The sequence below is a fragment of the Streptomyces sp. NPDC001903 genome (assembly GCF_042891345.1).
Classification (GTDB): domain Bacteria; phylum Actinomycetota; class Actinomycetes; order Streptomycetales; family Streptomycetaceae; genus Streptomyces.
Genome location: NZ_JBIASZ010000001.1, coordinates 111,884 through 168,996 on the forward strand (window position 1 = coordinate 111,884; position 57,113 = coordinate 168,996).

Consider the following 57,113-nt stretch of genomic DNA (forward strand, 5'->3'; position numbering starts at 1 on the left):
CGGACCCGACCAAGAGCCCGACGAAGAGTCCGGACCCGACGAAGAGTCCGCCGATCACGATCCCCTAGCGGGCCCGCCCGCCCCGTGAACGCGAAACCGCCGCCCCGCAGCATCCACGCTGCGGGGCGGCGGTGTTTCGACGTGGTCAGCGACGGTCGGCCGCTCCCGGCAGCGGGAGCTCGAACCAGACCACCTTTCCGCTGCTCAGCCGGGTCGCACCCCAGCGCCGGGCCATCCGGTTGACCAGGAACAGCCCGCGGCCGCCCTCGTCGGTCTCCCGCGCCCGGCGCTGGCGGGGCAGCTGCGGGGAGTCGTCGCCGACCTCGCAGCGCAGGACGTCCGTCCGCAACAGGCGCAGGGTCACGGGCCGTTCGGCGTACCGCACGGCGTTCGTGACCACCTCGCTGACCAGGAGCTCCAGGGAGTCCTGGAGCTCCTCCAGGCCCCACCGGGTCAGCGCCCTGCGGGCGAACCGGCGGGCCCGCCCCGGAGCGGTCTCCTCCGGGTCCAGGAACCAGTACGCGACGTCGCTGGGCGCGATCCCGTCGAAGCGGGCGGCGAGCAGCGCGATGTCGTCGTCCCGGTCGCCCGGGCCGAGCATGTCCAGGACGTCGTCGCAGAGCGCCTCCAGCGGCGGCGGGTGGTCCAGGCCGGTCAGCTGGGCGGTGGTGGCCAGGCGCTCGCGGAGCTGCTCGATGCCCGTCCACACGTCGCGCAGCCGGGATTCGACCAGCCCGTCGGTGTACAGCAGCAGGGTGGCCCCGGCGGGCGCGTCCAGCTCCACGGCCTCGAAGTCCACGCCGCCGACGCCGATGGGGGCGCCGGGGGGCACGCGGAGCACCTCGGCGCGGCCGCCCAGGTGCAGGAGCACGGGCGGCGGGTGGCCGGCGTTGGCGATGGTGATCCGGTGCGAGACGGGGTCGTAGACCGCGTACAGGCAGGTGGCCATCCGGTCGGAGCCCAGGCGCTGCGCCTGCTCGTCCAGGTGGTGCAGGACCTCGGCGGGCGGCAGGTCCAGCTGCGCCAGCGTCTGGGCGGTGGTGCGGAGCTGGCCCATGATCGCGGCGGAGGTCATGGAGTGGCCCATGACGTCGCCGACGACGAGCGCGACGCGGCTGCCGGGCAGCGGTATCGCGTCGTACCAGTCGCCGCCCACCCGGGCCGTCTCGGCGGCGGGCAGGTAGCGCGAGGCGAGCCGCACCCCGGTGGGCTGGGGGAGGCTGTCGGGCAGCATGGTGCGCTGGAGCTCGTCGGCGATGTACGCCTCGCGGCCGTACAGGACCGCCTTGTCGATGCCGAGCGCGGTGTGCGTGGCCAGCTGGGCGGCGACCAGCAGGTCGTTCTGCTCGAACGCCGGCCGCTCGGGGCTGCGCAGGAACACCGCCGAGCCGATGACGCGGCGGCGGCCGCGCAGCGGCGCGAGGATGGCCCGCTGGCCGCGCGGTATGGGGTGCTCCGAGCCGAGCAGCTCCGGCAGCGCGTCCTTGGCCCCGGCGGCGGACCCGAAGACGGGCCGTACGCCGCGCAGCACCTCGGCGAGGGCGCCGCCGGGGCGGATCTCGCAGAGCTCGGCCGCGGGCAGGTCACCCTGCGGGCCGACCAGCGGCAGCTGGCTGAAGTCGAGCTCGCCCGCGGCCCCGGGGGCCCCCGCGCCCTCGGTTCCCGTCAGATCGTCGATCGGCCGGAGCCGGTCGGTGCGGCGCAGCCTTAAAACGACCGGGCCGACGGGGCGCTCGTCGCCCACGGGGAGGGGATCGCGCAGGTAGACGAGGATGGCGTCCGAGAAGGTCGGCACGGTGGCCCGGCACAGGCCGAGCACGATCTCGTCGAGGTCGATGCCGCGGGCGATCCGCCGGGTCGCGGCGCCGACGAACCGCAGCCGGTCCCCCTCGCGCCGGGCCACCCCGCCGTCGGGCCCCTGCGTCCCGCCGCCGGCCGCACCGGCACCGCCGTCCGGCAGGCCGGCGCCCTGGCCGTACTCCGTCCCCGCGGCCGTGTCCGGGCCGCCCCGGCCCTCGTAGGCCCGGCCGAGGACCGCGCCCTCCCCGCCTTCGGCGCCCGTCCCGGCAGCGGCCGCTGCGGTTTCGCGGGGGCGGGAGGCGTCCGGTATCGCCGCCGGGCGGTCCTGCGCCCCGCCGCGGGCCTCGTGGGGCCGGCCGGCGGGGACGTCGGCGGGGTCCTCGCCGCGGACGGCGTTGCGCGCGGCCTCCCCGTCGCGCCGACGGGACCCGCCCGCCGCCGCGGCGTCGCGCACGGCGCCCCGGGCCGCCTCGGCGTCGCGGCCGCGGCGGCCGGCCGCGCCCTGGGAGGCCGTACCGCGTGCGCGGGAGCGGCGGGGCGGGCCGTCCTGCGGGGCGGCGGGTACGCCCTCGCCGCGCGGGCGCGGGACGTCCGAGCGGACGGGGTCGTCGCCGGGCACGGCCGAGCCGCGCACGGCCTCGGCCGCGGGGACGGGGGCCTTGCCGTGGCCCAGCTCGTCCGGACAGCCGCCGGGGGCGGCGGGCATGCCGGGGCCGCCCGGGGCCGGTGTCGCGGCGGCCGCGGCAGGCGGCGGGCCCTCCTGCGAGGTGGGGTACTCCGTCACGCGTGGAATTCCGTCCGTTTGCGCTCGATGTGCGCTGCACTCAACTCGGTCAGTCGCGGTATACCCGCTCAGCGGCGGGGACACCACCGCCCCGCGGTTCCGCGTCCCGCTCGTTACCTCTCGCTCTGCGTTGACCTCCGGTCAAGTCCGGCGTACGGCACGACATTTACTGCTTCGGGGCTCAGCGCGCCTCCCGCGCGCGACCTGCGGAGGGAGATCTTACGGTTGAACCCCGGGGGCGCATCAAGGGTCTCATGAGGTCATATGCGCCGGAGTGCGGTCCCAGTCCTCGGGCAGGGCCGGAACTCCCCAGGCGGGATCCGGCCGCCAGTCCTGCCAGCCGTCGGAGAACGGGGTCCCCCAGGCCTTGATCACGTCCACCGCCGCCCGCCCCGCGACCTGCACCCGGCGGGCCTGTTCGGCGTCCATCAGACCGGCCCGCTGGGCCTGCGCGAACTCGTCCTCGTCACGCCACTTCCACGTACGGTCGGGGTAGACGGAGATGTCCAGGAAGTGGTCCACGGAGTCGACCCCGCCGGACCACCGGGTGCGCGGCTCCTCGAGGTTCACGTACCAGCTCTTGAACCGCCAGCCGTGGTCCCAGAACAGCCACACCGACCACGGGTCCCCGGGCCGGGCCAGCTTCAGCACGCCGGCGCCGAACCAGCGCGACCGCGCGGTGGTGCGCGGCGCCGTGTACCGGGTGGCGAGCGGCTCCTCGTGGACGGAGGTGCCGTCGGCCAGCACCGGCTTGACGCACTCGGTGCCCGGGGCCATCCACACCGCCAGCAGTTCGGCGGTGTCCTGCACCACCGTCACCGGGCGGCAGATGTGGACCGCGCCCTTCAGGCCCGGGGCGTGGTCGCGGTAGCGCCAGAGGATCTGCTCACCCGGCCGCCAGCGGGTGCCCTGCGCGTCGCCGCCCCCGCGGCCTCCGGTACCTGTCATGCGCAGATCTTAGGGCTGGGCCCCCCGCGCCCGCTGCGGCGCAGGTCACGGAGGTGCGCGGGGACGGGAAACGACCGAATCCGGCCCCAGGCCGGAAACGTTTTCAGGGCCGGGTCATGCGCAGGACGTCGAGGGCCTCGTCCAGCTGTTCCAGCGTCAGGTCGCCGCGGTCCACGTACCCGGACTCCAGCACGACCTCCCTGATCGTCTTCCGTTCGGCGAGGGACCTCTTGGCGACCTTGGCCGCCTCCTCGTAGCCGATGTACCGGTTGAGCGGTGTCACCACGGAGGGGGAGGACTCGGCGAACTCCCTGGCCCGCGCCACGTTGGCGGTGATCCCGTCGACCGTCCGGTCGGCCAGCAGGCGGCTCGCGTTGCCGAGCAGCCGGATCGATTCCAGCAGGTTCCTGGCCATCACCGGGAGCATCACATTGAGCTCGAAATTGCCGGCCGCGCCCGCCACGGCGACGGTCGTGTCGTTCCCGGTCACCTGTGCGGCGACCATGAGTACGGCCTCCGGGACCACCGGATTGACCTTCCCGGGCATGATCGAGGAGCCCGGCTGGAGATCGGGCAGATTAATTTCGGCCAATCCCGTGCGCGGCCCCGAGGCCATCCAGCGCAGATCGTTGGAGATCTTGGTCAGGGAGACGGCGATCGTACGGAGCGTCCCCGAGGTCTCCACCAGCGCGTCCCGGGCCCCCTGGGCCTCGAAGTGGTTGCGGGCCTCGGTCAGCGGCAGCCCGGTCGCGGCGGCCACCTCGGCGATGACGGCGGCGGAGAAGCCGGGCGGGGTGTTGATCCCGGTGCCCACGGCGGTCCCGCCCAGCGGCAGTTCGGCGAGCCGGGGCAGGGCCGCGCGCAGCCGCTCGACGCCGTAGCGCACCTGGGCGGCGTACCCGCCGAACTCCTGGCCCAGGGTCACCGGGGTGGCGTCCATCAGGTGGGTCCGGCCCGCCTTGACCACCTCCGCGAACTCGGCGGCCTTGCGCTCCAGGGCGGCGGCGAGGTGCTCCAGGGCCGGGATCAGCTCGCGGGTGACAGCGGCGGTCGCGGCGATGTGGATGGACGAGGGGAAGACGTCGTTGGAGCTCTGCGAGGCGTTGACGTGGTCGTTGGGGTGGACCTCGCGGCCGAGCCGCTCGCCGGCCAGGGTGGCGATGACCTCGTTGGTGTTCATGTTGGACGAGGTGCCGGACCCGGTCTGGAACACGTCGACCGGGAAGTGCTCGTCCCAGCGGCCCTCGGCCACCTCGGAGGCGGCGGACCGGATCGCTTCGGCGATGTCCTCGTCCACCACCCCCAGCTTCGCGTTCACCGCGGCGGCCGCCGCCTTGACGAGGGCCAGCGCCTCGATGTGGGCGCGCTCCAGGCGCTGTCCGGAGACGGGGAAGTTCTCCACCGCGCGCTGGGTCTGGGCCCGCCATTTGGCGTGCGCGGGGACCCGTACCTCGCCCATCGAGTCGTGCTCGACGCGGTAGGCGGCCTGGTTCTGATCGTCGGTCATGTTCGTTGCCTCCTCAAAAAGTTGAGCAATTGTCTTGTTCGAAGTGTTCCCAAGTCCCCTACCGGCCAGTAAATACCGTGGGTAACACCGACAGGGGAGACGTTCATGACACGTGTACGCACGAGACCCGGGCTCAGATCTACCGTCGCCGCGGCCGCGGCGTTCGCGGCCGCCCTCGGGGGCGTCACCGCCATCACCCCCATGGCCCAGGCAGCCACTTCCGCCGCGTCCGGCCCGGCCGCCACCCCGCTCTCGCCCGAACTGGAGGCCATCCGCGCGGCGGAGGCCGTCAAGATCTACGGTGACCCGGCGATCCGCCCGCTGGGCGAGCGCAAGACCGGCCTGATCTCGCTCGGGGACAGCGAGATTTCGGGCGAGGGCGTCGGCAACTACGATCCCGCGACCAACACCCCGAACAACCAGTGCCACCGCTCGCCGGACGCCGCGATCCACCGCACCGGCATCCCGGCCGACCTGACCTTCAACGTCGCCTGCTCCGGCGGCTACACCGGCAACATCCGCATCGGAGGCGGCAAGCAGTACGCCGACGAGCTGGTGCAGAGCGACAACCTGGCCGTCAAGGCGCGCAATACGAAGATCAAGATGGTGCTGCTCGTCGCCGGCGCCAACGACGACCTCCAGTTCGGCCCGGTCATGACCGACTGCGTGACCCGCTGGGTGCTCAGCCAGGGCACCTGCGAGCCCAAGTACGGGCCGGGCTGGCAGGCGCGCGTGGACGGCCTGAAGCCCAAGGTCGAGGCGACGGTCGCCGACCTCAGGACGGTCATGCGCGACGCGGGCTACGCGGACTCCGACTACAAGCTCGTCGTGATGGGCTACCCCAGCCCCATCGGCCCCGACTTCTACGACAACCCGAACTTCCCCGGCAAGCTGCCCGGAGGCTGCGCCGGCTACGACTCCGACGCCGCCTGGGGCCGGAATTACGCGGTGCCCGCCTTCGAGAAGGGCATGCGCGCGGCGGCGCTGGCCTCGGGGGCCGTCTACCTGGACAACTCGCGGCTCTTCCAGGGCCACGAGGTGTGCATGGAGGACACCTGGGCCCGCGGGCTCTACCTGGACCTCGGGGACCACTTCCCGTGGGACGAGAACACCGCCCGCCAGTCGTTCCACCCCAACTACCGGGGCCACGGCGCGTTCGCGTCCTGCCTGACGCAGCTCTACGACTCGGGCCTGCGCGAGGCCTCCTGCGCCGACCCGGCGAGCACCGGGACGCCCGTCCTGCAGGCCGGGGCCTGGGACTCCCTCTACGCGCCGCTGAAGAACGAGGCGACCGGCAACTGCCTCGACTCCAACGGCGGCTCCAGCGCCAATGAGACCAAGGTCATCGGCTGGGACTGCCACGGCGGCCGCAACCAGGGCTGGTGGTACGACTCCGCGAGGAAGTCCGTCCACATCGAGCTCACCCACGACCGCTGCCTGGACGCCCCGGGCGCCCACTACGGCGCGGGGACCGGCCTGATCATCTGGAACTGCCACGGCGGCGCGAACCAGCAGTGGGTCCGCGACGGCGCCACCCTGCGCCCCGCGGCCGCCCCGGGCATGTGCCTGACCGTGGCCGCCGCCCACGACCAGCTGCGCCTGCAGGCCTGCAACGGCGCCGCGACCCAGCGCTTCGCGTAACCGCCCCGCACCGTCCGAACCCCCACACCCGGCCGGCCCGGCCGGCCGGGTGCCCCCGCGGCTCACCGGGAGCGCAGGTACTCCCGCACCTCGCGCGGCCGATTGGTGATCAGGGTGTCCACGCCGAGGCGCAGGCACAGCTCGATGTCCCGCGGCTCGTCGACGGTCCACACGCGCACGCGCAGCCCCTTGGCCTTCAGCCGCGCCACCAGCCCCGGGTCCTTGCGCACCAGGTCGATGCCGGGACCGGCGTGCCCGGCGAACGGCGGCCGCACCGGCCGCAGCCGCCGCTCGATGAGGTACACGGCGGGCAGCCCGGGAGCCAGCCGGTTCAGCCGCACCAGGGCGTTGCGGGAGAAGCTCATCACCTCGACGCGGCCGTCGGAGCCGTCGGCGAGCCCGTGCTCCTTGAGGACCCGTACGAGCTCGGCCTCCAGGCGGCCGCCGGCGCGCGTGGGGTGCTTGGTCTCGACGGCCAGGCCGACGGGCCGGTCGGCGGCGAGCGCCTCCTTGAGCAGGTCCTCGAAGAGCAGCACCTGCGCCCCGCGGTGCGCCTCGCCCTTCCAGCCGCCGAAGTCGAGCCCGGCGAGCTCCTCGTACGTCATGGCGGAGACGGTCCCGCGCCCGTCGGAGGTCCGCTCCACCCGCCGGTCGTGCACGCACACGAGCCGCCCGTCGGCACTCAGCCGTACGTCGCACTCCAGCGCGTCGGCCCCGTCGTCGATGGCCTGGCGGTAGGCGGCGAGGGTGTGCTCGGGGTGCTCGTGGGAGGCGCCGCGGTGGGCGATGACCTTCACGTCGCGGGCGGTGGGGAGCGTCTGCGTCATGGAGCAGACGTTAACCGGATGCGGTACGGCCCCCGGCACCGCATCAACCACGGATGGCCGAATTCTCCGTGACATTGCACAGCCGGCCGTGCGCGTCGTGCCGGAGCCGGGTCCGGCAGCGGATCATCGACGGCCGGCCGAAGTGGGACGAGACCTCGTACTGCGCCGGCCGCACGAGCGCCCCGGGGACTGATCGCCCCGCCGCGGGGAGCCCGGGGGCTCCCCGCGGCCGCGCCGCCGGGATCAGCCGAGGCCCGGGCCCCGGACGGGGATGTGGGTGAACGTGGGGGCCGGGGCCGGGTTCTGGAAGAAGTCGTTGCCCTTGTCGTCCACGACGATGAACGCCGGGAAGTCCTCGACCTCGATCTTCCAGACCGCCTCCATGCCGAGCTCCTCGTACTCCAGGACCTCGACCTTCTTGATGCAGTCCTGCGCCAGGCGGGCCGCCGGGCCGCCGATCGAGCCGAGGTAGAAGCCGCCGTGCGTGCCGCACGCGTCCGTCACCTGCTGCGAGCGGTTGCCCTTGGCCAGCATGACCATCGAGCCGCCCGCCGCCTGGAACTGCTCGACGTACGAGTCCATGCGGCCGGCCGTGGTCGGGCCGAAGGAGCCCGAGGCGTAGCCCTCGGGGGTCTTCGCCGGCCCGGCGTAGTAGACCGGGTGGTCCTTCAGGTACTGCGGCATCGGGGCGCCCGAGTCCAGCAGCTCCTTGATCTTGGCGTGCGCGATGTCGCGCGCCACCACCAGCGGGCCGGTCAGGGACAGGCGCGTCTTCACCGGGTACCGGGTGAGGGTGGCCAGGATGTCGGACATCGGCTGGGTGAGGTCGATCTTCACCACGTCCGCCGACTCGTCCAGGTGCTCGTCCGTCGTCTCCGGGAGGAAGCGGGCCGGGTCGCGCTCCAGCTGCTCCAGGAAGACGCCCTCCGCGGTGATCTTCGCGGTCGCCTGGCGGTCCGCCGAGCAGGAGACCGCGATGGCCACCGGCAGCGACGCGCCGTGGCGCGGGAGGCGCACGACGCGCACGTCGTGGCAGAAGTACTTGCCGCCGAACTGCGCGCCGATGCCGATCTTCTGGGTCAGTTCGAAGACCTGCTGCTCCAGGTCGAGGTCCCGGAAGCCGTGGCCCAGCGGGGAGCCCTCGGTGGGGAGCTCGTCGAGGTAGTGGGCCGAGGCGTACTTCGCCGTCTTGAGCGCGTGCTCCGCCGACGTGCCGCCGACCACGATCGCCAGGTGGTACGGCGGGCAGGCCGCGGTGCCCAGCGAGCGGATCTTCTCCTCCAGGAACTTCATCATGGAGGCCTCGTTGAGGACCGCCTTCGTCTCCTGGTAGAGGAAGGACTTGTTGGCCGAGCCGCCGCCCTTGGCCATGAAGAGGAACTTGTACGCGCCGCCGTCCGTCGCGTACAGCTCGATCTGCGCGGGCAGGTTCGAGCCGGTGTTCTTCTCCTCCCACATGGTGAGGGGGGCCATCTGCGAGTAGCGCAGGTTGAGGCGCGTGTACGCGTCGTAGATGCCGCGCGACAGGGCCGCCTCGTCGGCGCCCTCCGTCAGCACGTTCTGGCCGCGCTTGCCCATCACGATCGCCGTGCCCGTGTCCTGGCACATCGGCAGGACGCCGGCCGCCGCGATGTTCGCGTTCTTCAGGAGGTCGAGCGCGACGAACTTGTCGTTCGAGGAGGCCTCGGGGTCGTCGATGATCCGGCGCAGCTGCGCGAGGTGCGCGGGGCGCAGGAAGTGCTGGATGTCGTGGATGGCCTCTTCGGCGAGCTTGCGCAGCGCCTCGGGCTCGACCTTGAGGAACGTACGGCCGTCGGCCTCGAAGGTCGAGACGCCCTCCGAGGTCACCAGCCGGTAGGGGGTGGTGTCCTCGCCCAGGGGCAGCAGGTCGGTGTACGCAAACTCTGGCATGACGGCAGTCATTCCTCACTCGGCAGACGGCGCTGGCGACCAATTGGCAGCGCGGCTGTCCAGCGTAGGACCTCCGTCCCCGGCTGTGTCTGTGAGGTAAGGCTCACTGTCAACTATCGCGATCTATCGCGAATCGCTATGCTGGTTGTCGTGGACCTGGAAAAGAAGCCTGCCGCGCCCGCCGACCTGCGGGCCTCCGACGCCGACCGCGACCGGATCGCGCACATCCTGGCCGACGCCCTCGCCGAGGGCCGGCTCACCGCAGACGAGCACTCCGAGCGGCTGGATTCGCTGTACGCCGTGAAGACCGTCGGGGAGCTGGAGGTGCTCGTACGGGACCTTCCGGCGCCCGGCGGCCCCGCCGCGGCGCCCGCGTACGGACAGCACGCGGCCCCGGCCCCGGCCGCCGGACAGGGCGCGGTCGCGGAGACCGTGGTCGCCGTGTGCAGCAGCTCCACCCGAAAGGGCCGCTGGCGGCCCGGCGCGCACACCCGCGTGGTCTGCGTCCTCGGCGACGTCACCATCGACCTCACCGAGGCCGTCTTCGAGCAGCAGGTCACCGAGATCGACGTGACGAGCGTGCTGGGCAACGTCGAGATCACCGTCCCGGAGAACGTGACGCTCCGCGGCTACGGCAGCGGGGTCCTCGGCAACTTCGAGGTGCACGGCGAGGGCCGCGCCGAGACCACCGACCCGCACGCGCCGGTGGTGATCATCCGCGGCTTCGCCCTGCTGGGCAACATCGAGGCCCGGCCCAAGCTCGGCGCCCGCCTCGTCGACCTGGCCCTCAAACTGCGCAAGCGCCTGCAGGGGTAGGGCCCCACGGCCGGGGGCAACTGCCGTGCCGTCCCGCCTACTTGGCCGGAGCCCGTCCTAGGATCGGCCCATGACCGCATCCAAGTGGGATCTGCTCGATCACGCGCACGCGGCGCTGCGCTCCGTCGTCGACACGGTGCCCGCCGACGGCTGGGACCGCCCGACGCCCTGCGAAGAGTGGAATGTCAGCCAAGTGCTGCAGCACGCGGCCGGCGACCAGCTCGGCTACGCCGCCCGCCTCACCGGTGGTCCCGGCCCGGCCGAGGACCCCTTCGCGCCCTCCGGCGTCCTGGCCGCCGCCCCCGCGGAGCTGCTGGCGCCGGCCCTGGACGCCGCGGCCGAGGCCTTCGCCGGTGTCGCGCCGGGCACGGCGGAGGTCGCCGTACCGCTGCCCCCGTTCACCGTCCCCGCCGAGATCGCGGTCGGCGCGGCCGCTCTCGACGCCGCCGTCCACGCCTGGGACATCGCCGTGGCCGCCGGCCTGCCCTCCCCGCTGACCCCGGCCCTCGCCGCCGCCCTGCGCCCGACGGCGGAGGCGCTCGCCGAGCCCCTGCGCGGGTTCGCGTACGGCCCGGCGCTGCTGCCCGCGCCCGATGCCGCCGCCGACCCGGTCGCCGCGCTGCTCGCGTTCCTCGGCCGCCGCCCGGACTGGACACCGCCGGACGCGCGCGGAGCCGGCCGGCCGGAGTGAGCCCGCGCGCGGGCGTGCGCGGGCGGGCGACGACGTACACCGGCGTCGCGTTTCGGTCGAAGTTCGACGGGGCGGCGCCCTTGCCCCACGCAGTGCATAGGGGCGCGCACAGCGGGTAGGGACAGGTGCATCGTCTCTCGCTTGCGTATACGTCGTCAGGAGTAGGCCGTGCCGCATCCGCCGCATCAGTCCCTGCAGGTAGCCGCCGTACCGAGCCTTCAGGCGCGTCCGGCCGCCGTACCGAAGCCGCGGGTGCCGGCGAGGGAAGATGACGGCCCATGGCACGCGGAGGCGGTGTGCCGCCGGGACGAGGCGGGGCTGTTCTTCGCCCCCTCCAAGGAGCCGACGGCGGCCCGGCTCTCCCGCGAGGAGGCCGCGAAGCGGGTCTGCGCGCGCTGCCCGGTGATGGTCGCCTGCCGCGAGCACGCCCTGCTCCAGCCCGAGCCGTACGGGGTGTGGGGCGGGCTCACCGCCGCCGAGCGCCGCGTGGTGCTGGCCCGCCGCAGGCGCCGGGCGGCGGAACTGCGCCAGGCGCCGGGAGCCGGGCCGATAGCCGCCGCGGGCTGAGCCCCGTACGCACGCAAGCGAGAGGGGCGCGACCGCCGCACGCGGTCGCGCCCCTCTCGCCGTACCGGCAGCCCGCTGCCCTGTTCGCGGGCTCCTACTGGGCGCGGTCGAAGTCGATCGCGCTGTACGCGCGCAGCTTCGACAGCCGGTGCGTCGAGTCGATCTGTCGGATCGTGCCGGACTTCGACCGCATGACCAGCGAGGACGTGGTCGCGGTCTCCGAGCGGTAGTGGACGCCGCGCAGCAGCTCGCCGTCCGTGATGCCCGTGGCGACGAAGAACACGTTGTCGCCGGAGACCAGGTCGTTGGTGTGCAGGACCCGGTCCAGGTCGTGGCCCGCGTCGATGGCCTTCTGGCGCTCGGCCTCGTCCTTGGGCCACAGCTTGCCCTGGATCGTGCCGCCGAGGCACTTGATGGCGCAGGCCGAGATGATGCCCTCGGGGGTGCCGCCGATGCCGAGGAGCAGGTCCACGCCGGTGCCCTCGCGCACCGCCATGACCGAGCCCGCGACGTCGCCGTCCGAGATGAACTTGATCCGGGCGCCCGTCTCGCGGATCTCCTTGACGATGCCCTCGTGGCGCGGGCGGTCCAGGATGATCACGGTGACGTCTTCGACGGCCATGTTCTTGGCCTTGGCGACGCGGCGGATGTTGACGGAGACCGGCGCGTTGATGTCGACGAAGTCGGCGGCCTCGGGGCCGGTGACCAGCTTCTCCATGTAGAAGACCGCGGACGGGTCGAACATGGTGCCGCGGTCGGCGGCGGCCAGGACGGCGATGGCGTTCGGCATGCCCTTGGCGTTCAGGGTGGTGCCGTCGATCGGGTCGACCGCGATGTCGACCTCGGCGCCGGTGCCGTCGCCGACCCGCTCGCCGTTGAACAGCATCGGGGCTTCGTCCTTCTCGCCCTCGCCGATGACGACCACGCCGTTCATCGAGACGGTGGAGATCAGGGTCCGCATCGCGTTGACCGCGGCGCCGTCGGCGCCGAGCTTGTCGCCGCGCCCGACCCACCGGCCCGCGGCCATGGCGGCGGCCTCGGTCACCCGGACGAGTTCCAGGGCGAGGTTGCGGTCGGGGGCCTCCGGAGAGACTTCGAGCTGGGGCGGCAGGTTGTGCTCGGTCATCGGAGCGCACCTTTCTGTACGGCGACGGCCGGGAAGTGAGGGTGCTGAAACTCTATCGGTACGTCGACAAATTGAGCAGACCGGGTCACGTATGAGCGGTATATCGGTCACGCGGTTGGCGTGAGCGGACATCTTGCGGGGATCCCGGCGGGTCCGGGCGCCCGCCGCGCCCCACCCCGGCGGAGATCACTCCCGGTCATGGGGGACGATGGTGGCGTGGCAGGTATGAAGGGCAAGCAGACGGTCTGGGACATGGTCCGGTCGCTGGCGGTGATCGGCATCGTCGTTGCGGGGATCTACATCTTCGTCCCGCATGACGAGAAGGCCGATCCGACACACGTGGTCGACTACCGGGTGGAGACGATCACGGCGCGGCGCGCCGCGCCGTACCCGGTGGCCGCGCCCGCGGGGCTCCCCGAGGAGTGGCGCGCGACCTCCGTGCGGTACGACCGCAAGGCCGCGAACGCCTGGCACCTGGGCTTCCTGGACCCGAAGGGGCAGTACGTCGCGATCGAGCAGTCCAGCGACGCCTCGGCCAAGCACCTGGCCGGCGTCACCCAGCAGGCGAAGGCCACCGGGCAGACGCAGCAGATCGGCGACCTGGTCTGGGAGCGCTGGGAGGGCGAGAAGTACGACGCCCTCGTCCGGCAGGAGCAGGGTTACGCCACGGTGGTGACCGGGACGGCCTCCTTCGAGGACCTGGGCGCGATGGCGGCGGCGCTGGAGTTCAAGCAGGACCCCAAGCAGGGCGCGCAGCAGGGTGTGCAGCAGTGATGTGAGCCGGTCGGACATGCAGAAGGCCGCTTCCCGGAATCCCGGGGAGCGGCCTTCTGCGTACCTGTCCGGACTCAGACGGTGGTGATGACCTCGTCGAAGCCCAGGCGCGGGGAGCGGTCGAACCAGGCGTCCTCGCCCGGCTTGCCGATGTTGACGACCATGATCGGGGTGTGGTCGGCGTCCAGGAACTCCTTCTGGATGCCGGCGAGGTCGGCGCCGGTCATCGGACCCGCGGCCAGGCCGGCGGCGCGGACGCCGACGATGAAGTACGCGGCCTGCAGGGCGCCGTTCACCAGGGCGGACTGCTCACGCACCGGACGCTCGGAGAAGAACATGTCCTTGGCCGGCGGGAAGTGCGGCAGCAGGCGGGGCAGCTCCTCGTGGAACTCGTTGTCCGCGGAGAGGATCGCGACGAGCGGCGCGGCGGCGGTCTTGGCCTGGTTGCCCTCGGCCATGTGCTTCACCAGGCGCTCGCGGGCCTCGGGGGAGCGGACCAGGGTGATGCGCAGCGGCGTGCCGTTGAAGGCGGTCGGGCCGAACTTCACCAGGTCGTAGATCGCCTGGACCTGCTCCTCGGTCACCGGTTCGTCGGAGAACGAGTTGGCGGTGCGGGCCTCGCGGAACAGCAGGTCCTGGGCGGCGGCGTCGAGAACGAGAGACATCGGAAAGCCTTCTTCCATACATGCGGAGGTGAAGCGATGCCTCGACTCTAAGCCGGAAGTTGTAGAACTTTCAACTAAATCCGCTGGAGAATGACTCACATCACGTTTGAGCCGGCCGATCAGGCGTCCCGCTCGCCACCCCCGCCGCCCTCGCGGGCGCCGTCGGCCCCGCCGGCCCCCGCCTCGCGGGCGGCCAGCGCCGAGTCGAGCCGGGCGCGGGCGCCCTCCAGCCAGCGCCGACAGACCTGTGCGAGCTCTTCGCCGCGCTCCCAGAGCGCGAGCGAGTCCTCCAGGGAGGTGCCGCCGGCCTCCAGCTTGCGGACGACCTCGATGAGCTCGTCCCGGGCCTGCTCGTACCCCAACGAGGTATCGGTTTCAGTCATTCCCGTTCCACCTTATGTGTGCAGTACATCGAATATGTCCGGGGCTTCAGGGCGTCAGGGACCCGGTGGCTCCGGGCCTCCAGAGCCACCGGGTCACCCGGCGTCCGGCCCCGTCACCCGTACGGAGAACTCGCCCTCCGCCACCCGCGCCCGCAGCACCTCGTCCGCCGACACCTCCTCCGGCGAGCGCACCACGTGCCCGTCCGCCCGCTGCAGCACGGCGTACCCGCGCTCCAGCGTCGCCGCCGGCGACAGCGCCACCACCCGGGCCAGCGTGTGCGCCAGCTCCGAATCGGCCCGGTCCAGCAGGTGCCCCAGCGTCCGCCGGGTACGGCCCAGCAGGGCCTCCAGCTCGGCCTCGCGGGTCTCCACCATCCGCTGGGGATGGACGAAGACCGGCCGGGCCAGCGCGTGCGCGAGCCCCCGCTCCTCGCGGTCGAGCAGCCCGCGCACCGCCCGCAGCCCCCGGCCCTGCAGCTGGCGTACCCGCTCCAGCTCCTCGCCCACGTCCGGGACCACCTTCTTCGCGGCGTCCGTGGGCGTGGAGGCCCGCAGGTCCGCGACGAGGTCCAGCAGCGGGGAGTCCGGCTCGTGCCCGATCGCCGAGACCACGGGCGTACGGGCCGCCGCGACCGTCCGTACGACCTCCTCGTCGGAGAACGGCAGCAGGTCCTCCACGCTGCCGCCGCCGCGGGCCACGATGATCACGTCGACCTCGTCCATGGCGTCGAGCTCCTTGACCGCCCGGATCACCTGGGGCACCGCGTTCACCCCCTGGACCGCCACGTTCCGCACCTCGAAGCGGACCGCCGGCCAGCGCCGCCGGGCGTTCTCCAGTACGTCGCGCTCGGCCGCCGAGGCCCGCCCCACCACCAGCCCGATCAGCTGCGGCAGGAAGGGCAGCGGCTTCTTGCGGTCCAGCGCGAACAGCCCCTCGGAGGCCAGCGAGCGCTTGAGCTTCTCCAGCCGGGCGAGCAGCTCCCCGATGCCGACGGGCCGTATCTCGGTCGCCCGCAGCGACAGCTGCCCGCGCGGGGCGTACCACTCCGGCTTGGCCAGGACGACGACCCGCGCGCCCTCCGTCACCGCGTCCGCGACCTCGTCGAAGACCTGGCGGTAGCAGGTGACGCTCAGCGAGATGTCGTGCGAGGGGTCGCGCAGCGTCAGGAAGACCACCCCCGCCCCCGGCCGCCGCGACAGCTGCGTGATCTGCCCTTCCACCCACACCTGGCCCAGCCGGTCGATCCAGCCCCCGATGAGCCGGGACACCTGACCGACCGGCAGCGGCGCGTCAGCCGACGTATTCAGACCCATGTACGCAGGCTATCCGCCCGCGCCGACAGCCACACTGACGGCGTCTCAGAGGTCACCGGCGGTGTCGGGCTCCCACCGCCCGCGCCACCGCCCGCGCCAGCGCCAGCGGCCTAGCCCTCGGGCGGGTCCCCCACCCGGTCCCGGCGCGTTCCCTGAACGGCGAGGACCGCCAGGCCCACCGCCAGCCAGACCGCGCCCACCAGCTGCGCCGTCCAGGCCGCCTCGACGATCACCGCGACCGTCACCGCCGCTCCCAGCACCGGGAGCAGCAGGTGCTTCCACCACACCGGGGCGCCCGCCCCGCGCTTCACCACGAACCAGCCGACCACCGAGGCGTGCAGCAGCGTGAACGCCACCAGCGCGCCGACGTCCACCACCGAGACCAGCTGGTCCAGCCCGTCGTCGCGGCGCGCCGCCCACACCGCCGCGACCAGCGTGATCGTCGCCGCCACCAGCAGCGCCGGCCGCGGGGTCCCGTCCGAGGTGCGCGCGAGCACCCCCGGCAGCCGCCGCTCGCGGGCCATCGCGAACACCAGCCGGCCCGCCGCCGCCTGCCCCGCCAGCGCCGCGAAGGCCGCCCCGATCGCCTTGCTGGCCGCGACCAGGTCGTGCAGCCAGCCACCGACCGCGGACTCCAGCGCGGTGTAGAACGCCGGCCCCTGCTGCTCCGGATCGGCCGCCAGCTGCGCCGAGGACACCGGCGTCAGCAGCGCCGCCAGGTAGCTCTGCACGAAGAACAGCACCCCGGCCAGCGCCAGGCAGAACAGCACCGCCCGCGCCACCCGCGCCGAGCCCCCCGTCACCTCCTCCGCGAAGGAGGCGATCGCGTCGAAGCCGAGGTACGAGAGGACCGCCACCGACACCGCGCCGAGCACCGCGGCCAGGGAGAAGCCCAGCGAACCGTCCCCGGTCAGCGGCGACAGCCAGCCGCGCTGCGCCCCGCCCCGCGCCAGCACCGTCACCGCGGCCACCACGAACACCAGCAGCACCGCGATCTCCATCGCCAGCACCGCGAAGCCCACGCGCGCGGCCGCCCGTACGCCCCACAGGTTCAGCGCGGTGGTCACCAGCACCGCCAGCGCCGTCCACACCCACCGCGAGACCTCCGGGACCAGCGCGTTCATCGCGATCCCGGAGAAGAGGTAGGCGACCGCCGGGATCAGCAGGTAGTCGAGCATCGCCATCCAGCCGGCGATCAGCCCGGCGCCCTCGCCGAGCCCCTTGCGGGCGTACGTGAAGACCGAGCCGGCCTGCGGGGCCACCTGGACCATCTGCGCGTAACTGAACGCCGTGAAGGCCATCGCGACCGTCGCGCAGAGGTAGACGAGCGCGACCGCGCCGTGCGATTTCGCGTCGAGCGTGCCGAAGACCCCGACCGGGGCCATGGGGGCGATGAAGAGGAGCCCGTACACGACCAGGTCCCGGAAGCCGAGGCTCCGCCGGAGGGCCGTCCTCGGCGCCGTACCGGGGTCCGTCACGGACGCCATCATTCCTCCGGGGGGCGGTCGGTTCGCACGTTCGCCCCAGTCTGTGCCGAACGGGCGACGCCCGGCCTCCTGGAGACCCCCGTACGATGGACCGCATGACTGCTGCCGCCCCTGCTCCCGCTTCCCGACGCGTCCTGCTCGCCGCCCCGCGCGGCTACTGCGCGGGCGTGGACCGAGCCGTGATCGCCGTCGAGAAGGCTCTCGAGCAGTACGGTGCGCCGGTCTACGTCCGCCACGAGATCGTGCACAACAAGTACGTCGTCCAGACGCTGGAGAAGAAGGGCGCCATCTTCGTCGAGCGGACGGAGGAGGTCCCCGAGGGCTCCATCGTGATGTTCTCCGCGCACGGCGTGGCCCCGGTGGTGCACGAGGAGGCGGCGCGCGGCAAGCTCGCGACGATCGACGCGACCTGCCCGCTGGTCACCAAGGTGCACAAGGAGGCCATCCGGTACGCGAACGAGGACTTCGACATCCTCCTCATCGGCCACGAGGGCCACGAGGAGGTCATCGGCACCTCGGGCGAGGCCCCGGACCACATCACGATCGTCGACGGCCCGCACGACGTGGAGAAGGTCACCGTCCGCGACGAGTCGAAGGTCGTCTGGCTCTCCCAGACCACGCTCTCGGTCGACGAGACCATGGAGACGGTGGACGCGCTGAAGACCAAGTTCCCGCTGCTGGTCTCGCCGCCGAGCGACGACATCTGCTACGCCACCTCGAACCGCCAGGCGGCGGTGAAGGTGATGGGCGCCGACTCCGACCTCGTCATCGTCGTCGGCTCCAAGAACTCCTCGAACTCCATCCGCCTCGTCGAGGTCGCCAAGGACGCCGGCGCGCGCGCCGCGTACCTCGTGGACTTCGCGAGCGAGATCGACGAGGCCTGGCTGGAGGGCGTCACCACGGTGGGCCTGACCTCGGGCGCCTCGGTGCCGGAGGTGCTGGTCGAGGAGGTCCTGGAGTGGCTGGCCGCGCGCGGCTACGCCGACGTGGAGATCGTCAAGACCGCCGAGGAGTCGATCGTCTTCTCGCTGCCGAAGGAGCTGCGCCGCGACCTGCGCGCGGAAGCGGCCTCGCTGGTCGCCGAGAAGTAGGCCGCTTCGTTTCGTACGGTGATCCCATGCAGATCTTCGGCGTGGACATCGGTGGTTCCGGGATCAAGGGCGCTCCCGCGGACCTGGACCGTGGCGAGCTGGCGCAGGAGCGCCACAAGGTACTGACACCGCAGCCGGCCACCCCCGACGGGGTGGCCGGCTGTGTCGTCGAGGTGGTGCGCCACTTCGGCTGGGACGGCCCCGTGGGGGTGACGTTCCCGGGGGTGGTCACCGGCGGGGTCACCCGTACGGCGGCCAACATGGACAAGGGCTGGATCGGCGTCGACACGGCCGCCCTGCTGTCGCAGCGGCTCGGCGGGCAGCCGGTCACGGTGCTCAACGACGCGGACGCGGCCGGGATCGCGGAGATGACGTACGGCGCGGGCAAGGGCCGCGGCGGGACCGTGATCATGCTGACGCTGGGCACGGGCATCGGCAGCGCGGTCTTCACGGACGGCCGGCTCGTGCCGAACACCGAGCTCGGCCACCTGGAGCTGAAGGGCCACGACGCGGAGAAGCGGGCGTCCGTCAAGGCCAAGGAGGACGGGGAGCTGACCTGGGAGCGCTGGGCGCACCGGGTGCAGCGGTACCTGGAGCACGTGGAGATGCTCTTCTCCCCGGACCTCTTCATCATCGGCGGCGGCGTCAGCCGCAAGCCGGAGAAGTTCCTTCCGCTGATCGAGGACGTACGGGCCGAGATCGTCCCGGCGAAGCTCCAGAACAACGCGGGCATCGTGGGCGCGGCCATGGCGGCACGCGGATCGGCTTCCCAGGGGGTCTCGCCGATCAGGCCGGGCTCGCGGCGAGACACCCCCTAGGGGGTGTCCGCGAAGTCCCGCCTGCCCCGCGGGCGCACGGCGCTACTTTGCGGACACCCCCTAGGCGGTCCGGCGCGGGAGCCTGCGCCGCGAGATCAGCACGGCCTTCCGTACGACGACGATCAGTGCGGAGACGAGGGTCCCCCCGTACAGCCAGCCGGCGTGCAGGGACAGGGCGGACACGATGCCCATGACCTCCGCGCCGAAACCGCCGGAGCCGCCGGAGAGGGGCCAGACTCCGGCGGCGAAGGCGATCGGCGCGGAGATCGGCGCGGTGATCAGGTCGGCCGGGCGCACCCAGAGGGCGGTGGCGGCCGCGACGGGGAGGAAGAGCAGCCCGTACGCGAGCAGCGAGCCGCCGAAGAGCAGCCAGGCGACCCCGGCGGCCAGGGTCATCGCGACGCAGGCGAACAGCCCGCCGCCGAGCCCGGTCAGCCGGGGCCGCGGCAGCCGCCGGGCGGGCGCGGGCCGGGGCCGGCCGCCCTGGGCGGGTACGCCGCCGATGGGCTGCGCCGGCGGGGCCGGGCGTCCCTGTTGCTGCTGTCGCTGCGGGTGATCCACCGAACGCGTCTTGTAGTGCTCCACCCCACCACGCTAGGCGGGCCGAGCGCGGTATCGGTGTGGGGACACGCGTACAACGAGTGCCACTCATCGGAAAGTAAACTGTCCGGTGGCCCACTCCCGGGCCGCCGCCCCCTCCAGCTACGGGAAGTCGCCAACGTGTCGCTCACGATCGGAATCGTCGGCCTGCCGAATGTCGGCAAGTCGACCCTGTTCAACGCCCTGACCAAGAACGACGTGCTGGCGGCCAACTACCCGTTCGCCACCATCGAGCCGAACGTCGGCGTCGTCGGCGTCCCGGACCCGCGCCTGGCCGTCCTCGCCGGCATCTTCGGCTCGCAGCGCGTCCTGCCGGCGACGGTCGACTTCGTCGACATCGCGGGCATCGTGCGCGGTGCCTCGGAGGGCGAGGGCCTGGGCAACAAGTTCCTCGCGAACATCCGCGAGTCGGACGCGATCTGCCAGGTCATCCGCGCGTTCAAGGACGAGAACGTCGTGCACGTCGACGGCAAGGTCTCGCCGAAGGACGACATCGAGACGATCAACACCGAGCTGATCCTCGCCGACCTGCAGTCCATCGAGAAGGCGGTGCCGCGCCTGACGAAGGAGTCCCGCCTCCAGAAGGACAAGGTCGCGGTCCTGGCGGCGGTCGAGAAGGCCCAGAAGATCCTCGAGGCGGGCGACACCCTCTTCTCGCACGGGATCACGAAGGGCACCGAGCAGGGCGACCTGCTCCACGAGCTGCACCTGCTGACCACGAAGCCCTTCCTCTACGTCTTCAACGTGGACGAGGACGAGCTGACCGACGACGCCTTCAAGGCGGAGCAGTCGGCCCTGGTCGCCCCGGCGGAGGCGATCTTCCTGAACGCCAAGCTGGAGCAGGACCTCTCCGAGCTGGACGACGAGGAGGCCCTGGAGCTCCTCCAGTCGGTCGGCCAGGACGAGCCGGGCCTCGCCACCCTCGGCCGCGTCGGCTTCGCCACCCTGGGCCTGCAGACGTACCTGACGGCCGGCCCGAAGGAAACCCGCGCCTGGACGATCAAGCAGGGCGCCACGGCCCCCGAGGCGGCCGGCGTGATCCACACCGACTTCCAGCGCGGCTTCATCAAGGCCGAGGTGATCTCCTTCGCGGACCTGGTCGAATGCGGCTCGGTCGCCGAAGCCCGCGCCAAGGGCAAGGCCCGCATGGAGGGCAAGGACTACGTCATGCAGGACGGCGACGTGGTCGAGTTCCGCTTCAACGTCTAGTCGTGCAGCTCGGAAGGGGTCGGACTCGATCGAGTCCGACCCCTTCCGTGTTCCCGTGCCGAGCTTTCAGCTGCTTCGGGGCGGCGTGAGCTTGTCGAGGTCCAGGCTGACCTCGAAGGGCACGGGGCGCCGGAGGGTGCCCCGGAAGATCCCGGCGGGCGCGTAGGCGCGGGTGGGTCCGTCGAGCTCGTAGACGTGGACGACGGGTGCCCCGTCCTCGTCCTCGATGCACCAGTAGTGCGGGATGCCGGCCTCCGCGTACTTGCGGAGCTTTACGGTGCGATCGCGGTGGGCGGACTCGGGGGAGACGACCTCGATGACGAGCTTCACGTCCTCCGGTGCGAACCAGGTGCGGTCACCGTCGAAGTCGGCCGTCGTCACCAACAGGTCCGGCTCGGGGGGGTTGCGGGCATCGAGGCGGATCGCCATCTCCCGTTCGACCTCGAATCCGGCCGGTGCCTGCGCCATGAGCGTGGTGGTCAGGGAAGTGACGAGGCGGCCATGCCAGGACCTCTGGGGCGACACCATGAAGACGAGGGCTCCGTCGATGAGCTCGGTGTGGCGGGGTGCCTCGGGGAGGCGGTCGAGGTCCTCCGCGAACCAGCCTTCCGCGCGCGGCGGGCGCATCCAGTCGGGCAGTGCGGCCATGGCTTCACGCTAGCGGCCCGCAGCCCAAGCCAACGTCCTCACGGAGAAGGCGCAACGCGAGCAGGCGGAGCCGTTCGTCATCGCCCTCGGCATCAAGCCTCGTATCCCGGGTCACCGCTGCTCGGACCTCCCCGCCATTCGGACTGTAGGCGCAAACTCGCGCAGACGTGACCGTATTCGTACGTTAGTTTGATCGTTTGAATCGGCAGTGGGGAGGGGTGCCGTGAGCGGGCTTGCGCCTGACGTGGAGTTCATCGCGGAGGGCATGATCCGCGGATCCATGGGGCTGATCGATTCGATGCGCGGGGCTCGTGACACTGCCATTGCGTTGGGCCACGAGCTGGGGCGACAGCAGGGGATGGCCGGTGACGACGACGCGGGCCGCCTTTGCCAAGGTCTACGTGCCGGCGGCGTCCACGACGCTGGACAAGATGGGCTTCAGTTCCTACATCCTCGGGGCCACGAGTCGTGGCCTCATGCGCAATGCACGTGAGTTCATGGCCGCGGAGAGCCGGCAGGTGTCAGAGTTTCTGGGGAAACAGGTTGACCTGACCGTGGGCATGGGTGACCCGGGCGCCGACTGCACGGAGAGCTACCTCGGCCTCGGGCAGGAGCTCCCCGGAGTGGTGGGCGAAACCGCTTGGTACGACCAGTACGCACCTGGGGGCCGTAGTGACCGCTTCCGTGGTTCACCCGAGAAGATCCGCGACGTCGCCAGGTCCTGGCAGCACGCGGGCTCCCTCTTGCAGCGGTTTCTGGAAGATGCCCAGACCTGTGCCTCGACCGCCGGCAAAGCGCACTCGGGGGAGGCGGCCGATGCCTTCCAGTCGTACTTCAAGCACTGTGTAGGTCGTACCTGCCCTCCGGCCAAGGCGCAGCAAGACGAGCCGCTGGTGACGAACTTGGTTGCCGCCTGCTCCCAGCTCGCAAAGGCATGCCACCGGTACGCCGATCATGTGGAGGCCGCCAAGGCGAAGATCCGGAACCACAAGAACGACCTGTTCGAAGTGGACATGCCCTGGGACACGCCCATGTTCGGAGCCAATGGCTACGACGGCGGACTGCACGATGCCGTTCTCGGCGACTCCTGGATACACGACCTGGGCGACGTCGCCCACGCGCTCGACTCCTCCGCCGCGCGAGTCACTCTCCCTGATGCAGAAGGTTCTGGGGGCTCCGGACTTCCCGGGGTGCCGCTCCTGCCCCCGCTCGTCCGCCTGCCTGTTCCCTTGCCGATCAGGCTCGCGTCGTACGCGGGGACCCCTGCCCTCCTGCCGATGGTCAACTCCGTCGACCCCGGCATTCCGTTCGCTGATCCGATTGCTCCGGTTCCTGGTACCACGAAGCTGCTCACCCCCTCTGAGCAGCAGCAATTCCGTACATGGATGAACTCGCTCACGCCTGGTGGTTTCGCCGGCGGCGGAGGCCCGAGCGACCCGGACAACGCCTACCAGCTGCGCACTTCCGGGTACCCGGAACGGGAGGTGCCGCTGGCCGGAAAGAACCGGGGACTGATGGTGGACGGCATACGACCCGTTGACGGATACCTCGTCGAGGCGAAGCACGTTCGCGATCCCGACTGTAAGAAGAAGAGCTTCCGATCCCTTGACCGCTTGGAAGAGACCTTGACCAAACCCGTCAAGGTGGACTCGCAGGGAAAGATCGCCTGGGATCCCGTCATCGACTCCATGTATGCCGGAGACGAGAAGGAGCTCCTCCGGTACAAGCAGGCCATGGAGAACCCTGCGAACAGCAAGATTCGTGGCCTGGAGATCGTCACGAACGGCAAGGACAACGCTGCCTACTGGCAGTCCATGATGGCCATGTCGGGTACGCCGGGCTCGACGCGATACGTGCCGTGAGACAGAGGAAGACCGTGCCCACTGAACGGAACATCCGCACCAATTTCGCCTTCTACCCGCCTCAGAGCGACGGCGGAGCTTGGCGTGCCACGGCCGAGTCCCTGGAGCGGGCTCTGAGGGATGCGTTCCCCGAGTCCACCGTGGACCACCGGACCTCGAGGATTCACGGCGTCCCCGTCCTCGATTTCGAGATCGCGCTGGCGCCTGGCGTATGGATCGACGGCACGGCGTCGATGCCCAAGCCCGACTACGCCTACATCACTCTGACCGACGTCACCGCCGACGAAGCCGCTGTCTTCGCGCGGTGGCTCCGGGACTCCTTCGTGCCCGCACCGCACCTCGTCCGGTTCGCGAGCAGCCTCGCTGTGGCGAATGGCGAGCATGACCCGTGGCCGCTGCCGACGGAGGGTGGCGACGACGACATCGCTGCGGAGCTGCGCAGGCACCTCGACTCCGTCGAGAGCTTGTAAGCCCGCGGGCAAACGGGGTGGGGCGGGACGGGTGGGCGGCGGGGCTCGTTGACGGGTGGATCTTGGTGAGTAGGGTCACGGAGCGCGCGCGGTCTCGACAGCAGACCCGGGGGGAGCGTGGGCGCTCGGGAGGCTCAGGCCGTGACCAGATGGCGATTCCGCACGCGGTTGTGGACCGCGGTGACCACCACCGGCCTGTTGCTGGCCCTCGCACCCGGGCTCGCCACCGCCGCGCCCCCGGGTGCCGCGGATCCCGCCGATCCGACCGTACGGCGCGACCCCGCCACCGGGCACGCCCGCATGATCTTCAACTCCGGGGGGTACCTGACCCCGCCGTCCAAGCAGGCCCCCGAGCACGTCGCGCTCGCCTACGTACGCGACCACCGCGGGGAGTTCGGGCTCACCGCCGAGCAGGCCGAGGCGCTCGTCGTCGTCTCCTCGTACCCCACCAGGCACAACGGGGCGCGGCAGGTGACCATCGGCCAGAGCATCGACGGCATGCGCGTCCACGGTGCGCTCCTCACCGCCACCGTCGACAAGCGCGGCCGCCTCATCATCCTCGGCGGCTCCGTCGTGACCGCCGAACCGGCCGGCGCCGTCGAGCTGACGGCCAAGCAGGCCCTCGACCAGGCGGCCGAGGCCCAGGGCGCGCGGCCCCAGCAGACGCTGGCCGGCACCGACAACCGCGACAAGGGCCGGCAGAAGTTCAAGAACGTCTACGCCAAGCGGCTCACCAAGCCCAACGACGTGACCGCCGAACTGGTCTGGTTCCCCACCGACTCCGGCCGCGAGCTGCGCCCCGCCTGGCTCACCGACATCGAGGTCTCGGGCACGTCCTGGTACGAGACGGTGGTCGACGCCGCCGACGGACGGGTCCTGAGCCGCCAGAGCCGCTACCACCACGCCGGCCCCGAGGGCACCGTCTTCACGGCCCAGCACCCCGACGTCAGCGGCGCCACCCGCACCGTCACCCCCTTCACCGGCCGCGACGGCTCCTGGGTCGCGGACCGGCTGACGCAGGGCAACAACGTCAACGCCTACCGGGACGAGGACGGCGACAACACGGTGCCGGACACCGGGAACGACGCGCTGCGCCCGCAGTCCCCGGCGAGCGGCGACCCGAACCACCAGCACTTCAACTACACGTTCAACGACACCTGGCGCACCAACGCCAACGCCACGCAGGCCAACCTCGACGCGGACGTCAACCCGGTCATCACGCAGCTCTTCTACTACGCCAACGTGATGCACGACTACCTCTACGACCTCGGGTTCGACGAGGCGTCGCGCAACTTCCAGGTCGACAACTTCGGCCGCGGCGGCTCGGGCAACGACCCCGTCCTGGCCGAGGCGCAGGACGGCTGGGACCTGGGCTGCCTGGACAACGCCGCGCCGCCGAACAAGATCCGCTGCACGAACAACGCCAACTTCGGCACCCCCGGGGACGGTTCCAGCCCGCGCATGCAGATGTACATGTGGCAGCCGCCGGGCCGGCCGTACCGCGACGGCTCGCTCGACGGCGACGTCATCGCGCACGAGTACGGACACGGCGTGTCCAACCGCCTCGTCGGCGGCGGCAACCTCGGGGACGGCTCCCAGACCGGCGCCCTCGGGGAGGGCTGGAGCGACACGATCTCCTTCCTCAAGTGGGGCGACGCGAAGGTCGGCGAGTACGTCACCGGCAACACCGCCACCGGCATCCGCTCGCAGGCGTACGACACGTCCACCGAGAAGTGGGGCACCTTCAACCCGGCCCGCGGCGTGCACCGCAACGGAGAGATCTGGGCCGCGACGATGTACGACATCCGCGAGGCGAAGGGCGTCGCGTTCACCCAGCAGCTCGTCATCGACGGCATGAAGAGCACGGTCGGCACGCCGAGCTACCTCGACGCCCGCGACGGCATCCTGGCCGCCGACATGACCAGCAACGCGGGCGCGAACCAGTGCCTCCTGTGGCGCGTCTTCGCCGGCCGCGGCATGGGCGCGAACGCCGCGTCGAGCGCGGACCAGAACACCGTGACCGCCGACGAGGCCGTCCCGGCCGCCTGCCTGCCGACCGCGAAGGCGGGCGGCCCGTACACGACGAACGAGGGCACCGACGTCACGCTCAGCGCGGCCGGCTCCACCAAGGGGACCGCGCCCTCGGCCGGGAACCCGACCTCGTACGCCTGGGACCTCGACAACGACGGGCAGTACGACGACGCCACCGGGGTCACCGCCACGTTCGACGCGGTGGGCCAGGACGGGGTCTCCACCATCGGGCTGAAGGTCACCGACGCCGCCGGCAACACCGACACCGACTCGACGACGGTCACCGTCGCGAACGCCGCACCGGTCGTGACGCTCCAGCCGGTCACCCCGGCCGGGGAGAACAGCCCGATCACCCTCACGGGCAGGATCAGCGACCCGGGCTGGCTCGACCCGCTGACCGCCACCGTCGACTGGAAGGACGGAGCGGGCCCGCAGGAGCTCACGGGAACGCCGGAGAACGACCGCCCCGACGCGACGCTCGTCATCACCGCGGAGCACACGTACGGGGACGACGGGACCTTCGGCATCGAGGTCTGCGGCAGCGACGACGACACGAGCACCTGCCGGACCGTCGACGTGACGATCGCCAACATCGACCCGACCGCGGCGATCTCGGGCGACGGGCAGACCACGTACAACGGGCAGAAGGCCTTCATCGCGCACGCCGGCACACCGGTCGCCGTGACCGGTACCTCATCCGACCCGGGCAGCGACGACCTGACCCTGGACTGGCTGTGGGGCGACGGCGCCTCGGACCACCTGGTCTCGCTGGTCAACCCGCCGGCCACCGACCCGGACCCGAGCCCCTCGATCCAGCCGCGCGACGTGACGGCGACGAAGTCGCACGCGTACCCGGCCGCCTGCCTGTCCACGCTGACCTTCACCGGCAAGGACGACGACGGCGGCGCCGCCTCCGACACGGCCTCCGTCATCACCACCGGCAACGTGAAGTGGGCGCACAACCAGGCCTACTGGATGAAGGAGTTCGGCGGGCCCTCGCCGAAGCACTTCACGGCGGCGCAGCGGGCCTGCCTGCTGGGCGTGGCCTCGTTCATGAGCGCCGTGTACGGGCCGCTGACCGACGCCCAGGCGTACGCGATCCTCAGCTCGGGATCGCCGCAGCCGAGGCCGCTGGTCTCCCAGCAGCTGCTTGCGGCGTGGCTCAACTTCGCGAACGGGTCGTACGACCTGTCCACGCCGGTCGACACCGAAGGCGACCGCAGGACGGACTCGACCTTCGGGGCGGCGGTGGCGAACGCCGAGGCGGTCTACAACAACCCGGCGTCGACGCGGAACCAGCTGCTGGCCCAGGTCGACGTGCTGCTGCGCTTCAACGTGCGTGACGGTGGCTGACCGCCGCCTGGTGTGCCTCGCCGCCCTCGCCCTCGCCTTCACGGGGTGCGGGGGCGGCGAGGTGCGTCCGCCGGAGAAAGGGACGCACGAGTCGGGCGGTACGGGCGGCACCGGAGGCACCGGAGGTACGGGCGGTACGGGTGACCCGGAGCGCGGTACGGGCGCCACGGCGTCCGGCGCGGCGACCCCGGCACAGGGCCGCGTGCTCACCGGGGCCGACGACGGCTTCGCCGGGCGGCTCGCGGTCGGCCAGACGGCCCGCCTGCGCCTGCCCCTCCCGGAAGGCGGGCCGCAGCCCACGGCCCGGGGCGATGCGGTGCTGCTGGTCCGCATCACCAACGTGGCGGCCTCCGGCCACCGCGAATGGGAGCTCCGCGCGGTCCGCCCGGGCACCACCCGCATCACGGTCCCCCGCCCCGCGCCCGCCTCCCCGGCCACCCTGACCCTCACCGTCACCTGAGCCGGCGGGCGGGCGGGCGGGGGCGGGCGGGGGCGGGTGGGCCGGCCGATCTCAGGGGCAGGTCTCCTCGAACTTGACCACCGTGAACGCGACAGGCTGACCGGCCAGCCGGGTACCTGCCTTCGGATCCTGCGAGCACACCTTCCAGTTCGATTCCTGGAGCACCATCCGGCTCTGGGCCGCGTCCTTGACGGTGATGCCCGCGTTCGACGGCAGTGCGGCACGGGCGGTCTTCATGGACTTGCCGGCGAAGTCCGGCATGGTCCCGCCCGCTTCCGGCTGCGGCCCGGGGTCCGCGGCCGGACAGCTCTCTTCGAGCTTCACGGCGCCGAAGTCGAGCGTCGTGCCGGTCGGGACGGTCGAGCCGGCGGCAGGGGTCTGCGAGCAGACCTTCCAGTTCCGGTCCATGGCCTGGAGCCGGCCGCGGCCGAGCGCGTCGTGCGACTTCAGCAGGGCGAACCCCGCGGCCTGGGATTCGTCCTGCGCGCTCTGGAGCCCCTTCCCCACGAGCTGGGGGACGGTGGCGGTCTTCGCCGCGGAGCCGGGCGCCTTGGAGGAGGCGGCTGTGCCCGACGAGGCGGGCGGAGCCGGCGTGCCGCCGGAGGCCGCCGGGTCCTGGCAGGCCGTGAGGGCGAGGAGTCCGGCGGTGGCGAGGAGGACGGCGGTGTGGTGTGTGCGCATCCGGCCATGCTCGTCGCGAGGGGAACCCGCCGGGTGGGAAATGACGGGTCTGTGACACGCGGAGGGGGAGACGGGCTAGGCGAAGTGGGCCGAGGCGAGGAGTGAACCCTCCGGGGTGAGGAGGCGGGCGCCGGCGAGGGTGGTGGCGTTGACGTCGGTCGTCGCCACCCAGTAGCCGTAGCCGTCCCGGAGCGAGAAGGTGCCGAGGCGGGTCATCGTGCCGTCCTTGTGGTCGAGGACGCAGGAGATCTCGGGCATCGGCTTCTCCAGGTCCACCGACATGTACACCCAGCCCTTCGCGCCCGGGTGGGCGAAGACCCGGCCCACCTCCCGGCCGCCGGTGACCAGCGCGGCCTGGAGCAGCTGGGCGTTGGCCCGGGCCGTCGGGGACGCGGGCGGCGCCGAGGCCTGCTGGATCGCCGTGCCCGCCGCCCAGCCGCCGAACCCGCACGCCACGGCCAGGGCGGCCGCCACGGCCGCGACCCGGGGCCGCAGCAGCCACCGCCGGCCGGGCGACCGCGTCGGGGCCGGCGCCGGAGCCGGGGGCTGGAGCAGGGCCGTGACCCGGCTCTCGAAGCCGACCGGGGGCTCCGTCCCCGGCAGCAGGCCGAGCAGGTCGTCGCCGACCAGCGCCAGCTGCTCGATGTGCTCCCGGCAGCCGGGGCACTGGTCCAGGTGGGCGACGGCACGGGCGCGCTCCCGGGCCGGAAGGATGCCCAGCGCCAGCTCGGCGTCGACCTCCCTCAGCTGCTCGCAGGTCATCTCGCTCATCGCCGGCTCTCCTCGGTCCCCAGGGTCCTGCGGAGCTTGTGCATCGCGGTCCGGATGCGCGTCTTGGCCGTCCCCAGCGGGACCTGCTCCATGTCGGCGATCTGCTGCGCGGTCAACCCGTAGATGCCCGCCATCACCAGGGCGCGGGCCTGCTCCCGGGGCAGGGCCGCCACGGCCGCCCGTACCCCGGCCGAGGTCTCGGCGGCGACGGCGTGCTGCTCGGGGGTCTGCGTGACGATGTCGAGGAGGGCGTCCAGGTCCTCCGGGGCGACCGGGTTGGCCCGGCGGGCCCGGACCGCGTCGATCGCCAGGTGGTGCGCGATCGCCGTCAGCCAGGTCCGTACGGACCCCCGGCGCGAGTCGTAGACCTGCGCGTGCCGCCACGCCCGCTCGAACGTCTGCTGCGCGATGTCCTCGGCGAGCTGCGCGTCGCCCACCACGGCGATGGCCACGCCGAAGACCGTGCGCTGGAAGCGGCGGACGAACGCGACGGCGATCTCGGGATCACCCGTCGCCAGGCCCGACAGCAACGCCTCGTCCGGCGCACGCCCGAGGGGGAGGCCCATTCTCTGCACGTCACTGGATACGTTCGGCCTCCCCGAATGGATTGATTCGGGTTCGTGCGGAAACACCCCCTCATTGTCCTCCCGCGACCGCCCCCGCTCCCGTCCGCGCCCTCCCGGCCGCCGCGCGCGGGGCACGGGGGACCCCGCCGCCGGGGGTAGGTTGCCTGCAGTCGTTACCCGGCGCGGTCGGGAGCAGTCGGGGGGTGAGGGGCATGCGGCGCAGGGCGGCGGCCGAGACGATCGGCGCGGGCGAGCGGCTGCACGCGGCGGCCGGCGCCCTGCTGGCCGACCACCGCCGGGCCGTCGACGCCGTACGGGAGGCCTGGGCCCCGATCCACTCCGGGCTGGCCCGCTCCGAACTGCTGCGGATCCCCGCCGACCGGCTGGCACACGTCACCGAGGGGCGGCTGCGGCCGGCCGCCGTGGCCGCCATCGAGGCGGCCGGGTTCGCCACCGTGCAGCAGGTGCTGGACGCGGGGCGCCACCGGCTCCGGCAGATCCCCGGGATCGGACAGCAGACCGCCGACCAGGCGCTCGGCGCCGCCCGGCAGCTCGCCGAGGCCGTCGGGGAGACCGTCGCCGTACACCTCGACGTGGACCGTCCCGAGCCCCGGACCACCGCCCTGGTCGCCGCCCTGCACCCGCTCGTCGAGGCCGGCCCCGACGCCCGCCGGGCCGTCGAGGCGGCCGCGGCCCTGGAGGCCGGGCTCGGACCGCTGCTCGCCGACGCCGCACCCGCCGCCGGCCGGCTGCGCGGCTGGTTCGCGGGCCGGGAGCGGCGCGAACGGGCGCTCGCCGCCCTCACCGAGATCGGCCGGCGCACCGGGCGGGCCGCCGCCGAAGGGATCCCGGTCCTGCTCGGGCAGGCCTCCGTCGACCTGCTGCGCGGCCCCGCCGACGAGGCGGCGGCCTGGGTCGACTTCGAGCTGCGCTCCGCCGAGTACCACGGCCTGCTCGCGGAGGTCACCGAGCGGCCCGGGGGCGCCGCCGGGCCGGCCGCCGCCCAGGGGTTCCTGCCCGAAGCGCTGGCCGAACGCGTCCGCGCGCAGGCCCTCGACGGCACGCACCGCCGCGTCTCGCTGCGCGGGTACCAGTCCTTCGGCGCCCGCTTCGCCCTCGCCCAGCGGCGGGTGATCCTCGGCGACGAGATGGGACTGGGCAAGACGATCCAGGCCCTCGCAGCCCTCGCACACCTCGCGGCACAGGGGCACCGCCACTTCCTGGTGGTCTGCCCCGCCGGCGTACTGATCAACTGGACCCGCGAGATCGAGGGGCGCAGCACCCTGCGCGCGGTCGCCCTGCACGGCCCCGACCGGCGCGACGCGTTCGCCGACTGGCGGGCGGAGGGCGGGGTGGCCGTGACCACCTTCCAGGCGCTGACCGGGTTCCCCGCAGCGGCCGCCGACGGGCTGGGGATGCTCGTCGTGGACGAGGCCCATCACGTCAAGAACCCGCGGGCGCAGCGCTCGCTGGCGGTCGCCGCCTGGGCCGCGCACTGCACGTACGTCCTCTTCCTCACCGGCACCCCTATGGAGAACCGGGTGTCGGAGTTCCGCAGTCTCGTACGGATCCTGCGGCCCGAGGCGGTCTCCGGGATCGGCGAGGTCGACACGGTGGCCGGATCGCGGGCGTTCCGCAAGGCCGTGGCGCCCGCGTACCTGCGGCGCAACCAGCGCGACGTACTCGCCGAACTGCCCGGGCTCCAGTGGACCGACGAGTGGGAGGAGCTGAGCGCCGCCGACCGGGAGGCCTACCGGGCGGCGGTGCGGGCCGGAGACTTCACGGCGATGCGCCGGGCCGCGTACGCGAGGCCGGAGAAGTCGGCGAAGCTGGCGCGGCTGCGCGAGCTGGTGGCGGACGCCGCCGCCAACGGGCTGAAGGTCGTGGTGTTCTCCGCCTTCCGCGAGGTGCTCGGGGCGGTCGAGGACGCGCTCGGCCGGCAGCCGCACGAGGGCGGCGGCGGCCCGCTCTTCGGGCCGATCTCCGGGAGGGTGCCGCCGGGCCGCCGCCAGCGGCTGCTCGACGGGTTCGGCGCGGCGGCCGGGCACGCCGTGCTGCTCGCGCAGATCGAGGCGGGCGGCATCGGGATCAACCTCCAGGCGGCGTCGGTGGTGATCCTGTGCGAACCGCAGGTCAAGCCGACCACGGAGCAGCAGGCCGTGGCCCGCGCGCACCGGATGGGCCAGGTGCGCGCGGTACGGGTGCACCGGCTGCTCGCCACCGACGGGGTGGACCAGCGGATGCTGGAGGTGCTGGACCGCAAGGCCCGGCTGTTCGACGCGTACGCCCGGCGCAGCGCGGTGGCGGAGGCGGCGCCCGAGGCGGTCGACGTCTCGGACACCTCGCTGGCCCGGCGCATCGTCGAGGACGAACAGGCCCGCCTGGGCGCCGCCGGCTGACGCCGGCCGCACCGGCGGGACCCGGACGCAGGAGCGCAGGAGCGCGGACCGCCGGACCGCCGGACGGAGTCCGCCGCGCGGAGGATCAGAAGCCGCGGACCGAGGCGATCGTGAAGGCCGTCGGCGTGCCCGGACCCATCGGGCCGCCCTTGTCGAACTGGGAGCGGACCACGAGCGTGCGGCCCGGGGTGTGGCTCAGGGTGGTCGGGATCTGCAGCGACGGATCCGTGATCGTACGGGTCAGCCGGGCCCGGGTGCCGTCGGGGCTGACGTGCCACCGGGTCAGGGTGTTCGTGGTGTTGTGGGCCACCCGGAGGGTGCCGTCGGGCGCCAGGTCGAGGCCGTCCGCATGGGTGAGGTCCCCGCCCTGGAGGGCGACGCGCGATATCGCGCCCGTGCGCAGGTCGATGCGGTGGAGGTCGCCCGCGGTCATGTCCACGGCCAGCAGGAAGCGGCCCGCCGGGTCCGAGACGATGCCGTTGAGGGCGAAGCTGCCCGCCGGGGACGGGGTGAGGTGGCCGCTCAGGTCGTACGCCGGGAGCAGCGCGCCCGAGCCGGCCGCGAGCTGGGCCGGGGTGACCCGGTAGATCACCGAACGCACGCTGTCCGTCAGGTAGGCGGTGCCGTTCGGGGTGATGGTCAGGTCGTTGACGAAGAGCCCGCCGCCCCCGGCGACTTCGAAGTGGGCCAGGCGCCGCCCCGAAGCCGTGTCGTACACGGCGACCCCGGCCGTGGAGTCGGTCACCCACAGGCGGCCGCGGGCGTCGACGCGCAGGCCGTTCGCCGTGTGGCGGCCGTCGGTGCCGGCGGGCAGGAACACCTCGGCGGTGCGCTGCCCGGGGCGGGCCCGGTAGACGGTGCCGTCCGCGTACGAGCCCACGTAGACGGTGTGGTCGCGGGGGTCGGTGGCTATGCCCTCGGGGTAGACCTTCTCGCCGGGGAGGGTGAACGCGGTGGTGACGCGGCTGTCGGGGACGGGCGCCACCTGTGAGACGGGCACCGCCGGCGAGGCGTGCGCCGCCGGGATCGCGCCCAGCGTGATCGCCGTGGTCAGGATCAGGAGCGTCGCGGGCAGGAACTTCTTCAGCACAGCAGGTGACCTCTTCCGTGTGGGTGAACACGAAGATAGGTTAGAGCTCTAATGCATGCAAGGGCCTTAGGATGCAGCAATGACCTCCATGCCTCCCGAGGAGCGCATCGGCTCGCACGTCAAGCGCGCCGAACAGGCGCTCCTCGCGGCCAAGAACGCCGCGCTCAAGCCCGCCGCAGTAACGGTTCCGCAGTACGCCGCGCTGCTCTGGCTCTCCGAGAAGCCGGGGATTTCCGCCGCCGCGCTCGCCCGCCTGTGCGGGGTGACCCCGCCGACGATGAACACCGTGCTGAAGAACCTCCAGGAGCGCGGGCTCATCGAGCGGACCCCGCACGAATGGCACCGCAACGTGCTCGAGACCCGGCTGACGGAAGAGGGCCGGGCCGCGATGGAGCTCGCCGACGCCGGCGCCGTACGGGTGGAGCGGGCGCTCGCCGCCGCGTTCTCGGCCCAGGAGCGGGAGCAGCTGATCAGCCTGCTCGGGCGGTGTGCCGAGGTGCTCGACGCCCGGAAGTGAGTTCCGCCCGTACGGCGGAACCGAGGAAATGCCCAGCCGTTCTGTCCCGACCGGGACAGCGATGACCGTTCGGAGCCACGCTCGTGCACCAGCCCCCGCCCGCCAGGCGCTCCCGCCGCGCGATATGGACATCCGCCGCCGTGGCCTTCGCGCTCCTGCTCGGCGGCGCCGGCCTCGCCGCCTGGAAGTTCGACCGGTTCTCCGGCAACGGCGGGTCCGTGAGCTTCGGCAAGGCCCCGGCCTCCGCCTCCGCGTCCGCCCCGGCCTCCGCCGCCCCCGGTGCGGGCGCGTCCTCCCCGGGGGCGCCGTCGCCCTCCGCCACCCCCACCGGCGACCCGGACGTCATGCTGCCGACCGGCCCGAAGTCCGACTTCAAGCAGACCGCCAAGCTGGACGACGGCACGGTCATCGCGAAGGCCCGCCTCGCGGGCGCGAAGTCCGGCTTCGAGGGCGACGTCTGGGTCTGGACGCCGAAGGAGTACGGCGAGGCGAAGTACGAGAAGAGCGCCTTCCCGGTGCTCATCGCCCTGCCCGGCGGCAACGGATTCCCGAGCAACTACTGGGCCGACCGCAGCCTCGGCCTCCAGAAGGCCATCAGTGAGGGCGTCCAGGCCGGCACCAGCCTGCCGTTCATCGTGATCATGCCGGTGCTCAATCCGGACAGCAAGTACTACTACGACGGCTCCGACATCCCCGGCCAGCCCAGGATGGGCACCTGGATCGCCGAGGACGTCCCGGCCTTCACCAGGGCCAACTTCCGTACGTACAAGTCCCGCGACGGCTGGGCCTTCATGGGCTCGTCCTCCGGGGCCTTCGTCGGCATGAAGACCGTCCTGCAGTACCCGGACCGGTTCAAGGCCGTGATCGCCAGCGGCGGGGAGATCGTCCCGGACTCCCCGCTCTGGAAGGGCCACCAGGCGGAGATGGACGCGAACAACCCCGAGAAGCTCGCGCAGAAGCTGATCGACGCCAACGGCCCCGAGGTCTTCGTCAACTTCCAGATCGGCACCAAGGAGTCCGGGAAGGAGCGGATGGCCGCATTCCAGAAGTCGTACGGCAAGGGCCCCGTCAAGATGACCATCCGCGACATCCAGAACGGCGAGCACAACGGCTGGCACTACGTGCGGGGCATGAAGGAAGGCTCCCTGGAGTGGATCAGCAAGGTCCTGAAGGCACCGCAGCCCGCCACCGGCTGACCAGCGCGTACGCACGCGGCCCTGGACCGGCGTGGCACGCACCACGTCCCGCCGGTCCCAGGCAACCCATCCGATCGTTGACACCTCTGTAAGGGGTGAAGGGGGACCGATCGGTCCGACCCGCGCTCTTCGGGAGCGCCGGAGAAGGAACGGGACAAATCCGTGCAGCATGACCAGCTTCAGGGTGACGGCGACCTCATGTCCGAGGAAGGCCCGCAGACCACGGGCCGCCGCCGTCCCAAGCGCCTGCGCAGGCTTGTGATCAGCGGCGCGCTGGCGCTCACGCTCGCCGCCGGGGGCGGCGTCGCGGCGTACAAGTACAAGCTCTTCTCGGACATAGGGGATCCGGTCTCCTTCGGGAAGGTCCAGGAGTCGGCCGCGGCGGCCGAGGAGATCAGGCCCGGGGTGAGCATGCCGACCGGGCCGAAGGCCTCCTTCGTCCGGACGTACCGGCTGCCCGACGGCACGCAGATCGGCCGTACGACCCTGACCGGCGCGAAGTCCGGGTTCACCGGCGACGTGTGGGTGTGGGTCCCCAAGCAGTACGACGACCCGAAGTACGCCAAGAGCGCCTTCCCGGTCCTGATCTCACTGCCCGGCGGCCGCGGCTACCCCACGAACTACTGGGGCACGGGCCCCGGCCTCGGCCTCCAGAAGGCCGTGAGCGACGGGGCGAAGGCCGGCACCAGCCTGCCCTTCATCCTGATCATGCCGGTGCACAACGCGGACACCAAGCACCACTTCGACGCCTCGGACATCCCCGGCGAGCCCAAGATGGGCACCTGGATGGCCGAGGACATCCCGGATTTCACGAGGGCCAATTTCCGCACCTTCACCTCCCGTGACGGCTGGGCCTTCATGGGCTCCTCAGCGGGCGGGTTCGGGGCCTTCAAGCACGTCCTGAAGTACCCCGACCGCTTCAAGGCGGCCATCGCGAGCGGGGTCGACATCGTCCCCGATTCCCCGCTGTGGAAGGGGAACACGCAGGCCATGGACGAGAACAACCCCGAGAAGCTCGCCGAGAAGCTGATCAAGGAGGGCGGTCCGGACGTCTACGTCAACTTCCAGATCGGCACCAAGGAGACCGGCCGCGAGAAGGCCGAGAAGTTCATGAAGGAGTACGGGAAGGGCCCCGTGCACACCACGCTCCAGGTGATCCAGGATGGTGAGCACAACGGGAAGTCGTACGTCCGCGGCATGAGGGAGGGCGCTCTGGAGTGGATCAGCAAGGTCATGCTGGCACCGACACCCGACCCCGCCGTGCGATGAAGGCCGTCGTCCGGGGCGCCTTCGCGGCTGCCGTCGCCACCGTGGCGGCGGCCCTGGCCGTCGGCTTCGTCAAGGCGACGGACGAGGACCTGAACGCCGTGCACGCCTTCCCCGGCGTCGGCGTGCTCATGGCCAACGGCGAGCACTGGTGCACGGCGAGCGTCGTCGACAGCCCGAAGGGCACGGTCGTCGCCACCGCCGCGCACTGCGTGGCCCCGGCGGGCGAGAACGGCGAGCCGGGAACGCTCGCGCACGACGGCATGGCCATCGGCGAGCTCTCCTTCGCCCCCGCCTTCACCGGCGAGGGCGGGGGCCGCCGGCCCCTCGGCGTGTGGAAGGTCCGCGCGGTGCACGTGGACGAGCGCTGGACCAGGTGGGGCGAGGACACCGCCGATTTCGCCTTCCTCAGCATCGCGCCGGACGAGGACGGCCGTACGGTGCAGCAGGCGGTCGGCGGCTCCGACGAGGCCCCGAAGCCCGACTGGACCTCCGGGTACGAGCGCGAGGTGACGGTCGTCGGCTATCCGGAGTCGGACCGCAACCCGCAGAACAAGCCGATCTCCTGCACCACCCAGACCAGCCACGACCAGGAGGACCCCGCGATGCTCTACATCGGCTGCGCGGGCTTCTGGTCGGGCACCAGCGGCAGCCCCTGGATCGCCGACCGCGGCGGCCCGGGGAACCCGGGACGGCTGATCGGGGTGCTGAGCGGCGGGGAGACGGACGTGGACTCCACGGCCGCGCTGTTCGACGAGAAGGCCAAGGCGCTGTACGAGCAGGCCGCGCGGGACTGAGCTCCGCCCGCCGGCGGCGCCCCGGCCACCGCCGGCGCCCCGGCTAGTGCCTCCGCTCGGTGCTGACGATCACGCACACCGCCACCACGACGATCGCGCCGCCGACCAGGATCGGCACGGTCAGGGCCTCGTCGAGGATCAGCGCCCCCAGCGCGACGGCGACGACGGGATTGACGTACGCGTACGTGGCCACCAGCGACAGCGGGGCCGCCTGCAGCAGCCACACGTACGCCGTGAAGGCGACCAGCGAGCCGAAGACGACGAGGTAGCCCAGCGCCAGCCAGGAGGCGGTGGAGTAGGAGTCCCAGTCCAGCGAGCGGTGCTCGCCGCGCAGCAGGCCGACGACGATCCCGCCGACCCCGCCCGCGAGCATCTGGTACGCGCTGCCCGTGAACGGGTTGCCCGGCAGCGACAGCTTCGACGCGGAGAACGAGCCCAGCGACCACAGCACGGACGCCACGATCACCAGCACCACCCCGGAGAGCCGCACCTCGCCGCCGATCCCCGGACTGGTCAGCACCGCGAGCCCGGCGAAGCCCAGCAGCACACCGCCGAGGGTGCGCAGCGGCGGCCGGTCGCCGGTGGCGCTCCGCAGCACCACCAGCCACATCGGCACGGCGGCGATCAGCAGCGCGGCCAGGCCGGAGGGGATCGAGGTCTCGGCGAGGACGACGAGGCCGTTGCCGCCCAGCACCAGCAGCAGGCCCACCAGCACCGCGGAGCCGGCCTGCGTACGGGTGGCCCGGAGCGCGCCCGGCCCGTACCGCCAGGCGACGAGGCCGAGCAGCAGCAGGCCGGCCGCGATGAAGCGGGTTCCGGCGGAGAGGAACGGCGGCATGGTCCGCACGACCACGCGGATGGCGAGGTACGTGGAACCCCAGACGACGTAGACGAGGGCGAGCGCGGTCCAGACGGCCCCGCCGACCCCGCGGGGCGGGGATTTCGGCGGTGGCCCGCTCCCGGCGGTCTCCGAGGTGCGCATGACGGGATCCTAGGTTCGTTGGGTTCTACACGCTTCCCGGCGCCTCCCCCGGTACCGGAGTCTCAGCCCTTGAGCAGGGCGTTCAGCTCGCCGTACGGGAGACCCCCGTCGAGCGCGGTGTACGTACCGTCCGCGATGAGTTCCCCGGCGGCGCGGCGGACCACGTCGTACGCGGCCGACGCGACCCCGGAGCCGAGGCTGACGCGCGCGACGCCGAGGGCGCCGAGCTCGGCGACGGTCGGGGCGCCGGGGCCGACGAGGAGGTTGAGCGGGGCGTCGATGCCCTTGACCAGCTCGGTGACGACGGCCAGGTCGGCGACGCCGGGGACGAAGATGCCGGAGGCGCCCGCGCGCAGGTACGCGGCGGCGCGGGAGAGCGTCTCGTCGAGGCGCTCGTCCTGCGGGCCGAGGCCGAAGAGGAAGGTGTCGATGCGGGCGTTGACGAACAGCGGCACCCCGGCGGCGTCGGCGGCGGCCCGGGCGGCGGCCACCCGCTCCGCGTGCTCGGCGGGCGCCCGGGTGCCGTCCTCGATGTTGATGCCGACCGCGCCGGCTTCGATGACTCCGGTGACGGTCTCGCCGACCGCGGCGGGGTCGGCGCCGAAGCCGCCCTCGATGTCGGCGGTGACCGGGACGGAGACGGCCGCGGCCACCCGGGCGATCAGGTCGAGGGCGCGGTCCCGGCTCAGGGCGTCCCCGTCGGGCGTACCGAGGGACCAGGCGACCCCGGCGCTGGTGGTGGCGACGGCGGGAGCGCCGGCGGCCTCGACGAGGCGCGCGCTGAGGACGTCCCAGGCATTGGCCAGGGCCAGCGGCGCGGCGGGGGTGTGCAGTGCGGCGAAACGGCGGGCGAGATCAACAGTGGTGGTCATCGGCCCAGTTCATCAGAGCATGCCCGGCCCGGGCTGGCGATTTTCCGACGCGTACCCGGATCGCCGCGGCGGCGGGGGCCAGGCCGTGTCTTTGGATCAGGCCGGGTCAGCCCGCGGTGCCAGGCGCCGCGGGCCCGGCATGATCCGAAAGACACGGCCTACGCCGGACCGGACTTCAGGCCCGCTCCGCACAGGGGGAGGACCGCCGTGCGGCCCCGGAGCGGGTCGGTGGGGGCCAGTGGGCCCACTGCCGCCCAGCAGGCCGCGGCCGTCGGCTCCACGAAGAGCCCGCGCCGCGCCAGGTCCTGCCGGGCCGCGCGCAGCGCCGCGTCCGGGACCGTCAGGAAGGTGCCGCCGGACGCGCGTACGGCAGCCAGGATCTGACGGGACCGCGGCGGGGCCGGGATCGCGATCCCCTCGGCCAGGGTGGGCCGTTCGGCCACCGGATCGGCATCCTCCGCGCCCGCGGCGAAGGCCGCGGCCAGCGGGGACACCGCCTCCGCCTGCACCGCGACCAGCGCCGGCGGCTTCACCCCGCGCCGGGCCAGCTCCTGCACCGCCAGCGCCGCGCCCAGCAGCAGGGTGCCGTTGCCGACGGGGACGACGAGGACCTCGGGGAGCCGGCCGCCGAGCTCCTCCCACACCTCGTACACGTACGTCTTCGTCCCGTGCAGGAAGTACGGGTTGAAGACGTGGCTCGCGTAGAAGACCCCGGGGAGGTCGGCGGCCTCCCGGGCCGCCACCGCCGCGGCCTCCCGGCCCCCGGGTACGACGCGGACCGCCGCCCCGTGCGCCCGCATCTGCGCGGTCTTCTTCTCCGAGGTGCCCTCGGGCACGAAAACTTCACATTGCAGCCCGGCCCGTGCGCAGTACGCCGCCACGGCCGTCCCCGCGTTCCCGCTGCTGTCCGCGACCACCCGCTCCGGAGCCAGCCGCCGGGCCAGTTCCGCGAGCATCACGGCGCCCCGGTCCTTGAACGACAGGGTCGGCATCAGGAAGTCCAGCTTGGCGTGAATGCGCTCCGCGAGCGGGACCAGCGGGGTGTTCCCCTCCGACAGCGTCACGGAGAACGCCCCCGGCAGCGGCAGTGCGGAGCCGAAACGCCAGAGCGAGTTGGGCCCGGCGGCCGGTTCGAGCGGACTGGCCGGATCCGGGGTGAAGTCGAGGTCCCACGGTCCGCCGCACAGCGGGCAGCACCAGGGGGCCGTCCGGACGTCGGCGCGCGTGGCGTCTTCGGGACAGACGTAGCCGGGGAGTGCGTGCGTCATGTGCGGAGCGCCTTTGCTCGTTCATGGCCGTCGTATGGCACGGATGTTAAGCGTTCGTTGACCTCTTGTGGGACTGCGAGGGGGTGCGTCAACCTTTCGGCAGCGGCAGCCGGCAGAACATGGGTGTCATTGTCATGGGCATGCCCATTTCGTGATGTCCGTGGCCCGGCCGGCCGCTCTTCATGTCACCGACGAGGAGGACCCCCCACATGTCCGCGATACGTCACAGCCGCCGGAAAGTCGCCGGCCTCGGCGCCACCGCCGTCGCCGCCCTCGCACTGGGCGCGGCCGCCGCGTTACCCGCTTCCGCCGCCGACAACGGGCCCCAGGGCGTCATCGAGAACGCCGGCGCCCCCGGCGCGGTCGCCGAGAGCTACATCGTGACCCTGAAGGACTCGGCCGCCCGCTCCACCGCCGACAGCGGAAAGGCCGTCGCCCGCCGCTACGGCGCCACGATCGGCCGTACGTACAGCGCGGCCCTCAACGGATACTCCGTCAAGGTCTCCGAGGCGCAGGCCAGGAAGCTCGCCGCCGACCCGGCGGTCAAGTCCGTGGTGCAGAACCGCACGTTCACCGTCGACGACGCCCAGGGCACCCAGCCCAGCCCGCCGTCCTGGGGCCTGGACCGCATCGACCAGCACCCGCTCCCGCTCGACAACAGCTACACCTACCCGGACAAGGCCGGCGAGGGCGTCACCGCGTACATCATCGACACCGGCGTCCGCATCAGCCACACCGAGTTCGGCGGGCGCGCCTCCTACGGCTTCGACGCCATCGACAACGACAACACCGCCCAGGACGGCCACGGCCACGGCACGCACGTCGCCGGCACCGTCGCGGGCAACTCGTACGGCGTGGCCAAGAAGGCCAAGATCGTCGGCGTCCGGGTCCTCGACAACAACGGCTCCGGTACGACGGAGCAGGTCGTCGCCGGCATCGACTGGGTGACCCAGCACGCCGTGAAGCCGGCCGTGGCGAACATGTCGCTCGGCGGCGGCGCCGACTCCGCGCTCGACACCGCCGTCCGCAACTCCATCGCCTCCGGCATCACGTACGGCGTCGCCGCGGGCAACGAGTCCACGGACGCGAGCAGCAAGTCCCCGGCGCGCGTCGCCGAGGCCATCACGGTCGGCGCCACCACCAACACCGACGCCAAGGCCGGCTACTCCAACTACGGCTCCATCCTGGACATCTTCGCCCCCGGCTCCTCCATCACCTCCTCGTGGGGCACCGGCGACACCGCCACCAACACCATCTCGGGCACCTCGATGGCCACGCCGCACGTCGTGGGCGCGGCCGCGCTGTACCTCTCGCAGAACCCGGCGAGCACCCCGGCGCAGGTCCGCGACGGCCTGGTGGCCGCGGCCACCCCGAACGTGGTGACCGGTCCGGGCTCCGGCTCCCCGAACCGCCTGCTGTACGTGGGCGGCGGCACCACCCCGCCGAACCCGGGCAAGCGCTTCGAGAACACCGCCGACTACGCGGTCAACGACAACGCCACCGTCGAGTCGCCGGTCACCGTCAGCGGGGTCGCGGGCAACGCCCCGGCGGCGCTGAGCGTCTCGGTCGACATCAAGCACACCTACATCGGTGACCTGAAGGTCGACCTGGTCGCCCCCGACGGCTCGGTGTACAACCTGCACAACCGCAGCGGCGGCAGCGCGGACAACATCGTCAAGACGTACACCGTCAACGCCTCTTCGGAGGCCGCCAACGGGGTGTGGAAGCTGCGCGTGAACGACAACGCCAACGTCGACACCGGGAAGATCGACTCCTGGGCGCTGCAGTTCTGAGGCCTTCCGGCGCACGTCCGGGGGAGTTCTGAGGCAGGTGCGAGGCACGGAGAATGCGGGGGCGACCGTTACGGCGGTCGCCCCCGCTGCGTACTATTTCGCGCATTCGTTCGTGCACCTCCCGTGATGGAGCCCCTCGCCCCGTGAGCACCCCGCCGCCGCCCCACTGGCCTCCTCCGCCCGCACGGCAGGCGTACGGGGAGCCGGCGCTGAACGGCTTCGCGCTCGCGTCTCTGCTGGTCGGGCTGTTGTGCCTGCCGCCGCTGGGCGTGGTCTTCGGGATCGTGGCGCTCGTCCAGATCGCCCGGAAGGGGGAGCGGGGCAAGGCGCTCGCGATCACGGGACTGGTGGTGTCGCTCGCGATGACCGCGGCCCTGGCCCTCGCCGTGGAGCAGGTGGGGGAGCGGCTCTTCGACCGGCTGGACACGCTCGAGCAGTACGAGGACGTCGAGGGCGAGTTGACCGCCATGGACGAGATGCGCAGGGGCGACTGCTTCAACGTCCCCGGCGGGGACCTGCTCGCCGAGCGCCCGTTCATCTACAAGATCGCGTGCACCGAGCCGCACGAGGGGGAGGTCACCTCCTCGACCCGGCTCGCGGGCGGGGCCTTCCCCGGCGGGTCCGAGCTGAGGCGGGCCGCCGTGGACGCGTGCTGGAAGGCCCAGGACGCGTACGCCATGGACACGTGGGCGCTGCCCTCGTACGCGGAGATGTTCTACTTCGCGCCCACGCACGAGTCCTGGGGCGGCGGCGACCGCCGGCTGCTCTGCGTCATCGGCACGGCGGAGCAGGAGCACCGCGGCAGCCTGCGCAAGGACGCCAGGATGCTGACGCCGGAGCAGGCGGCCTTCCTGCGCGTGATGAACGAGGCCGACCTGGCGCTGGGCGGCGAGCCGGAGGAGGAGCTCGACGAGGCGCTGCCGCGGTACCGGGAGTGGGCCGGCGCGGTGGACCGGGCGCTGGGCGTGGAGGCGGGGCTGCTGGACGGGGTGCGGGAGCGGCCGGAGCTGGCCGGGCCGGCCGGGGCGCAGCTCAAGGAGGTCGAGGCGGCGCGCGCGGGCTGGCAGCGTGCGGCCCGGGCGACGAAGCCGGCGGAGTTCCAGGCGGCGTGGGACGAGGCCTCGGCCGCGGTGTCGGTGGACACGGAGAAGGCGCTGCGCGGGGCGTACGGCCTGGCGACGACGGTTCCGGAATGGCTGGCGGGGGAGTCGGACGGCTCGGACGGCGACCCGGAGGACTCGGCCGACGAGGGTAGCGCGACGTAACGCGCGGTAACGGGTTTCAGTGACCTGGCTTCATCACTTCGGGTGAAACTCTGGCCCTTGCTTGCGATGTACAACCGTCGGTTGCCAGGGTGTAGCTGTCTGTCAAGCTGATGGGAGTGGCCAGTGACTTTCGGTGAGCAGCCGGCCTATCTGCGCGTCGCCGGGGATTTGCGACGGAAGATCGTCGATGGGTCCCTGCCCCCGCACGCCCGGCTCCCCTCGCAAGCCCGGATCCGTGAGGAGTACGGGGTCTCCGACACCGTGGCGCTGGAGGCGCGCAAGGTCCTCATGGCGGAGGGGCTGGTCGAGGGCCGTTCCGGGTCGGGCACGTACGTGCGGGAGCAGCCCGTGCCGAGGCGGGTCGCCCGCTCGGGATACCGCACGGGCGGGGCGTCGACGCCGTTCCGGCAGGAGCAGGCCGAGGCGGGCGCGCGCGGTACGTGGGAGTCCAGCAGCGAGCAGACGGCCGCGCCGGCGGAGATCGCCAAGCGGCTCGGCATCGAGCCGGGCGAGCGCGTGATGCGGACGCGGTACGTGTTCCGCGACGCGGGGGAGGCGATGATGCTGTCGACCTCCTGGGAGCCGCTCGCGGTCACCGGCCGGACCCCGGTGATGCTGCCCGAGGAGGGGCCGCTCGGCGGTTCGGGGGTCGTGGACCGGATGGCCGCCATCGACGTCGTCGTGGACAACGTGGTGGAGGAGGTCGGGGCGCGGCCGGGCCTGGCGGAGGAGAACATGCTGCTGGGCGGGGTCCCGGGCCATGTGGTCCTGGTGATCGGCCGGACGTACTTCGCGTCCGGGCTGGCGGTCGAGACCGCCGATGTGGTGGTCCCGGCCGACCGCTACCGCCTCTCGTACCACCTGCCGGTCCGGTAGCCGGCGCGGCGTCGTGAGCGGCGCCCCCGGGTGGTGTGGCCCCGGGGCGCCGCCGCGTGACGGGCCGTCATGGATCCGGCGGATTTCGGCGTGATGGTGATCGCCCCCGCCGCGCCGGTCCTCGCCTTCTTCGCGGCGCGCGCCCTCCGCGCCGAAGCCCGCCCCCGCTTCCGCGCCCTTCCCGAGGTCGGACTCCTTCCCGTTCCGTGCCCGTTGACCGTGCGATTCGCCGCGCGGTGCGCTGGCTTCGATCCGGCGCGCACGGCCCACTCGTACGCATGGCCGGATGCGTACGCCTGCGAGGTACCTCTTCGTAAAAAACCGTATCCGCTCCGTAAAGGTCGGGCGTAAGCTCCGGCATATGCGCAATGCGGTTTCCCGGGCAGGTACATCGGCGGAGGGTGAAACGCGATGAACGACAGCGGTGCCCTGCTCCCATGGCTGGTCATACGTCAGGACGACAACGGCAACCGCTACCGGGTGGGCCGCTACCCCACCCGGTCCGAGGCCCAGAAGGTCGTCGACAGCCTCGAAGACAGGGGCCACAAGCAGCTGTACTGGGTCGAGCGGATCGGTCAGACCGCCACGACGAACTGAGCGTCCGCACGGTGGCATAGGCTCCGCCCCATGACGGTACGCGTGGTCGTGGGCGGAGCCCTTTGTCATGAGGGCCGCCTGCTGGCCGCCCGCCGCAGCGCACCCCCCGAGCTGGCCGGACGCTGGGAGCTGCCCGGCGGCAAGGCGGAGCCCGGCGAGTCCGTACCCGAGGCGCTCGTACGCGAACTGCGCGAGGAGCTCGGCGTGGAGGCCGAGCCGCTGGAGCGGATCCCGGGGGAATGGCCGCTCAGGCCCGGTCTCGTCCTGCACGTGTGGACCGCGCGGCTGCTCTCCGGGGAGCCCGCACCGCTGGAGGACCACGACGAGCTGCGCTGGCTCGGGCCCGAGGAGCTGGACTCCGTGGACTGGCTCGACCAGGACCGGCCCGCCGTCGCCGAGGCCGGCCGCCGGCTGCGCGCCGGGCGCGGCTGAGGGATGTCCGGCGGATCAGGGCGCGGTGAGCGCGCCGGGCGCGCCGGGTGCCGCGGAATGCACGGCAGGTCGCACGGGGGCGCGTGACGCGCGTGCGCTGGGCCGTCTGCGCCACAGTGCGCCGGTGCGTGAGGGGTCGGGTGGTACGACGCCTTGAATATCGGGTATGTCGCTATTAGTCCCTATCGTGTACTGCCCCTCGTGGCTCTGTCCCTGCGGAATCGGACTGGGGCCGTTGCCGGCCCGGGAAGTGATCGGCGTGATCGACACAGACGGTGAATGCGCCGAGTGGGCCTTCCCCGCAGAGCCCGGCGCCGTCCGTACCGCCCGTCACGCCGTGCGCGGCGCGCTGAGCTCCTGGGGCCTCGACTCCGTCGGCGATGTCACCGTCCTGCTGGTCAGCGAGTTGGTGACCAATTCACTGCGGTACGCCTCCGGCCCCATCGGAGTCCGGCTGGTGCGGCAGAATCCGGCCAGCGGCAGTCCCGCGGGGGGCGCCGCGCTGCTGGTGGAGGTTTCCGATCCGCTTCCGGATCCGCCCCGCGAGAGGGTGGCGACGCCGGACGACGAGGGTGGCAGGGGGCTTCATCTGGTCGCCGTCTCGGCGCAGCGCTGGGGGACCCGGCACGGGAAATCGGGGAAGACCGTGTGGTTCGAGTTGGCTCTTCCTGGTGAGTAACAAGGTGACGGATGGCCGACGATCACAGGGCATGGCTCGAAATAGTCGGGACCTTTTTGTGATCGTGAACGCCGTGCCGTGCGGGGCCGTGGTGCTGAATACTTCGGTCATGGCCGGTCCGGTTGCGGTGAGCTGGAGGGGACGGTCGCGTGAGCGAGATACCTGCGCAGGCACATCAGGCCCGTGTGCCCGGGGGGACATGGCACGACTCCCTGTGGCACAGCAGCCCGCCTGGCTCGATATATGACTACATAAAGGTCGCGTCCTTTTCCATCGGACCCGACGGGCTCGTCGACCAGTGGAGCCTGCGCGCCGAGGAACTGTTCGGGCTGACCGCCGGGCAGGCCGTGGGCCGGGATCCGGTGGAGGCCTTCATGCCGCCGGAGCTGCGCGCCGACGGCCACCGCAGAATGGCCGAGATCCTCGACGGCAAGGAATGGACCGGCCTCGTCCCCTTCCGCATTCCCGGCGGGGGCGGTGCGCACGGCGTGGCCGAGATCTACGTGATGCCCACCCAGACCGAGACCGCCGAGCGAGCCGCGCTGTGCGTCGTCGTCGACGTGCGCGCGCTGCGCCGCATTGAATCCGATCTTGCAGCTTCGCAGGCCATATTCGGCCAATCTCCTTTCGGCTTCCTGCTCTTCGGTACGGACCTCACCGTGCAGCGCGCCAACCGCCGTTTCGCGACCGTCTTCGGCGGGGCCGTCGAGGAGCACCGCGGCCGCACCGTCCACGACTACCTCCCGGCCCAGGAGGCCGACCGGATGACCGAGGCCCTGCGGCGGGTCCTGGAGACCGGCGACTCCGTCACCGACCTCCGCATCACCGGCGCCGCCCCCGGCAGCCGGGACCACCGCCACTGGTCCATCAACCTCTACCGCGTCCACGGCGGCACGGGCCGCCCGATCGGCGTCGCGGGCCTGGGCACCGACGTCACCCGCCGCCACCTCGCCGCCCGCGAGGCCGCCGGGGTCCGGCGCAACCTCGCCCTGCTCAACGAGGCCGGACACCGCATAGGGAACTCCCTCGACCTGGAGACCACCGCCCGCGAACTGCTGGACGTGACCGTCCCGGGCTTCTGCGACCTCGCCGCCGTCGACCTCTACCAGGGGCTGCTGCTCGGCGACGACGACCGGCCCGCGCGGCCGCACGGGCCCGGCGTGCCCCCGCTCCCGCACGGGCGGGGTCCCGAACGGGCGCCCTCCGCGGCGCTGCGGCGGGTCGCCTTCGCCTCGGCCGTCTCGGACGGTCCGCTGTCCGACCCGGGCGCCACCGTCTCCGTGGGGGAGGTGCACCGCTATCCGGCGGCCTCGCCCGGGGCGCTGGCCCTGCGGACCGCGCGGCCCCGGCTGATCGAGGGCGGCGGGCCGGACGACCTCGTCCAGTCGACGCTCGTCGTGCCGATGGTCGCGCACGACACCGTGGTCGGGCTCGCCCAGTTCTCCCGTACGAAGGGCAGCGAGCCCTTCGGGGAGCGGGACCGGGCGGTGGCCGTCGAGCTCGCCGCCCGCGCCGCCGTCTGCATCGACAACGCCCGCCTCTACCGGCGCGAGCACGAGCGGGCGCTGATCCTCCAGCGCAGCCTGCTGCCGCCCGGGGACCCCGAGGCGGCCGGCCTGGACATCGCCTGCCGGTACCTGCCCGGGAACGCGGCCACCGAGGTCGGCGGGGACTGGTTCGACGTCATCGAGCTGCCCGGGCACCGCACCGCGCTGGTCGTCGGCGACGTGATGGGCCGCGGGCTGCGGGCCGCCGTCGCGATGGGCGAACTGCGCACCGCCGTACGGACCCTGGCGCTGCTGGACCTGGAGCCGGCGGAGGTGCTGACCGCACTGGACGAGATCGCCCGCGGGCTCGGCGCGCCCGGCGGCGCCCAGCAGGCCTCCCGGGCGGCCCTGCACTCGCGGGACGCCGACCGCTCCGAGGTGTACCTCGCGACCTGCGTGTACGCCGTCTACGACCCGGTGACCCGGCGCTGCACCATCGCCAACGCCGGCCACATGCCGCCGGTCCTGGTGGAGCCGGCCGAACCGGGCGCCCCGCCGCGGCCCGCGCTGCTGCTGGAGGTGCCGCCCGGGATGCCGCTCGGGGTGGGCGGGGAGCCGTTCGAGGAGGTGGAAGTGGACCTGCCGGAGGGCGCGCTGCTGGCCCTGTACACGGACGGGCTGGTCGAATCCCGCGACCACCCGCTGGAGGAGGGGCTGCGCGGACTGCGGGACGCGCTCGCCGACCCGGTGCGGCCGCTGGAGGACGTCTGCGACCACGTGCTGAACACGCTGGACACCCGGCACGGCGAGGACGACATCGCGCTGCTGATGGCGCGCGTGCAGGGACTGCCGATCGACGCCGTCGGCGACTGGCAGCTGCCGCGCGAGGCCCGTTCGGTGGGCCGGGCGCGGGAGCTGGCCCGGGCGAAGCTGCCGGCCTGGGGGCTGGAGGGGCTGCTGGACACCACCGAACTGCTGGTCAGTGAGCTGGTGACGAACGCCCTGCGGTACGGGGAGGGCGAGATCCGGCTGCGGCTGCTGCTGGACCGGACGCTGGTCTGCGAGGTCTGGGACGGCAACCTGGTCCAGCCGCGCCGCCGTCGCGCCCGGGACACCGACGAGGGCGGGCGGGGGCTGCAACTGGTCGGCATGCTGTCGGCGGGCTGGGGCACGCGGCGGACCCACCGGGGGAAGACGGTGTGGTTCGAACTGCCGCTGCCGGGCGGCGGGTCGGAGCCGGTGACGGAGCTGTCGGCGGAGCAGCTGCTGAACATGTACGGCTGAGCGGGTCGTGCGGGTCCGGGGACCGAGCCCCCGGACCCCGCGCGGCACGACACCCCCTAAGCCGCCCGGGACTTCAAGGCCGCCAGGCGGGCCTCGATCTCCGAGGACCTGCCCAGGTCGTCCAGGGCCTCGAACTGGGCGTCCAGGGACGAGGCCGCCAGCTCCTGCTTGCCGAGGGCCCTGGCCTCCTCCCGGCGGACCTTGTCCTCGAAGCGGGCGATGTCGCCCGTCGGGTCCATGACGTCGATGTTCTTCACCGCGTCCATCATCGTGTTCTGCGCCTGCGCGGTCTTGGCCCGGGCCACCAGCTCGTCGCGCTTCGCGGTCAGCTCCGTGAGCTTGTTCCTCATCGAGTCCAGCCCGGACTTGAGCTTGTCCACGACCTCCGTCTGGGCGGCGATCGTCGGCTCCGCCGTCCTCGCCTCCTTCTCCGACTGGAGCTGACGGCCCAGGGCGACCTTCGCCAGGTTGTCGAACCGGTCCGCGTCCGCCACCGACCCGGCCGCCCGCAGCTCGTCCGCCTTCCGGCTGGCCGCGAGCGCCTTGCCGCCCCATTCAGCGGCCGCCTCCACGTCCTCCTTGTGGTCCGCCTCCAGCATCCGCAGGTTGCCGATCGTGGTGGCGACCGCCTGCTCCGCCTCCGAGATGTTGTTCGTGTAGTCGCGGATCAGCTGGTCCAGCATCTTCTGCGGGTCCTCCGCCTGGTCCAGCAGCGCGTTGATGTTGGCCTTCGCGAGCTGGGTGACGCGGCCGAGGATGGTCTGCTTGCTCATCGGTGCCCTTTCCACGGGATGGGGAGGAGTGGGTCAGAAACGGCCGCCGCCGCCCATGCGGCCGCGGGTGCCCCCGCCGCCGAACGAGCCCGGGCCGGGTCCCCCGCCGCCGAAGCCGCCGCCCCCGAAGCCCCCGCCGCCGCCCCCGAACCCGCCGCCCCGGCCGCCGCCCAGGATCTCGCCCAGGATGATCCCGCCGAGGACCGCGCCGCCCATGCCGCCGCGCTGGCGCCCCTGCCCGCCGTACGGGTTCTCGTACGCCCGTACGTCCTGCTCCGCCAACTCCTGCGCCTGCCGCGCCAGCCCGTCCGCCTGCTGGACCTCCGCCAGCGCGCCCGCCGGGTCCGCGCCCGCCAGGGCCGCCGACCGCTCCAGGCGCCGCCGCGCCTCCGCCAGCCGGGTCCGGGCCTGACTGCCCACCGCACCCCGGCTGGTGGTGATGTAGTCCGTCGCCGCGCCGATCGCGCTGCGCGCCGAGAGCGTCGCCTGGTCCAGCAGCGCGGCCGCCCGCTGCCGCCCGCTCTCGCGCTCCCGCGCCCCGGCCAGCGCCTCGTCGAGGACCGCGTCGGCCTCCTCCACCCGGCGCAGGGCGTCGATCGGGTCGTACCGGCCGGCCGCCTGCTCCCGCCGTACGTCGGCCAGCACCGCCTCCGCCCGGCCGATCCGGCCGCGCAGGTCCGCCGTCGAGCTCCCGTCCGCGGTGCCGGTCAGCAGGCCGCGCGCGTCCGCGAGGTCGGTCTCCGTCTCCGTGAGCGCCCCCGGCAGCTTCCCGGCCGCCTCCGCCAGCTCCTGCGCCCGCCGCTCCACCGCGTCGACCAGCGTGGCCGCCTGGTCCACCGCGCCCTCGGCGGCCCGTACGTGCACGGCCGCCTTCCCGTTGTCGCCGCCGTCGATCGCCGCCCGGGCCTCGCCGAGGCTGGTCGTCGCGAACAGCAGCCGGTCCTCGGCCTGTTCGGCGTTGGAGGCCACCGGCGCGGCCGCCGAGTCCGCGTAGCGCCCGGCCAGCGCGGTCAGCGTGGCCACGGCCGTCGTCGTACGGCCCGTCAGCGCGCGGAGGTGCGCCTCCACCGTGGCGAGCGCCTGCGGGGCGTTCTTCTCCAGGTCCCGCAGCCGGTCGAAGTCCGCCGACTCGGCGTCGAGGCGCCGGTTCGCCTCGGTGCAGCGGGCCACGATCTCGTCCAGCATCCGCCGCCGCGTCGGATCGTCCTCCGGGTACGCGTCGTCGAGCTGCTGGCGCAGCCGGAACGCGGCCGTCAGCTCGCTCTGCGCGAAGGCCACGGCCGCCGTGAACGTGCCCACCGCCTCGTCGCCGAACTGGGCGGAGGCGAAGCCGAGCTCCTCACTGCTCGTGCGGATCGCGTCGTCCGTCTCCACCAGCAGGGCCTTGGCCTTTGCGTCCAATTCGGGCAGCGGGAGCGCGGTCGTGGTCGCGGGCTGCTCGCCCCAGCCCGTGGTGCCGGAGCCGCCGCCCGCGCCGCCCTTGCGCTTGCGGCGGCTGTACGCGTACGCCCCGAGGGCGCCGGCCGCGCCGACGACCACCACCGGGAGCACGTAGTCCCCGGCCCCGCCGCCCTCGCCCGAGCCGCCGCCCGGGTTCGCGGCGCCGGGGGTGACGGCCGGCACCGGTACGGGCTTCCCGTCGAGCACGGCCGCGTAGCCGTCGGCGGCGCCGATCGCGGCCCCCGCCCAGTCGTTCTGCCTCAGCGCGGGCTCGATGGCGGTGCGGGCGACGTCCGCGAGCTGCGCCTCGGTGAAACCGGAGTCGACATCGGCCGAATAGGCGTACTGGCGGGCCCCGGTCGCCACCGCCAGCAGCACGTCGTCCTGGCCGAGGCCGTTCTTCTGCGCGGTGGCGTCCGCCCAGCTCTGGGCGGAGCGCCCGGAGAAATCGTGCACGTACGTCACGAAGAGCTGGATCCGGTGGCCGGCGTACAGCCGCTCCAGGGCGGAGGCGACGGCGGCCGTCCGGTCGCCGAGGGCGCCCACGCGGTCGGTGATCTGCCCCTGCTGCGAGAGGGTGACGGGATCCTCGGCCCGCGCGGCCGGCGCCCCGGACACCCCCCAGCCGCCGAGCCCGAGCAGGGCGGCGGCCAGGACGAGCCCGGCCCGTACGGATATCCCGGCGGTGGTGCGTCGCTTCGACCTGCTCCTGGGCGGCATCACATTTGGGAGGGTATGGGCCGCCGTACCCACCCGCACCCGGAGCATCCGGCCCGCTACGGGAGGGCGTGCGCCGACAGTTCCGGGCGGGCGAGGACGAGGTGGCCCCCGATCAGCAGGGCGTCCCCGCCGAGCCCCGGATGCTCCCACTGGCGGCGCGGCCTGCCCGTCGCCGGATCGAGGACGGCGACGAAGGGGTCCGCGGAGCGGTTCAGGAGGCCGCGGCGACCGCCCCGGGGCACCTTGACGTACAGCCCGCCCGGGCGCAGGCCCAGCAGTTCGAGGGCGCGCGGCGGCGAGTCCCGCCGCGTCAGCGCCCGCTGCCAGCGCAGCGCACCCGTCTGCGCGTCGAGCGCGAACACCAGGTCCCCCTGGCCCGCGCGGTACGCCGTCGTGTAGACCGCCCCGCCCTCCACCAGCAGCCGCGGCGCCGGGGTGCCCGGGGCGAACCGCCACAGCTCCCGACCGGTGCCGCGGTCCAGGGCGCGCAGGTGCTCGCCGTCCAGCAGGTGGAGGGGGCGAGCGCCGGAGGCGGTGCCCGGGACCTCCGGGCCCCGCAGTTGCGACCACAGCCGCCGTCCGGAGGACAGGTCCAGCGCCTGGATCCGCCGCACGTCCGAGAGGACCAGGCAGTCGCCGTCCGCCGCCAGGGACCAGGTGGGGCGCGGCAGCGAACGCCGCCATTCCACCTCGCCCGTCGTCGCGCGCAGTACGGTCAGCTCGCCCTGCGTGTCGTGCACCAGAACCGGCCCGGCACTGCGCAGCAGCCCGTCCTGCGGCAGGTCCCGCCACCAGCGCACCCGCCCGTCGCGCGGCTCCCGCGCCACGATCCGCACGACCGGCTCGTCGACCCGCCGTATGACGACGTACACCGTGGCGGCGTCGGCCAGGCAGTACACCAGCCCCGGCCCGGTCCCGGGCAGCGGCGGCGCGGTCGCGCCCTCGTCGGCGTACGCAGTCCAGCGGGCCGCGCCCACGTCGGCCCGTACGCAGCCCACCTCGGCCCCCGACCGCCACACCAGGGCGTCCCCGGCGGCGCGCAGGGCGTCCGGGCGGACCTCCTGCCGCCACCGGGGCCCGTCGGCGGCCTGCGGGCGCGGGGCCGGGGGTCCCTCGTCGAGCGCGGCCATGTCGGGCGGCGGCGGGCTTCCCGTGCCGGCCGCCGGCCCGGACAGCCAGGGCGCACCCGCCTCGGCCACACAGTCCCGGGCGATCAGCGCGAGCGCGCGGGCCCGGTCCGCCGGCCCGGGCAGGGCGCGGGCCCGCTCGACGCCTTCCCCGGCCCGCGCCGGATCCAGCGCGGGCCGCGCGGCTCGGGCCACCCGCTCCCGGGCCCGCGCGAGGGCGGTCAGGGCATGGCCGGCCTTGTCGTCGCCGGCCGTCTCCGGGCTGCCGCGCAGCAGCGCCCCGGCCAGGGTGCGCAGGCGTTCCGCCTCGACCTGGCCGAGCCGGCCGCGCGCCTCCTGCCCGGCCGCCTCCTCGCGCAGCCAGGCGGCCCGCTCCTCCAGTACCTCGGGGAGTTCGGCCTCGGCCTGCTCCAGGGCCCGGGCCCCGCCCGCCGGATCCCAGGCCTCGGCCCGGTCCTCGGCCACCTGGCACAGCGCCAGCAGCCGGGCCCCTGCCGAGCCGATCCGCTCGCTCAGGCGCAGGGCGGTGTCCAGGTCCCGCGGGGCGACGGCCAGCACCGCGTCGTACGTGGCCGCCGCGCGCTGGCCCGGGTCCTGGATCAGGGCCAGCCTGCTCTCCGCCTCCTCGGGCCGCGCCGCCACGAGGGCCGCCTCGATGCGGGCGCGGAGCCCGCCGGGCGCCGGGCGCCCGCCGAGGTGGTGGCGGGCGATCTGGGAGGCCTGCTCGGGGGCCACCTTGATCAGTTCCTCCGCCAGCGCGCGCAGCGGAGCCTCGCGGCGGGCGGCGGGGACGGTGAACAGCGCCTGCTGCGCGTCGGTCAGCAGCCGCCGGGCCCGCGCCGGGGCGTGCGGGGCGGTGCCCCGGGCCACCGCCGTCAGCAGCCGGGCCACCCGGGCCCCGTCCCCCTCGCCGCCGGCCCAGGCCGCGCGCTCGGCGTCGGACAGCAGCCGGTCCGCGAGCTCCACGTCGAAGCGGGCGGCGGCGTCGGCGGCGAGGGCCGGCACCTCGACACGGGCTTCGTCGGAGTCCGGCAGGGCCCGCAGCGCGTCCTCGGCCTCCAGCAGCAGCCCCCGCACGAACTCCCGCACCCCGGGAGCCACGCCCGCGCCCGCGCCCGCCCCGGGCCCGGGCCCGGGTACAGCCTCCTCCCGGTCGGACCACCCGGCCGCCCCGGCCCCGGCCTCGGTCCCTGCCCGCGGCGCCCGCCCGGCCGCGGCCCCGGCCGCGGCCCCGGTCTCTACCTCCGGCGCCCGCCCGGCCCCGGCCTCCGGCGCCCGCCCGGCCCCGGCCTCCGGCGCCCGCCCGGCCCCGGCCTCCGGCGCCCGCCCGGCCCCGGCCTCCGGCCACGGCCACGGCGTCGCCGCGGTGCCACCCTCCCGGTCCGGCCCCGGTGTCCCGTCGGACCCGGCCCCGGCTTCGGCCCCGGCCCCGGACCCGTCGAGGCCGCGCATCCCCCGGAGGGCCTTGCCCACCGCCTCCGCCGACTCCGGCCGGTCCGCCGGGTCCTTCGCCAGCAGGGCCAGCACCAGCCGGTCCAGCTCCGCCGGAACCGGCGTCCCCGCCTCGCGCAGCGGGAGCGGCGCCTCTTCGACGTGCCGGCACATCAGCACGTACGGCGACTCGCCCTGCCCGAACGGCGGAGCCCCGCTCACCAGCGCGTACAGCACGCACCCCAGTGCGTACAGATCGCACCGCGCGCCCACCCGCTCGCCCCGCCACTGCTCCGGGGCCATGTACGCGGGGGTGCCGAACGGCCGCCCCGTCAGCGTCCAGCCCGCCGTCGCGTCCGCGGAGTGCGCGATCCCGAAGTCGCATATCTTGATCCGCAGCCCCGGCAGCAGGAACAGGTTGCCCGGCTTCAGGTCCCGGTGGACCACGGACTGTCCGTGCGCGACCGCCAGCGCCTCCGCCGTCTGCGCGGCCAGGTCCACCGCGAGGTCCACGGCGAGCCTGCCGTCCCGCGCCAGCACCGTGGCCAGGTCCTCGCCGGAGAGGAGCTCCATCACGATGAACAGCCGGCCGTCCTGCTGCCCCACGTCGTGCACCACGGTGATCCCGGGGTGCTGGAGCCGCGCCCCGATCGTGGCCTCGCGCCTGAACCGTGCGACCACCTCGTCGGCCGTGGCCGCCTCCAGCAGCACCTTGACGACCACCGACCGGTCCAGCATCAGGTCGTGCCCGCGCCACACCTCGCCCATGCCGCCCTGGCCGAGCCGCTGCTCCAGCCGGTACCGGCCGGCCAGCTCATCCCCCACCCGCACCGCAAAGCCCCCTGACATCACGTCATGCGACGTTTTCCCAGGGGGCATTGTGTCCTGCGAAGTGAACGGCCGGGGGTGCTACAGGTCAGCGCGCCTGCGGATCTTGTTGCCCAGCCACACCAGCGGGTCGTATGTGCGGTCCACCGCCCGCTCCTTCAGCGGGATCAGCGCGTTGTCGGTGATCTTGATGCCCTCCGGGCAGACCTCCGTACAGCACTTGGTGATGTTGCAGTAGCCGAGCCCGTGCTCCTCCTGGGCCGTGCGCTTGCGGTCCAGACCCGCCTCGGCCGCCGCGTCCAGCGGGTGCATGTCCAGCTCGGCCACCCGCATCAGGAAGCGGGGACCGGCGAAGGCCGGCTTGTTCTCCTCGTGGTCGCGCACCACATGGCAGGTGTCCTGGCACAGGAAGCACTCGATGCACTTCCTGAACTCCTGCGAGCGGTCCACGTCCACCTGCTGCATCCGGTACGCGCCCGGAGCCACCCCCTGGGGCGGCACGAAGGCCGGGACCTCGCGCGCCTTCTGATAGTTGAACGACACGTCCGTCACCAGGTCCCGGACGACCGGGAAGGCGCGCAGCGGCGTGACCGTGATCGTCTCGGACCGTTCGAAGGTGGACATGCGGGTCATGCACATCAGCCGCGGCCTGCCGTTGATCTCGGCACTGCACGAGCCGCACTTGCCCGCCTTGCAGTTCCAGCGCACCGCGAGGTCCGAGGCCTGCGTGGCCTGCAGCCGGTGGACGATGTCCAGGACCACCTCGCCGTCGTGCACCTCGACGGTGAAGTCCCGCAGTTCCCCGCCTTCCGCGTCACCCCGCCAGATCCGGAAGCTCGCGTCGTACGTACTCATTCGTACAGCTCCTCTTCGGCGAGGTACTTGACCAGCTCTTCCTTCTCGAAGAGCGCGAGCAGGTCGGGGCGGACGGGTTCGGTACGGACGCGTTCGAGGGCGATCCGGTCGGCGGCCGGGTCCTCGGGCGCCGGCTCCCCGGGGCCGCCGGCCGCCAGGCGGCACAGCAGGTTCACCGGGCGCCAGGTGCGCTCCATCGACGGGCAGTCCTCCCGGGTGTGCCCGCCGCGGCTCTCGGTGCGCTCCAGGGCCGCACGGGCCACGCACTCGCTGACCAGCAGCATGTTCCGCAGGTCCAGGGCGAGGTGCCAGCCCGGGTTGAACTGCCGGTGCCCCTCGACCCCGGCCCGGGCCGCCCGTACGCGCAGACCCGCCAGCTTCTCCAGGGCCTCGGCCATCTCCGCCTCGCGGCGGATGATCCCGACCAGGTCGTTCATGGTCGTCTGGAGCTCCTGGTGGAGCGTGTACGGGTTCTCCGCGCCGTCGGCGGCGTGGAACGGGGCCAGCGCCTCCTCCGCCGCCGCGTCGATCTCCGCCCGGGAGACCGCCGGCGGCGCGTCGGCGAGGCCGCGGGCGTACTCGGCCGCGTGCAGCCCGGCCCGCCGGCCGAACACCAGCAGGTCGGACAGGGAGTTTCCGCCGAGCCGGTTCGAGCCGTGCATGCCGCCCGCGACCTCGCCGGCCGCGAACAGGCCCGGGACCCCGACGGTCGCGGCGGAGTCGGAGTCCACCGCGATCCCGCCCATCACGTAGTGGCAGGTCGGGCCGACCTCCATCGGCTCGGCGGTGATGTCCACGTCCGCCAGCTCCTTGAACTGGTGGTACATGGAAGGAAGGCGCCGGCGGATCCGCTCGGCCGGCATCCGGGTGGACACGTCGAGGAACACCCCGCCGTGCGGGGAGCCGCGACCGGCCTTGACCTCGGAGTTGATGGCCCGGGCCACCTCGTCGCGGGGGAGCAGCTCGGGCGGGCGCCGGTTGTGGTCCGGGTCCTCGTACCAGCGGTCGCCCTCCTCCTCGGACTCCGCGTACTTCTCCTTGAAGACGTCCGGGACGTAGTCGAACATGAACCGCTTGCCCTCGCTGTTGCGCAGCACCCCGCCGTCGCCGCGCACCGACTCCGTGACGAGGATGCCCTTGACCGACGGCGGCCAGACCATGCCGGTCGGGTGGAACTGCACGAACTCCATGTTCAGCAGGGGCGCCCCGGCGAGCAGGGCCAGCGCGTGGCCGTCTCCCGTGTACTCCCAGGAGTTGGAGGTGGTCTTGAAGGACTTGCCGATCCCGCCCGTGGCCAGGACCAGGGCCGGGGCCTCCAGGACGAAGAACCGGCCGGAC

General features: G+C 73.0%; 49 protein-coding genes (2 of these 49 running past the window's edge). 25 read left to right on the forward strand and 24 right to left on the reverse strand.

Features of this window, described 5'->3' with window-relative positions; translation table 11 throughout:
* A protein-coding gene (locus ACFYZS_RS00540) for a transglycosylase domain-containing protein (protein WP_389005332.1) crosses the window boundary here: on the forward strand, positions 1–68 show its 3' portion. It extends 2,170 nt beyond the left edge of the window; only the last 68 of its 2,238 coding nucleotides appear in the window; its start codon lies off the left edge, out of view; it ends in the stop codon at positions 66–68.
* 77 nt (positions 69–145) lie between these two features.
* On the opposite strand, the gene ACFYZS_RS00545 is transcribed toward ACFYZS_RS00540, so the two are convergent.
* The 3 genes from ACFYZS_RS00545 to ACFYZS_RS00555 all read right to left on the reverse strand — a co-directional run bounded on the left by ACFYZS_RS00545 (position 146) and on the right by ACFYZS_RS00555 (position 5,039).
* Positions 146–2,584, reverse strand: a complete 2,439-nt coding sequence (locus ACFYZS_RS00545; protein ID WP_389005334.1) for a SpoIIE family protein phosphatase — start codon at positions 2,582–2,584, stop codon at positions 146–148.
* A gap of 252 nt (positions 2,585–2,836) precedes the next feature.
* Positions 2,837–3,532: a DUF402 domain-containing protein gene (locus ACFYZS_RS00550; protein ID WP_389005336.1), complete on the reverse strand. Its 696-nt coding sequence runs from the start codon at positions 3,530–3,532 to the stop codon at positions 2,837–2,839.
* Between the two features lie 103 nt (positions 3,533–3,635).
* Complete coding sequence (locus ACFYZS_RS00555) at positions 3,636–5,039, reverse strand: class II fumarate hydratase (RefSeq protein ID WP_389005338.1); 1,404 nt, start codon at positions 5,037–5,039, stop codon at positions 3,636–3,638.
* Between the two features lie 105 nt (positions 5,040–5,144).
* On the opposite strand from ACFYZS_RS00555, the gene ACFYZS_RS00560 reads away from it, so the two are divergent.
* Entirely contained in the window at positions 5,145–6,680 is a 1,536-nt protein-coding gene (locus ACFYZS_RS00560; protein ID WP_389005340.1) for a ricin-type beta-trefoil lectin domain protein, read from the forward strand.
* 62 nt (positions 6,681–6,742) lie between these two features.
* Here ACFYZS_RS00560 and ACFYZS_RS00565 read toward each other — a convergent pair whose 3' ends face one another.
* Positions 6,743–7,507 (reverse strand): glycerophosphodiester phosphodiesterase, encoded by a 765-nt coding sequence (locus tag ACFYZS_RS00565; RefSeq protein ID WP_389005342.1) that lies wholly within the window; start codon positions 7,505–7,507, stop codon positions 6,743–6,745.
* Positions 7,508–7,750: 243 nt separating this feature from the next.
* Positions 7,751–9,418 (reverse strand): fumarate hydratase, encoded by a 1,668-nt coding sequence (locus ACFYZS_RS00570; RefSeq protein WP_389005344.1) that lies wholly within the window; start codon positions 9,416–9,418, stop codon positions 7,751–7,753.
* Positions 9,419–9,568: 150 nt separating this feature from the next.
* On the opposite strand from ACFYZS_RS00570, the gene ACFYZS_RS00575 reads away from it, so the two are divergent.
* The 3 genes from ACFYZS_RS00575 (at position 9,569) to ACFYZS_RS00585 (ending at position 11,492) form a co-directional block, all read left to right on the forward strand.
* Positions 9,569–10,234 (forward strand): DUF1707 domain-containing protein, encoded by a 666-nt coding sequence (locus ACFYZS_RS00575; RefSeq protein ID WP_389005346.1) that lies wholly within the window; start codon positions 9,569–9,571, stop codon positions 10,232–10,234.
* 70 nt (positions 10,235–10,304) lie between these two features.
* Entirely contained in the window at positions 10,305–10,925 is a 621-nt protein-coding gene (locus ACFYZS_RS00580) for a TIGR03086 family metal-binding protein (protein WP_389005348.1), read from the forward strand.
* A 168-nt stretch (positions 10,926–11,093) separates the two neighbouring features.
* Positions 11,094–11,492: a WhiB family transcriptional regulator gene (locus tag ACFYZS_RS00585; RefSeq protein WP_078622249.1), complete on the forward strand. Its 399-nt coding sequence runs from the start codon at positions 11,094–11,096 to the stop codon at positions 11,490–11,492.
* 94 nt (positions 11,493–11,586) lie between these two features.
* Here the strand turns inward: ACFYZS_RS00585 and glpX are convergent, their stop codons facing one another.
* Positions 11,587–12,618, reverse strand: a complete 1,032-nt coding sequence (glpX, locus tag ACFYZS_RS00590; RefSeq protein WP_030159594.1) for a class II fructose-bisphosphatase — start codon at positions 12,616–12,618, stop codon at positions 11,587–11,589.
* 225 nt (positions 12,619–12,843) lie between these two features.
* Between glpX and ACFYZS_RS00595 the strand changes: the two genes are divergently transcribed.
* On the forward strand, positions 12,844–13,392 hold the full coding sequence (locus tag ACFYZS_RS00595) for a DUF4245 domain-containing protein (RefSeq protein WP_389006253.1): 549 nt from the start codon (positions 12,844–12,846) through the stop codon (positions 13,390–13,392).
* A gap of 74 nt (positions 13,393–13,466) precedes the next feature.
* Here ACFYZS_RS00595 and ACFYZS_RS00600 read toward each other — a convergent pair whose 3' ends face one another.
* From ACFYZS_RS00600 to ACFYZS_RS00615, 4 genes are all read right to left on the reverse strand, one after another.
* On the reverse strand, positions 13,467–14,057 hold the full coding sequence (locus ACFYZS_RS00600) for a malonic semialdehyde reductase (protein ID WP_053690309.1): 591 nt from the start codon (positions 14,055–14,057) through the stop codon (positions 13,467–13,469).
* Between the two features lie 119 nt (positions 14,058–14,176).
* Positions 14,177–14,440 (reverse strand): exodeoxyribonuclease VII small subunit, encoded by a 264-nt coding sequence (locus ACFYZS_RS00605; RefSeq protein WP_389005351.1) that lies wholly within the window; start codon positions 14,438–14,440, stop codon positions 14,177–14,179.
* Between the two features lie 93 nt (positions 14,441–14,533).
* Positions 14,534–15,754, reverse strand: a complete 1,221-nt coding sequence (gene xseA / locus ACFYZS_RS00610; RefSeq protein ID WP_389005353.1) for an exodeoxyribonuclease VII large subunit — start codon at positions 15,752–15,754, stop codon at positions 14,534–14,536.
* A 110-nt stretch (positions 15,755–15,864) separates the two neighbouring features.
* Positions 15,865–17,241: an APC family permease gene (locus tag ACFYZS_RS00615; RefSeq protein WP_389005355.1), complete on the reverse strand. Its 1,377-nt coding sequence runs from the start codon at positions 17,239–17,241 to the stop codon at positions 15,865–15,867.
* Between the two features lie 86 nt (positions 17,242–17,327).
* Between ACFYZS_RS00615 and ACFYZS_RS00620 the strand changes: the two genes are divergently transcribed.
* Positions 17,328–18,332 (forward strand): 4-hydroxy-3-methylbut-2-enyl diphosphate reductase, encoded by a 1,005-nt coding sequence (locus ACFYZS_RS00620; protein ID WP_389005357.1) that lies wholly within the window; start codon positions 17,328–17,330, stop codon positions 18,330–18,332.
* Between the two features lie 26 nt (positions 18,333–18,358).
* Entirely contained in the window at positions 18,359–19,150 is a 792-nt protein-coding gene (gene ppgK / locus ACFYZS_RS00625; RefSeq protein WP_389005359.1) for a polyphosphate--glucose phosphotransferase, read from the forward strand.
* A 60-nt stretch (positions 19,151–19,210) separates the two neighbouring features.
* Here the strand turns inward: ppgK and ACFYZS_RS00630 are convergent, their stop codons facing one another.
* Positions 19,211–19,735, reverse strand: a complete 525-nt coding sequence (locus ACFYZS_RS00630) for a DUF6542 domain-containing protein (RefSeq protein ID WP_389005361.1) — start codon at positions 19,733–19,735, stop codon at positions 19,211–19,213.
* A gap of 135 nt (positions 19,736–19,870) precedes the next feature.
* Here ACFYZS_RS00630 and ychF point away from each other — a divergent pair, with 135 nt between their 5' ends.
* Complete coding sequence (gene ychF / locus ACFYZS_RS00635) at positions 19,871–20,959, forward strand: redox-regulated ATPase YchF (protein ID WP_389005363.1); 1,089 nt, start codon at positions 19,871–19,873, stop codon at positions 20,957–20,959.
* A 66-nt stretch (positions 20,960–21,025) separates the two neighbouring features.
* Here the strand turns inward: ychF and ACFYZS_RS00640 are convergent, their stop codons facing one another.
* Positions 21,026–21,607: a Uma2 family endonuclease gene (locus ACFYZS_RS00640; protein ID WP_389005365.1), complete on the reverse strand. Its 582-nt coding sequence runs from the start codon at positions 21,605–21,607 to the stop codon at positions 21,026–21,028.
* Positions 21,608–21,972: 365 nt separating this feature from the next.
* Here ACFYZS_RS00640 and ACFYZS_RS00645 point away from each other — a divergent pair, with 365 nt between their 5' ends.
* The 4 genes from ACFYZS_RS00645 (at position 21,973) to ACFYZS_RS00660 (ending at position 27,783) form a co-directional block, all read left to right on the forward strand.
* Positions 21,973–23,469, forward strand: coding sequence for a restriction endonuclease fold toxin-2 domain-containing protein (locus tag ACFYZS_RS00645; protein WP_389005367.1), 1,497 nt, complete (start codon positions 21,973–21,975; stop codon positions 23,467–23,469).
* A 14-nt stretch (positions 23,470–23,483) separates the two neighbouring features.
* Positions 23,484–23,939: a hypothetical protein gene (locus ACFYZS_RS00650; protein ID WP_389005369.1), complete on the forward strand. Its 456-nt coding sequence runs from the start codon at positions 23,484–23,486 to the stop codon at positions 23,937–23,939.
* A 141-nt stretch (positions 23,940–24,080) separates the two neighbouring features.
* Positions 24,081–27,323 carry a M36 family metallopeptidase gene (locus ACFYZS_RS00655; RefSeq protein WP_389005371.1) on the forward strand — a complete coding sequence of 1,081 codons (3,243 nt, stop codon included), beginning with the start codon at positions 24,081–24,083 and terminating at the stop codon, positions 27,321–27,323.
* The gene (locus ACFYZS_RS00660; protein ID WP_389005373.1) at positions 27,316–27,783 is read left to right on the forward strand and encodes a hypothetical protein; all 468 of its coding nucleotides are present in this window, start codon (positions 27,316–27,318) and stop codon (positions 27,781–27,783) included. The genes ACFYZS_RS00655 and ACFYZS_RS00660 overlap by 8 nt, the downstream gene beginning before the upstream one ends.
* Before the next feature lie 51 nt (positions 27,784–27,834).
* On the opposite strand, the gene ACFYZS_RS00665 is transcribed toward ACFYZS_RS00660, so the two are convergent.
* The 3 genes from ACFYZS_RS00665 to ACFYZS_RS00675 form a co-directional block, all read right to left on the reverse strand.
* Positions 27,835–28,464 carry a PASTA domain-containing protein gene (locus ACFYZS_RS00665; protein ID WP_389005375.1) on the reverse strand — a complete coding sequence of 210 codons (630 nt, stop codon included), beginning with the start codon at positions 28,462–28,464 and terminating at the stop codon, positions 27,835–27,837.
* A gap of 75 nt (positions 28,465–28,539) precedes the next feature.
* Positions 28,540–29,235, reverse strand: a complete 696-nt coding sequence (locus ACFYZS_RS00670; protein ID WP_389005377.1) for a zf-HC2 domain-containing protein — start codon at positions 29,233–29,235, stop codon at positions 28,540–28,542.
* Positions 29,232–29,801 carry an RNA polymerase sigma factor gene (locus ACFYZS_RS00675; protein ID WP_389005379.1) on the reverse strand — a complete coding sequence of 190 codons (570 nt, stop codon included), beginning with the start codon at positions 29,799–29,801 and terminating at the stop codon, positions 29,232–29,234. Before ACFYZS_RS00675 ends, ACFYZS_RS00670 begins: the two co-directional genes overlap by 4 nt.
* A 212-nt stretch (positions 29,802–30,013) precedes the next feature.
* Between ACFYZS_RS00675 and ACFYZS_RS00680 the strand changes: the two genes are divergently transcribed.
* On the forward strand, positions 30,014–32,200 hold the full coding sequence (locus ACFYZS_RS00680) for a DEAD/DEAH box helicase (protein ID WP_389005381.1): 2,187 nt from the start codon (positions 30,014–30,016) through the stop codon (positions 32,198–32,200).
* Positions 32,201–32,285: 85 nt separating this feature from the next.
* On the opposite strand, the gene ACFYZS_RS00685 is transcribed toward ACFYZS_RS00680, so the two are convergent.
* The gene (locus ACFYZS_RS00685) at positions 32,286–33,290 is read right to left on the reverse strand and encodes an SMP-30/gluconolactonase/LRE family protein (protein ID WP_389005383.1); all 1,005 of its coding nucleotides are present in this window, start codon (positions 33,288–33,290) and stop codon (positions 32,286–32,288) included.
* 79 nt (positions 33,291–33,369) lie between these two features.
* Between ACFYZS_RS00685 and ACFYZS_RS00690 the strand changes: the two genes are divergently transcribed.
* The 4 genes from ACFYZS_RS00690 (at position 33,370) to ACFYZS_RS00705 (ending at position 37,066) form a co-directional block, all read left to right on the forward strand.
* The gene (locus tag ACFYZS_RS00690) at positions 33,370–33,807 is read left to right on the forward strand and encodes a MarR family winged helix-turn-helix transcriptional regulator (RefSeq protein WP_389005385.1); all 438 of its coding nucleotides are present in this window, start codon (positions 33,370–33,372) and stop codon (positions 33,805–33,807) included.
* Between the two features lie 140 nt (positions 33,808–33,947).
* Positions 33,948–35,003 (forward strand): alpha/beta hydrolase, encoded by a 1,056-nt coding sequence (locus tag ACFYZS_RS00695; protein ID WP_389005387.1) that lies wholly within the window; start codon positions 33,948–33,950, stop codon positions 35,001–35,003.
* A 162-nt stretch (positions 35,004–35,165) separates the two neighbouring features.
* Positions 35,166–36,272, forward strand: a complete 1,107-nt coding sequence (locus ACFYZS_RS00700) for an alpha/beta hydrolase (protein ID WP_389005389.1) — start codon at positions 35,166–35,168, stop codon at positions 36,270–36,272.
* A complete protein-coding gene (locus tag ACFYZS_RS00705) occupies positions 36,269–37,066 on the forward strand; it encodes a trypsin-like serine peptidase (RefSeq protein ID WP_389005391.1) in 798 nt (265 codons plus the stop codon). Before ACFYZS_RS00700 ends, ACFYZS_RS00705 begins: the two co-directional genes overlap by 4 nt.
* 43 nt (positions 37,067–37,109) lie before the next feature.
* Here the strand turns inward: ACFYZS_RS00705 and ACFYZS_RS00710 are convergent, their stop codons facing one another.
* The 3 genes from ACFYZS_RS00710 to ACFYZS_RS00720 form a co-directional block, all read right to left on the reverse strand.
* Entirely contained in the window at positions 37,110–38,048 is a 939-nt protein-coding gene (locus ACFYZS_RS00710) for an EamA family transporter (protein WP_389005393.1), read from the reverse strand.
* 62 nt (positions 38,049–38,110) lie between these two features.
* Positions 38,111–38,920: an isocitrate lyase/phosphoenolpyruvate mutase family protein gene (locus ACFYZS_RS00715; RefSeq protein WP_389005395.1), complete on the reverse strand. Its 810-nt coding sequence runs from the start codon at positions 38,918–38,920 to the stop codon at positions 38,111–38,113.
* A 158-nt stretch (positions 38,921–39,078) separates the two neighbouring features.
* On the reverse strand, positions 39,079–40,188 hold the full coding sequence (locus ACFYZS_RS00720; RefSeq protein ID WP_389005397.1) for a threonine synthase: 1,110 nt from the start codon (positions 40,186–40,188) through the stop codon (positions 39,079–39,081).
* A gap of 209 nt (positions 40,189–40,397) precedes the next feature.
* Here ACFYZS_RS00720 and ACFYZS_RS00725 point away from each other — a divergent pair, with 209 nt between their 5' ends.
* The 7 genes from ACFYZS_RS00725 (at position 40,398) to ACFYZS_RS00755 (ending at position 48,601) form a co-directional block, all read left to right on the forward strand.
* On the forward strand, positions 40,398–41,981 hold the full coding sequence (locus ACFYZS_RS00725) for a S8 family peptidase (RefSeq protein ID WP_389005399.1): 1,584 nt from the start codon (positions 40,398–40,400) through the stop codon (positions 41,979–41,981).
* Between the two features lie 143 nt (positions 41,982–42,124).
* On the forward strand, positions 42,125–43,246 hold the full coding sequence (locus ACFYZS_RS00730) for a DUF4190 domain-containing protein (protein ID WP_389005401.1): 1,122 nt from the start codon (positions 42,125–42,127) through the stop codon (positions 43,244–43,246).
* Positions 43,247–43,369: 123 nt separating this feature from the next.
* Entirely contained in the window at positions 43,370–44,122 is a 753-nt protein-coding gene (locus ACFYZS_RS00735; protein WP_389005403.1) for a GntR family transcriptional regulator, read from the forward strand.
* Between the two features lie 411 nt (positions 44,123–44,533).
* Entirely contained in the window at positions 44,534–44,719 is a 186-nt protein-coding gene (locus ACFYZS_RS00740) for an SPOR domain-containing protein (RefSeq protein ID WP_030159654.1), read from the forward strand.
* A gap of 30 nt (positions 44,720–44,749) precedes the next feature.
* A complete protein-coding gene (locus ACFYZS_RS00745) occupies positions 44,750–45,151 on the forward strand; it encodes a (deoxy)nucleoside triphosphate pyrophosphohydrolase (RefSeq protein WP_389005405.1) in 402 nt (133 codons plus the stop codon).
* 250 nt (positions 45,152–45,401) lie between these two features.
* Positions 45,402–45,830, forward strand: a complete 429-nt coding sequence (locus ACFYZS_RS00750; RefSeq protein ID WP_389006255.1) for an ATP-binding protein — start codon at positions 45,402–45,404, stop codon at positions 45,828–45,830.
* A 149-nt stretch (positions 45,831–45,979) separates the two neighbouring features.
* Positions 45,980–48,601, forward strand: coding sequence for a SpoIIE family protein phosphatase (locus tag ACFYZS_RS00755; RefSeq protein WP_389005407.1), 2,622 nt, complete (start codon positions 45,980–45,982; stop codon positions 48,599–48,601).
* A 56-nt stretch (positions 48,602–48,657) separates the two neighbouring features.
* Here ACFYZS_RS00755 and ACFYZS_RS00760 read toward each other — a convergent pair whose 3' ends face one another.
* From ACFYZS_RS00760 to ACFYZS_RS00780, 5 genes are all read right to left on the reverse strand, one after another.
* The gene (locus tag ACFYZS_RS00760) at positions 48,658–49,374 is read right to left on the reverse strand and encodes a PspA/IM30 family protein (RefSeq protein WP_389005409.1); all 717 of its coding nucleotides are present in this window, start codon (positions 49,372–49,374) and stop codon (positions 48,658–48,660) included.
* 33 nt (positions 49,375–49,407) lie between these two features.
* Positions 49,408–51,534: a TPM domain-containing protein gene (locus ACFYZS_RS00765; protein ID WP_389006257.1), complete on the reverse strand. Its 2,127-nt coding sequence runs from the start codon at positions 51,532–51,534 to the stop codon at positions 49,408–49,410.
* A gap of 56 nt (positions 51,535–51,590) precedes the next feature.
* Positions 51,591–54,923 carry a protein kinase gene (locus ACFYZS_RS00770; protein ID WP_389005411.1) on the reverse strand — a complete coding sequence of 1,111 codons (3,333 nt, stop codon included), beginning with the start codon at positions 54,921–54,923 and terminating at the stop codon, positions 51,591–51,593.
* A gap of 78 nt (positions 54,924–55,001) precedes the next feature.
* A complete protein-coding gene (locus ACFYZS_RS00775; protein ID WP_389005413.1) occupies positions 55,002–55,775 on the reverse strand; it encodes a succinate dehydrogenase/fumarate reductase iron-sulfur subunit in 774 nt (257 codons plus the stop codon).
* Positions 55,772–57,113, reverse strand: the 3' portion of a protein-coding gene (locus tag ACFYZS_RS00780) for a fumarate reductase/succinate dehydrogenase flavoprotein subunit (RefSeq protein WP_389005415.1). The gene runs 578 nt beyond the window's last position; only the last 1,342 of its 1,920 coding nucleotides appear in the window; the start codon falls outside the window, past its right edge; the stop codon is at positions 55,772–55,774. The genes ACFYZS_RS00775 and ACFYZS_RS00780 overlap by 4 nt, the downstream gene beginning before the upstream one ends.

Coding starts and splice junctions, on each gene's coding strand:
- ACFYZS_RS00550 (WP_389005336.1), bottom strand. CDS start 3,532: ATGACAGGTACCGGAGGCCGCGGGGGCGGCGACGCGCAGGGCACCCGC.
- ACFYZS_RS00555 (WP_389005338.1), bottom strand. CDS start 5,039: ATGACCGACGATCAGAACCAGGCCGCCTACCGCGTCGAGCACGACTCG.
- ACFYZS_RS00560 (WP_389005340.1), top strand. CDS start 5,145: ATGACACGTGTACGCACGAGACCCGGGCTCAGATCTACCGTCGCCGCG.
- ACFYZS_RS00565 (WP_389005342.1), bottom strand. CDS start 7,507: ATGACGCAGACGCTCCCCACCGCCCGCGACGTGAAGGTCATCGCCCAC.
- ACFYZS_RS00570 (WP_389005344.1), bottom strand. CDS start 9,418: ATGCCAGAGTTTGCGTACACCGACCTGCTGCCCCTGGGCGAGGACACC.
- ACFYZS_RS00580 (WP_389005348.1), top strand. CDS start 10,305: ATGACCGCATCCAAGTGGGATCTGCTCGATCACGCGCACGCGGCGCTG.
- glpX (WP_030159594.1), bottom strand. CDS start 12,618: ATGACCGAGCACAACCTGCCGCCCCAGCTCGAAGTCTCTCCGGAGGCC.
- ACFYZS_RS00595 (WP_389006253.1), top strand. CDS start 12,844: ATGAAGGGCAAGCAGACGGTCTGGGACATGGTCCGGTCGCTGGCGGTG.
- ACFYZS_RS00600 (WP_053690309.1), bottom strand. CDS start 14,057: ATGTCTCTCGTTCTCGACGCCGCCGCCCAGGACCTGCTGTTCCGCGAG.
- ACFYZS_RS00605 (WP_389005351.1), bottom strand. CDS start 14,440: ATGACTGAAACCGATACCTCGTTGGGGTACGAGCAGGCCCGGGACGAG.
- xseA (WP_389005353.1), bottom strand. CDS start 15,754: ATGGGTCTGAATACGTCGGCTGACGCGCCGCTGCCGGTCGGTCAGGTG.
- ACFYZS_RS00615 (WP_389005355.1), bottom strand. CDS start 17,241: ATGGCGTCCGTGACGGACCCCGGTACGGCGCCGAGGACGGCCCTCCGG.
- ACFYZS_RS00620 (WP_389005357.1), top strand. CDS start 17,328: ATGGACCGCATGACTGCTGCCGCCCCTGCTCCCGCTTCCCGACGCGTC.
- ppgK (WP_389005359.1), top strand. CDS start 18,359: ATGCAGATCTTCGGCGTGGACATCGGTGGTTCCGGGATCAAGGGCGCT.
- ACFYZS_RS00640 (WP_389005365.1), bottom strand. CDS start 21,607: ATGGCCGCACTGCCCGACTGGATGCGCCCGCCGCGCGCGGAAGGCTGG.
- ACFYZS_RS00665 (WP_389005375.1), bottom strand. CDS start 28,464: ATGCGCACACACCACACCGCCGTCCTCCTCGCCACCGCCGGACTCCTC.
- ACFYZS_RS00670 (WP_389005377.1), bottom strand. CDS start 29,235: ATGAGCGAGATGACCTGCGAGCAGCTGAGGGAGGTCGACGCCGAGCTG.
- ACFYZS_RS00675 (WP_389005379.1), bottom strand. CDS start 29,801: ATGGGCCTCCCCCTCGGGCGTGCGCCGGACGAGGCGTTGCTGTCGGGC.
- ACFYZS_RS00680 (WP_389005381.1), top strand. CDS start 30,014: ATGCGGCGCAGGGCGGCGGCCGAGACGATCGGCGCGGGCGAGCGGCTG.
- ACFYZS_RS00690 (WP_389005385.1), top strand. CDS start 33,370: ATGACCTCCATGCCTCCCGAGGAGCGCATCGGCTCGCACGTCAAGCGC.
- ACFYZS_RS00705 (WP_389005391.1), top strand. CDS start 36,269: ATGAAGGCCGTCGTCCGGGGCGCCTTCGCGGCTGCCGTCGCCACCGTG.
- ACFYZS_RS00710 (WP_389005393.1), bottom strand. CDS start 38,048: ATGCGCACCTCGGAGACCGCCGGGAGCGGGCCACCGCCGAAATCCCCG.
- ACFYZS_RS00715 (WP_389005395.1), bottom strand. CDS start 38,920: ATGACCACCACTGTTGATCTCGCCCGCCGTTTCGCCGCACTGCACACC.
- ACFYZS_RS00720 (WP_389005397.1), bottom strand. CDS start 40,188: ATGACGCACGCACTCCCCGGCTACGTCTGTCCCGAAGACGCCACGCGC.
- ACFYZS_RS00725 (WP_389005399.1), top strand. CDS start 40,398: ATGTCCGCGATACGTCACAGCCGCCGGAAAGTCGCCGGCCTCGGCGCC.
- ACFYZS_RS00740 (WP_030159654.1), top strand. CDS start 44,534: ATGAACGACAGCGGTGCCCTGCTCCCATGGCTGGTCATACGTCAGGAC.
- ACFYZS_RS00745 (WP_389005405.1), top strand. CDS start 44,750: ATGACGGTACGCGTGGTCGTGGGCGGAGCCCTTTGTCATGAGGGCCGC.
- ACFYZS_RS00760 (WP_389005409.1), bottom strand. CDS start 49,374: ATGAGCAAGCAGACCATCCTCGGCCGCGTCACCCAGCTCGCGAAGGCC.
- ACFYZS_RS00765 (WP_389006257.1), bottom strand. CDS start 51,534: ATGCCGCCCAGGAGCAGGTCGAAGCGACGCACCACCGCCGGGATATCC.
- ACFYZS_RS00775 (WP_389005413.1), bottom strand. CDS start 55,775: ATGAGTACGTACGACGCGAGCTTCCGGATCTGGCGGGGTGACGCGGAA.